The sequence below is a fragment of the Alteromonas sp. ISO5 genome, from assembly GCF_058105165.1.
Window position 1 is genome coordinate 3,631,815 of record NZ_CM176572.1, and the last position, 57,671, is coordinate 3,689,485.

The 57,671-nt window shown below is 49.4% G+C and carries 44 protein-coding genes and 1 pseudogene (2 of these 45 cut by a window edge); 26 read left to right on the forward strand and 19 right to left on the reverse strand.

Annotated elements, in window-relative coordinates:
• Window positions 1-354 carry the 3' end of an NADP-specific glutamate dehydrogenase gene (gene gdhA / locus AC2T0J_RS16265; protein WP_489806822.1) on the forward strand. It extends 987 nt beyond the left edge of the window, so the window shows 354 of its 1,341 coding nt (coding positions 988-1,341); the start codon falls outside the window, past its left edge; the stop codon is at window positions 352-354.
• An 88-nt stretch (window positions 355-442) separates the two neighbouring features.
• On the opposite strand, the gene AC2T0J_RS16270 is transcribed toward gdhA, so the two are convergent.
• Window positions 443-1,492, reverse strand: coding sequence for an NAD(P)-dependent alcohol dehydrogenase (locus tag AC2T0J_RS16270; RefSeq protein WP_489806823.1), 1,050 nt, complete (start codon window positions 1,490-1,492; stop codon window positions 443-445).
• A 316-nt stretch (window positions 1,493-1,808) separates the two neighbouring features.
• On the opposite strand from AC2T0J_RS16270, the gene AC2T0J_RS16275 reads away from it, so the two are divergent.
• The 5 genes from AC2T0J_RS16275 to AC2T0J_RS16295 all read left to right on the forward strand — a co-directional run bounded on the left by AC2T0J_RS16275 (window position 1,809) and on the right by AC2T0J_RS16295 (window position 9,379).
• Window positions 1,809-2,105, forward strand: coding sequence for a HopJ type III effector protein (locus tag AC2T0J_RS16275; RefSeq protein WP_489810353.1), 297 nt, complete (start codon window positions 1,809-1,811; stop codon window positions 2,103-2,105).
• A gap of 205 nt (window positions 2,106-2,310) precedes the next feature.
• Entirely contained in the window at window positions 2,311-3,036 is a 726-nt protein-coding gene (locus AC2T0J_RS16280) for a substrate-binding periplasmic protein (protein ID WP_489806824.1), read from the forward strand.
• Window positions 3,037-3,438: 402 nt separating this feature from the next.
• Window positions 3,439-4,929, forward strand: a complete 1,491-nt coding sequence (gene gtfA / locus AC2T0J_RS16285; protein ID WP_489806825.1) for a sucrose phosphorylase — start codon at window positions 3,439-3,441, stop codon at window positions 4,927-4,929.
• Between the two features lie 252 nt (window positions 4,930-5,181).
• The gene (locus tag AC2T0J_RS16290) at window positions 5,182-6,258 is read left to right on the forward strand and encodes an efflux RND transporter periplasmic adaptor subunit (RefSeq protein WP_489806826.1); all 1,077 of its coding nucleotides are present in this window, start codon (window positions 5,182-5,184) and stop codon (window positions 6,256-6,258) included.
• Window positions 6,251-9,379, forward strand: coding sequence for an efflux RND transporter permease subunit (locus tag AC2T0J_RS16295; protein ID WP_489806827.1), 3,129 nt, complete (start codon window positions 6,251-6,253; stop codon window positions 9,377-9,379). The genes AC2T0J_RS16290 and AC2T0J_RS16295 overlap by 8 nt, the downstream gene beginning before the upstream one ends.
• Here AC2T0J_RS16295 and AC2T0J_RS16300 read toward each other — a convergent pair.
• Window positions 9,376-10,965, reverse strand: coding sequence for an ABC-F family ATPase (locus tag AC2T0J_RS16300; protein WP_489806828.1), 1,590 nt, complete (start codon window positions 10,963-10,965; stop codon window positions 9,376-9,378). The genes AC2T0J_RS16295 and AC2T0J_RS16300 overlap by 4 nt on opposite strands.
• 250 nt (window positions 10,966-11,215) lie before the next feature.
• Between AC2T0J_RS16300 and AC2T0J_RS16305 the strand changes: the two genes are divergently transcribed.
• Window positions 11,216-12,703 carry a S41 family peptidase gene (locus AC2T0J_RS16305; RefSeq protein WP_489806829.1) on the forward strand — a complete coding sequence of 496 codons (1,488 nt, stop codon included), beginning with the start codon at window positions 11,216-11,218 and terminating at the stop codon, window positions 12,701-12,703.
• 59 nt (window positions 12,704-12,762) lie between these two features.
• On the opposite strand, the gene AC2T0J_RS16310 is transcribed toward AC2T0J_RS16305, so the two are convergent.
• From AC2T0J_RS16310 to AC2T0J_RS16320, 3 genes are all read right to left on the reverse strand, one after another.
• Window positions 12,763-13,977 (reverse strand): HD domain-containing phosphohydrolase, encoded by a 1,215-nt coding sequence (locus tag AC2T0J_RS16310; protein WP_489806830.1) that lies wholly within the window; start codon window positions 13,975-13,977, stop codon window positions 12,763-12,765.
• A 160-nt stretch (window positions 13,978-14,137) separates the two neighbouring features.
• Window positions 14,138-14,710, reverse strand: coding sequence for a uracil-DNA glycosylase family protein (locus AC2T0J_RS16315; RefSeq protein WP_489806831.1), 573 nt, complete (start codon window positions 14,708-14,710; stop codon window positions 14,138-14,140).
• A complete protein-coding gene (locus AC2T0J_RS16320) occupies window positions 14,707-15,624 on the reverse strand; it encodes a LysR family transcriptional regulator (RefSeq protein ID WP_489806832.1) in 918 nt (305 codons plus the stop codon). The genes AC2T0J_RS16315 and AC2T0J_RS16320 overlap by 4 nt, the downstream gene beginning before the upstream one ends.
• Window positions 15,625-15,745: 121 nt before the next feature.
• Here AC2T0J_RS16320 and AC2T0J_RS16325 point away from each other — a divergent pair, with 121 nt between their 5' ends.
• Window positions 15,746-16,342 carry a glutathione S-transferase family protein gene (locus tag AC2T0J_RS16325; protein WP_489806833.1) on the forward strand — a complete coding sequence of 199 codons (597 nt, stop codon included), beginning with the start codon at window positions 15,746-15,748 and terminating at the stop codon, window positions 16,340-16,342.
• Between the two features lie 473 nt (window positions 16,343-16,815).
• Window positions 16,816-16,965, forward strand: coding sequence for a hypothetical protein (locus AC2T0J_RS16330; RefSeq protein WP_489806834.1), 150 nt, complete (start codon window positions 16,816-16,818; stop codon window positions 16,963-16,965).
• 136 nt (window positions 16,966-17,101) lie between these two features.
• Here the strand turns inward: AC2T0J_RS16330 and AC2T0J_RS16335 are convergent.
• Window positions 17,102-17,481, reverse strand: a pseudogene (locus AC2T0J_RS16335) (IS4 family transposase); the annotation flags it as partial.
• 281 nt (window positions 17,482-17,762) lie between these two features.
• On the opposite strand from AC2T0J_RS16335, the gene AC2T0J_RS16340 reads away from it, so the two are divergent.
• From AC2T0J_RS16340 to AC2T0J_RS16350, 3 genes are all read left to right on the forward strand, one after another.
• The gene (locus AC2T0J_RS16340; RefSeq protein WP_489806835.1) at window positions 17,763-18,809 is read left to right on the forward strand and encodes an AraC family transcriptional regulator; all 1,047 of its coding nucleotides are present in this window, start codon (window positions 17,763-17,765) and stop codon (window positions 18,807-18,809) included.
• A 124-nt stretch (window positions 18,810-18,933) separates the two neighbouring features.
• Window positions 18,934-20,379: an amidohydrolase family protein gene (locus tag AC2T0J_RS16345; RefSeq protein ID WP_489806836.1), complete on the forward strand. Its 1,446-nt coding sequence runs from the start codon at window positions 18,934-18,936 to the stop codon at window positions 20,377-20,379.
• Window positions 20,380-20,674: 295 nt separating this feature from the next.
• Entirely contained in the window at window positions 20,675-21,547 is an 873-nt protein-coding gene (locus tag AC2T0J_RS16350) for a WYL domain-containing protein (RefSeq protein ID WP_489806837.1), read from the forward strand.
• A gap of 33 nt (window positions 21,548-21,580) precedes the next feature.
• Here the strand turns inward: AC2T0J_RS16350 and AC2T0J_RS16355 are convergent, their stop codons facing one another.
• Window positions 21,581-23,224, reverse strand: a complete 1,644-nt coding sequence (locus tag AC2T0J_RS16355; protein ID WP_489806838.1) for a fatty acid--CoA ligase — start codon at window positions 23,222-23,224, stop codon at window positions 21,581-21,583.
• A gap of 151 nt (window positions 23,225-23,375) precedes the next feature.
• Between AC2T0J_RS16355 and AC2T0J_RS16360 the strand changes: the two genes are divergently transcribed.
• Both AC2T0J_RS16360 and AC2T0J_RS16365 read left to right on the forward strand, forming a co-directional pair.
• The gene (locus AC2T0J_RS16360; RefSeq protein ID WP_489806839.1) at window positions 23,376-24,404 is read left to right on the forward strand and encodes an AraC family transcriptional regulator; all 1,029 of its coding nucleotides are present in this window, start codon (window positions 23,376-23,378) and stop codon (window positions 24,402-24,404) included.
• Window positions 24,405-24,528: 124 nt separating this feature from the next.
• Entirely contained in the window at window positions 24,529-25,326 is a 798-nt protein-coding gene (locus AC2T0J_RS16365; RefSeq protein WP_489806840.1) for a hypothetical protein, read from the forward strand.
• Window positions 25,327-25,332: 6 nt separating this feature from the next.
• Here the strand turns inward: AC2T0J_RS16365 and AC2T0J_RS16370 are convergent, their stop codons facing one another.
• Both AC2T0J_RS16370 and AC2T0J_RS16375 read right to left on the reverse strand, forming a co-directional pair.
• Window positions 25,333-27,252 (reverse strand): cation:proton antiporter domain-containing protein, encoded by a 1,920-nt coding sequence (locus AC2T0J_RS16370; RefSeq protein WP_489806841.1) that lies wholly within the window; start codon window positions 27,250-27,252, stop codon window positions 25,333-25,335.
• Window positions 27,249-27,881 carry an NAD(P)H-dependent oxidoreductase gene (locus AC2T0J_RS16375; protein WP_489806842.1) on the reverse strand — a complete coding sequence of 211 codons (633 nt, stop codon included), beginning with the start codon at window positions 27,879-27,881 and terminating at the stop codon, window positions 27,249-27,251. The genes AC2T0J_RS16370 and AC2T0J_RS16375 overlap by 4 nt, the downstream gene beginning before the upstream one ends.
• Before the next feature lie 422 nt (window positions 27,882-28,303).
• Between AC2T0J_RS16375 and AC2T0J_RS16380 the strand changes: the two genes are divergently transcribed.
• From AC2T0J_RS16380 to AC2T0J_RS16405, 6 genes are all read left to right on the forward strand, one after another.
• The gene (locus AC2T0J_RS16380) at window positions 28,304-29,497 is read left to right on the forward strand and encodes an MFS transporter (RefSeq protein WP_489806843.1); all 1,194 of its coding nucleotides are present in this window, start codon (window positions 28,304-28,306) and stop codon (window positions 29,495-29,497) included.
• A 439-nt stretch (window positions 29,498-29,936) separates the two neighbouring features.
• Window positions 29,937-30,512, forward strand: coding sequence for an RNA polymerase sigma factor (locus AC2T0J_RS16385; protein WP_489806844.1), 576 nt, complete (start codon window positions 29,937-29,939; stop codon window positions 30,510-30,512).
• A gap of 71 nt (window positions 30,513-30,583) precedes the next feature.
• Window positions 30,584-31,561 carry a FecR family protein gene (locus AC2T0J_RS16390; RefSeq protein WP_489806845.1) on the forward strand — a complete coding sequence of 326 codons (978 nt, stop codon included), beginning with the start codon at window positions 30,584-30,586 and terminating at the stop codon, window positions 31,559-31,561.
• Between the two features lie 257 nt (window positions 31,562-31,818).
• Complete coding sequence (locus tag AC2T0J_RS16395) at window positions 31,819-34,623, forward strand: TonB-dependent receptor domain-containing protein (RefSeq protein ID WP_489806846.1); 2,805 nt, start codon at window positions 31,819-31,821, stop codon at window positions 34,621-34,623.
• Window positions 34,624-34,693: 70 nt separating this feature from the next.
• Window positions 34,694-36,841, forward strand: a complete 2,148-nt coding sequence (locus AC2T0J_RS16400) for a penicillin acylase family protein (RefSeq protein ID WP_489806847.1) — start codon at window positions 34,694-34,696, stop codon at window positions 36,839-36,841.
• A gap of 9 nt (window positions 36,842-36,850) precedes the next feature.
• The gene (locus AC2T0J_RS16405) at window positions 36,851-38,332 is read left to right on the forward strand and encodes an FG-GAP repeat domain-containing protein (RefSeq protein ID WP_489806848.1); all 1,482 of its coding nucleotides are present in this window, start codon (window positions 36,851-36,853) and stop codon (window positions 38,330-38,332) included.
• A gap of 118 nt (window positions 38,333-38,450) precedes the next feature.
• Here the strand turns inward: AC2T0J_RS16405 and AC2T0J_RS16410 are convergent, their stop codons facing one another.
• On the reverse strand, window positions 38,451-39,230 hold the full coding sequence (locus AC2T0J_RS16410; protein WP_489806849.1) for an SDR family oxidoreductase: 780 nt from the start codon (window positions 39,228-39,230) through the stop codon (window positions 38,451-38,453).
• A 586-nt stretch (window positions 39,231-39,816) separates the two neighbouring features.
• On the opposite strand from AC2T0J_RS16410, the gene hpaI reads away from it, so the two are divergent.
• Both hpaI and AC2T0J_RS16420 read left to right on the forward strand, forming a co-directional pair.
• Window positions 39,817-40,629, forward strand: a complete 813-nt coding sequence (gene hpaI / locus AC2T0J_RS16415) for a 4-hydroxy-2-oxoheptanedioate aldolase (RefSeq protein WP_489806850.1) — start codon at window positions 39,817-39,819, stop codon at window positions 40,627-40,629.
• Between the two features lie 31 nt (window positions 40,630-40,660).
• Entirely contained in the window at window positions 40,661-42,208 is a 1,548-nt protein-coding gene (locus AC2T0J_RS16420; protein WP_489806851.1) for an amidase family protein, read from the forward strand.
• Here the strand turns inward: AC2T0J_RS16420 and AC2T0J_RS16425 are convergent.
• Entirely contained in the window at window positions 42,205-44,517 is a 2,313-nt protein-coding gene (locus AC2T0J_RS16425; protein WP_489806852.1) for a winged helix-turn-helix domain-containing protein, read from the reverse strand. The two genes, AC2T0J_RS16420 and AC2T0J_RS16425, sit on opposite strands and share 4 nt — an antisense overlap.
• 239 nt (window positions 44,518-44,756) lie before the next feature.
• Between AC2T0J_RS16425 and AC2T0J_RS16430 the strand changes: the two genes are divergently transcribed.
• A complete protein-coding gene (locus AC2T0J_RS16430; protein ID WP_489806853.1) occupies window positions 44,757-45,242 on the forward strand; it encodes a tetratricopeptide repeat protein in 486 nt (161 codons plus the stop codon).
• 129 nt (window positions 45,243-45,371) lie between these two features.
• On the opposite strand, the gene AC2T0J_RS16435 is transcribed toward AC2T0J_RS16430, so the two are convergent.
• The 7 genes from AC2T0J_RS16435 to AC2T0J_RS16465 form a co-directional block, all read right to left on the reverse strand.
• Entirely contained in the window at window positions 45,372-45,899 is a 528-nt protein-coding gene (locus AC2T0J_RS16435; protein WP_489806854.1) for a response regulator transcription factor, read from the reverse strand.
• Complete coding sequence (locus tag AC2T0J_RS16440) at window positions 45,892-46,959, reverse strand: ATP-binding protein (protein ID WP_489806855.1); 1,068 nt, start codon at window positions 46,957-46,959, stop codon at window positions 45,892-45,894. The genes AC2T0J_RS16435 and AC2T0J_RS16440 overlap by 8 nt, the downstream gene beginning before the upstream one ends.
• A 149-nt stretch (window positions 46,960-47,108) precedes the next feature.
• On the reverse strand, window positions 47,109-49,391 hold the full coding sequence (locus AC2T0J_RS16445) for a TonB-dependent receptor (RefSeq protein ID WP_489806856.1): 2,283 nt from the start codon (window positions 49,389-49,391) through the stop codon (window positions 47,109-47,111).
• A gap of 139 nt (window positions 49,392-49,530) precedes the next feature.
• Window positions 49,531-49,812 (reverse strand): hypothetical protein, encoded by a 282-nt coding sequence (locus AC2T0J_RS16450; RefSeq protein WP_489806857.1) that lies wholly within the window; start codon window positions 49,810-49,812, stop codon window positions 49,531-49,533.
• Entirely contained in the window at window positions 49,775-50,041 is a 267-nt protein-coding gene (locus AC2T0J_RS16455; protein ID WP_489806858.1) for a hypothetical protein, read from the reverse strand. The genes AC2T0J_RS16450 and AC2T0J_RS16455 overlap by 38 nt, the downstream gene beginning before the upstream one ends.
• Window positions 50,042-50,594: 553 nt before the next feature.
• On the reverse strand, window positions 50,595-52,292 hold the full coding sequence (gene dld, locus AC2T0J_RS16460) for a D-lactate dehydrogenase (RefSeq protein ID WP_489806859.1): 1,698 nt from the start codon (window positions 52,290-52,292) through the stop codon (window positions 50,595-50,597).
• Between the two features lie 58 nt (window positions 52,293-52,350).
• Window positions 52,351-54,051, reverse strand: a complete 1,701-nt coding sequence (locus tag AC2T0J_RS16465) for an L-lactate permease (protein WP_489806860.1) — start codon at window positions 54,049-54,051, stop codon at window positions 52,351-52,353.
• 224 nt (window positions 54,052-54,275) lie between these two features.
• Here AC2T0J_RS16465 and AC2T0J_RS16470 point away from each other — a divergent pair, with 224 nt between their 5' ends.
• On the forward strand, window positions 54,276-55,181 hold the full coding sequence (locus tag AC2T0J_RS16470) for a LysR family transcriptional regulator (RefSeq protein ID WP_489806861.1): 906 nt from the start codon (window positions 54,276-54,278) through the stop codon (window positions 55,179-55,181).
• On the opposite strand, the gene AC2T0J_RS16475 is transcribed toward AC2T0J_RS16470, so the two are convergent.
• A complete protein-coding gene (locus tag AC2T0J_RS16475; RefSeq protein WP_489806862.1) occupies window positions 55,178-56,305 on the reverse strand; it encodes a DcaP family trimeric outer membrane transporter in 1,128 nt (375 codons plus the stop codon). The two genes, AC2T0J_RS16470 and AC2T0J_RS16475, sit on opposite strands and share 4 nt — an antisense overlap.
• Before the next feature lie 470 nt (window positions 56,306-56,775).
• Between AC2T0J_RS16475 and AC2T0J_RS16480 the strand changes: the two genes are divergently transcribed.
• Together AC2T0J_RS16480 and AC2T0J_RS16485 are read left to right on the forward strand one after the other, a co-directional pair.
• Window positions 56,776-57,315 (forward strand): hypothetical protein, encoded by a 540-nt coding sequence (locus AC2T0J_RS16480; protein WP_489806863.1) that lies wholly within the window; start codon window positions 56,776-56,778, stop codon window positions 57,313-57,315.
• A 161-nt stretch (window positions 57,316-57,476) separates the two neighbouring features.
• Window positions 57,477-57,671 carry the beginning of a BON domain-containing protein gene (locus AC2T0J_RS16485; RefSeq protein ID WP_489806864.1) on the forward strand. Its footprint extends 369 nt past the window's final position, so the window shows 195 of its 564 coding nt (coding positions 1-195); the start codon lies at window positions 57,477-57,479; its stop codon lies off the right edge, out of view.

The window sequence follows — 57,671 nt, forward strand, 5'->3', positions numbered from 1 at the left end:
CCGTCGGCAAAGAGATTGGCAGACAACCATTGTCAATACTTACTGGAAGGCGCCAACATGCCTACTACTCACGACGCCAAAGCGCTGATCGCCGATGCAGGCATAGTGTTTGTTCCGGGCAAAGCGGCTAATGCGGGTGGGGTTGCTATGTCGGGTATGGAAATGTCGCAAAATGCCGCATTTGAGCGTAAAACCTTCGCCCGGCTCGATGACGAACTCAAAGCCATCATGACCTATATTCATGACCGCTGTGCCGAAGAAGGCCAAGAAGACGATAAGGTCAATTATGCCAAAGGCGCGAACATTACGGCCTTCAGGCAACTCGCCAACGCTATGGTTGCTCAGGGCGTATAGTTCTCTGAACTCCAGGCGTAAAAAAGCAGCGCAATAAGCGCTGCTTTTTTGAACGAGTTGCTGAAAACAGCAATCTAACAGCCAGCGTTTACTCGGCGCTCAGTGACGCCATATCGATAACAAAGCGGTGCGCCAGATCGCCTTTAGCCAGGGTTTCAAATGCACCGTTAATCTCATCCATTTTAATCATTTCGCAGTCTGGATAAATGCCGTGTTCAGCGCAGAAATCCAGTACTTCCTGAGTTTCTTTGATACCCCCAATCAGCGAGCCAGCTACCCGGCGGCGACCCAATACTAATGGTGGAGTCATCAGCTCTTCCATTGGGCCCACCTGACCGACGATAACGAGAGTGCCGTCGATATCCAGCAGTGGTGCATATTGCCCCACGTCATGCTTAACGGGAGCAGTGTCGATGATCAGATCAAAAGAGCTTGCAGCCGCTTTCATTGCATCTTCATCGGTAGACACCAGAATGCCTTTGGCGCCCATGGCTTTCGCTTCTGCTGCTTTTTTATTGGAGCGACTGATAGCCGTCACTTCGGCATCCATGGCGGCGGCCAGTTTAACTGCCATATGACCAAGACCACCTAAGCCAATTACGCCAACGCGAGTACCTTTTTTAACGCCCCAGGTACGAAGTGGCGAAAAGGTTGTGATACCCGCACACAGAATTGGTGCTGTTTTCGTCAGGTCCATACCCTCTGGCACGTTCAGCACGAATTCTTCACGCACTACAATGTGTTTGGAGTAGCCACCCTGTGTTGTTTCACCAGAGATACGATCCGGTGCACCATAGGTGGCGGTCATACCATTACGGCAGTATTGCTCTTCATGGTTGTGGCACTGGTCACATTCCTGACAGCTGTCTACCATACAGCCTACCGCTACGTTCTGACCTACTTTGTAGTTTTTTACATCATCACCGATGGCGGTTACCACGCCAACAATTTCGTGGCCAGGGATTAAAGGATAGGGTTGCGGACCCCAGTCACCGTTTACTGTGTGTAAATCAGAGTGACATACACCGCAGTATAAAATCTCAATTGCAACATCATTGGCGCGCAGATCACGGCGCTCAAAATGATAAGGTTTCATGTGAGCATCGTCTGAGAATGCAGCGTAGCCAACTGTTTTCATAGTGTTACCTCTGTTTTTGGTCTTTAGAAAGTGCTTTATCAGCGTGCGAAGTATTATGCATGAAGCAATGGGAAATTCGCCTGCCTAATCCTGTTTTGCTATTGCCTGATCGTGTGGAATTAGTTTTGTTTACCTGTGTCTGTACTGTCAGATGGACACTTTTGATCAAAAATTCAAGGTAGGTATAGAAAAGGTATTCTGGTTTAATAGCGCGCAAATTATCCCGCAAATTTGTGACTATTCAGTGGAGACGCCAGTGGCTTACAACAATCAGCAGGCACTTATCGAACAACTAGATAACGCGCCGGAACACGTCATGTTTAATGATGTTATTGCCTTTATCGATGAAAATTTTCGTTTTACGCCCACGGCGTTTACCAACGGAAAAGTACAAAATGAAGCAAACCAGAACAATGGATCCTGTAAGCTGCTGGCACTGGGGCAATACCTCAAGCTAACCAACGAACAAACCCTGGCACTCTTCGGCAGTTATTACCGGGACGATGTGCTGGGTAACCCCGATGGCACAGACCACGCCAATATTCGCAGTTTTATGCAATCCGGTGCTGAAGGGGTAACATTTGAGGTGTTTCCGTTAGGAGCTAAAAACTAGCCAGTGAGAGTAGCAGGCCTGAATGATAACGTGCGTTAGCGCCACTTTTTCATGCTTTATTGTGACTCGCTGAGCCAACATTACTACATTTTTATAATGTTTTATCAATGAGGTAGGGCTATTATAGGCTGGAGTTGCCGGGGGGCTTATCAATACCGGCCCGATGTGGCTTTCTTTTTACTTGTTGTATTTAAAGGTGTCGCCCTTGTATTCATCTATTAAAAAGCATTGGATTCTGGTTATCACTTGTTTGGCTTTATCCCGCAGTGTGGTGGCCGGTGAAACATTTACGTTTGCTGCTGAAAACAGCTGGCCGCCGTTTGCCATGGCGAATGGTAGCGGATTGTCGCGCGATATCATCGAGCAAGCACTTTCTTACAGCGGCTCTACTGCCACGTTTATTCCGGTCCCCTATGCCAGAGCATTAAAAATGGCCGAGAATGGTCAGGTAGACGGAGCGTATAACGTCACCCTCCAAAAGAATACCCAGCAACGATTTGTATTTGGCTCCGAGCCTTTGTTTCAGGCTACAGCCTCGTTTTATTACCCCAAAGACTCAACCTTTAACTATGCCAGCGTGGATCAGTTTCCCGGCGGCTTGAGCATCGCGTTGATTACCGGCTATGAATACGGCGATAGTTTTGAAGCCCATCGAAAGCGATTTAAAGAGGTGAGGGTGGCTAACCAGCGCCAAATTATCAATATGCTGCTGGAAAACAAGGTGCATATGGCGATTATGTTCGACGACGTGGCTTCTTATACTCTGGCTGCTATGCAACTACCGCAGGACACTATTCGCAAAGGTAAGTTGAATCATATCAGTGATATCTATGTGGCTTTCTCGCCCAAAGTCGACAACGTGGAAGCTAAAATTGCCTTATTTGACGAAGGTTTACGGCAGTTAAAACAAGAAAGTAAGAGTAACCAATAGGATTGTCGAACGCCATAGTTAACATCAGCCAGACAGAAGAGTCATTTTCGCCAATGCACGTTGCAATACAGAACTCGGTGACACGTTCTTAAGCTAACTAAATTATTAAGTCAGCGAAGAGCCTGTTAAGTTTATGGCAGTAGCAAGGCATTTTTACTGGCAATTACCTTTGGGTGAGCTAAACGTACGCTTAATTGTCCGCACTGGCTGGTAATATAGTTTTGTATTTATTAACAATATTCCGTTAACTGCTATTCACTATTTAGTTTCTCACACTTTTCCGCGAGTTAGCGAACACAGTAGAACAGACATTTGTAATTAACATTAAAATAACACTTGCTAAATGGAGTGAATTGTCCGATTATTTAACTTAATCGATTAAGTTTTATTGTGAGTAGTGTTATGAATCGTTCAAATGGTGTCCAGTTAATTACCTACGTAGACCGGTTAGGCGGTGGTGACATCAAGGCGTTAAATACGTTGTTTAACGAACAGTTAAAAGGCGTGTTTGACGGGGTGCATCTGTTACCTTTTTTCTATCCCATCGATGGTGAGGATGCCGGATTTGATCCTATCGACCATACCGAAGTTGATCGCCGCTTAGGCTGTTGGCAGGACGTAGGTGAGTTGGGTAAAAACATGGACATCATGGCCGATATGATCGTGAATCATATGTCGGCACAAAGCCCACAGTTTCAGGATGTGCTGGTCAATGGTCAGGCATCGCCGTTCTGGCCGCTGTTTCTGACCCGCGACAAAGTGTTTGCAACTGATGAACATCAGGATATCGCAAAAATCTATCGTCCGCGCCCCACGCCGTGCTTTACCGATATCACGCTGCATAATGGTGAAACCGTACCGTTCTGGACCACCTTTACCTCTAATCAGATCGACATCGATGTTAGCTCTGAGGCAGGTCAGGGGTATCTTGAAAAAATACTAACGGCATTTGAACGTAATAATGTGGATCTTATTCGTTTGGATGCGGCTGGCTACGCCATTAAAAAGCCGGGTACCAATTGCTTTATGCTTGAAGAAACCTTTGATTTTATCGAAGACCTGAGCCAGCAGGCCCATAGCCGCAAAATGAAGTGCCTGGTTGAGATACACAGCTATTACAAAACCCAAATCGAAATCGCCAAACGTTGCGATATGGTATACGACTTTGCCATGCCGCCACTGGTGCTGCATAGCCTGTTTAGTGGTGATCCCTCAGCACTGGCTAACTGGTTACAAATTTCGCCGCGCAATTGTGTTACGGTGCTGGATACTCACGACGGAATTGGCATTGTGGATGTGGGCCCGGAAGGTGACAAGCCCGGCTTACTCAATGCCGCTCAAATTGACGCACTGGTCGAGCAAATTCACCAAAACAGCAATGGTCAGAGCCGGGAGGCCACCGGTGCAGCGGCCAGTAATCTCGACCTCTACCAGGTAAACTGTACGTATTACAACGCGTTGGGTGCTAATGACCAGGCTTACCTGATTGCCCGTGCCGTACAGATATTTTCGCCGGGTATTCCTCAGGTGTATTATGCCGGACTCTTTGCGGCCGAAAATGATATGGCACTGTTGGCCAAAACCAATGTGGGCCGAGACATCAATCGTCCCTATCTGGATGAAAAGGCAGTCAGTGAGGCGCTTGAGAAGCCCGTCGTCAAAGCGTTAATTGCGCTGATTAAATTACGTAATTCACTGACCGCCCTGGCAGGTGAATTTTCCGTTACGCAACAAGAAAATGTCCTGCGCCTTACCTGGCAGGCTGCGCAGTCTGCGGCACTGCTAACGGTTGATTTTGCTTCACTGGTGGCATCAGTCACTTATTGCGAAAAGGGTATCGAACATAGCGTTGAACTGTCGGTAGATAGCTTAGCGCAAAGCGCAATAGCCTGATTTTATTCGCCTCATCGTGCCGGATCGCGCCTGTGGCCCGGCATTCATCTATTTTTACTTCCCACCAACAAAGTACATAGCTCGCTAGTACAGGGTTTTGCAGTGAATGGCCTGTTACATCACTGATCTATTTTCAATCAGCACAGGTACTAACCAAAGAGTTAAGGGGTGGCTGTTGTGTAACCGGTTGCACTCTGCAATAAAGTACCCGGGCCGGACCCGGTAAACAGTGATGGAAACACCGGAGGCGCAATGTACGGCTGTGTAAAATACCTGTTCATTTTATTGGTTTGTCTGGGCCTTAGCTGCCCGACAGGCGCGCAGGACTCGCCCATTGAAGTATCGGTGTCTTATCCGGTGGCCAGCCAGAAATATCAGAGCATTACCTTAAGTGGCGCGGTAAGTTCTGCTAACGACGCTTTCCTGGCGCCGCTGCAGGCCGGACTTGTCGATAAACTGTTTGTAGAGGTGGGCGATCATGTTACGCAAGGTCAGCCACTACTGACACTCGACAGCACACTTGCTGAGCTGGCCCGTCAACAAGCCGAAGCAGAATTGGAAGTGGGTACGGTTGCTTATAACGAAGCAGAGCGCCTGCTGACCGAAGTGGATGCGCTATCACAACAACAACTCGCCGCCAAAACCTTGTTTCAGCAGCGCAAAGCCGAAGTGGCGAACGCTAAAGCGGAGTTGGCCAGACTAAAGGCAACCCTTGCCCTGCGCAAAGAAATTGTAGCCCGTCATACGCTAACAGCGCCGTTTGATGGCGTTATTTATCAGCGGGATGTCGACGTGGGCGAGTGGGTGGAGCCTACTACCGCCGTGTTGGGGCTGGTCTCTCAGCAGGCGAAACGTCTCAGCATCGAAGTGCCGCAGGAATACTATAGTTACTTTACCAACTTTAACGGCGACATCAGTATTTATCCGGATACCAGCATGCACGACACCATTCCCGGCAAGCTGGAACGCCTGGTTGCCGCCTCAGGCAGTCAGGGCCGCAGCTTTACCGCGCACATCGCGTTGCCTGAAAACACCGACTTACTGGTAGGGATGTCCGCTGAAGCCGAAATCATGTTACCGCAACTGCAAAACAAACAGCTATGGTTACCGGCCAGCGCTATCAGGCAGCACCCCGATGGCGGTGCCAGCGTGTTTGCCATTAACAATAACCAGGCGAGGCGTGTACTGGTGAACATTATCCGTCAGCAAGGTGATGCGGTGCTGGTGGCCAATGTCAGCGAAGGGCAGTTATACGCCACGTCAGGTATATCGAGACTGTATAACGAGGCGGCGGTCACCGTCACCAACAGGTCTGAAGTCAATGATTGAGGCAACGGTAAAACGCGGCATCCTGGTTGCCGTGGTTGTCGGTATTAGCTGTATCATGGGGATTGTGGCGGCGCTGTCGATTCCGGTACAGATGATCCCGGATCTGGAAGTACGAACCATCACTGTTCAAACTGGCTGGCCGGGTGCCACACCACAAGACATCGAAAAAGAAATTCTCATTGAGCAGGAGCGCTACTTGCGCAATACCACTGGCTTAAAGCGCATGATCTCGTATGCCGAAATGGGCGAGGGGCGGGTGGAACTTGAATTTCCCTTTGGCGTGGATGTTAATGAAGCTTTAATCCGGGTCAGCAATGCGTTGAGTCAGGTACCCGATTACCCGGAAAATGTCGACCAGCCGCAGCTATTTTCCGATTCCTTCTCCAATAACGCCTTTATGTACTTTCAGCTGATCCCGGCTGAGGGTAATCCTATGGCACTGGATATCGATATGCTTTACGACTTTGCCGACGAGGTTGTTCGCCCGCAAATGGAAAGCGTTGAAGGCGTATCGCAAATTGAAATCAGCGGCGGCTCCCGTCGCCAGGTGCAGATAATGGTAGACCCGGCAAAGCTGGCGCAGCGCGGTATCAGCCTGATTGATGTGCGCAATGCCATTGTCCAACGTAATCAGGACTCGTCAGCCGGTGATATCGAAGCCAACAAAAGCCGTTATTTGCTACGTGTGGTTGGACGCTTTGAGCAGCTAAATGAGCTGGAAAACCTCATTATACAGCGCATCAATAATACCAATGTGTTGTTGAAAGATGTGGCCGAAGTCAAACTTGATCATTTTGAGCGGCGTCAGCTCTCCTATGCCAACGGTGACCGGAACCTTGGTCTCGCGGTACGCCGCGAAACCGGCTCCAACGTGATTGCCATTAAGCAGCAAATCCTGCCTATTGTTGACAAACTTAACGAACAGGTGCTGCGCCCAAATGGCCTTAAAATGGAGCTGTTTACCGACGACGTGCTCTATGTTTCCAGCTCGCTGCGCAACGTGATGGTAAACCTGGCATTAGGGGCGGGGCTGGCGACTCTGGTGATGTTTTATTTTTTGCGCTCAGTGCGATCAACGCTCATTGGTGTTATGGGTATTCCGTTGTGCACTATTGCCGCGTTTATTGCATTGCTGGCATTTGGCCGCACCATCAACGTAATTTCCATGGCCGGGGTGGCCTTTGCCATCGGCATGACGGTGGACAACACTATTGTGGTACTCGAATCCATTGTGCAGTTTCGGCGTCAGGGGCTGAGTAAGTTTAAGGCCTCGGTGGAAGGCGTTAGGGATGTGTGGCCGGCGGTGCTGGCCTCTACGGTTACCACCATCTTAGTGTTTGCGCCTATTTTGTTTATAGAACAGGAAGCCGGGCAACTTTACTCTGATGTGGCCATTGCGATTGCCGGGGCGATATTGGCCTCTATGCTAGCCGCCATTTTTGTTATTCCGGTGGCTATGGCTCGCCAGCCCAAACCCGAAGATAACCACGTCAGTGACCAAACAGGGTTTACATCGAAATGTCTGGGACTGGTTTCTACGGTTATTGCTTCGCGAGCAAGGGCGCTGGCAATTGTCGTGGCGGGGGGGCTGCTGATTTTGGGCAGCGCCTGGTGGCTGATGCCTGCGGCAGAGTATCTGCCAGAAGGCGAGGAGCCGAAAGCGTTTTCTACCATGACCGCACCGCCGGATTACAACTTATCGGCCATGCAGGAGATTGGCGATGAGCTGAGGGCATTTTTTACGCCTTTTGTAAATGCCGACCCGGACGCTTATGGGCGCGGCGAAGCAGAATTTCCGGCCCTGCAGTTTTATAACATGCGGGTGAGTATCGGCAGCGTATGGATGGTGACGATGCCAGTCAACCCGGACGAAGTGGGCGATATGATGGCACTCATCAACGAGAAGTTTGAAAGCTACCCCGGTATGCGGGCGTTTTCTACTAAAGGCTCGATTATTTCCAGTAACGACGGCGGCACCCGTGCGGTGGCCGTGGACTTTTCCGGCAGTGACATTAACGCATTGTATAAGGCGGCCAATGCGTTATATAACAAAGCCGAGTCCTATTTTAATAATCCGCAAATCAATTCTGACCCCGGCTCGCTGACCCTTGAACAACCTTTTATTGAAATTCGTCCTGACTGGCAGCGACTTGCCGAACTCGGCATGAACGGTGATGATTTTGGGTACTCGGTGGCCGCCGTGAGTGACGGGGCCTTTGTGGATGAGTTTTTACTCAATGACGACCAGGTGGATATGTTTTTATTCAGTAATGCTGGTAATCAGCAAAGCATTCAGCAATTGGCCACCACGCCCATCCTTACTCCCCAGGGCACCATTTTGCCGCTAAACGCTATGGCTACGTTGCTGGAAAGTAAACGCAGCGATACGGTGCGGCGCATTGATGGCGAGCGCACTGTTTCAGTTTATGTGATTGCACCTAAGGAAGTGGCCCTTGAAACAGCCGTTAACACAGTGACAAATAAGTTACTGCCTGAGTTAAGAAACAGCGGCGCTATTCCGCAAAGCGTGAATACCCGTATCACCGGTGCAGCTGATCAGCTTGCCGCCACTCAGGAAGCCTTATCGGTAAACTTTATGATTGCCATTGCGCTGTGTTATCTGTTACTGGTAGCCATATTTAATCACTGGGGTTACCCGGTGTTTATTCTGACCATCATTCCACTGGGTATGGCGGGCGGACTGTTGGGGTTAATTGCCTATAACGCCGTATCAGGCATGCTCGGCGGCGCTTATCAGCCCTTTGATATGATCACCATGCTGGGCTTTTTGATCCTGCTTGGGACGGTAGTCAATAACCCCATTTTAATCGTTGATCAGACCCGGCGTTTACTGGCTCAGGGCGAAAGCTTGCACAGTGCGGTAAAACAGGCGGTGGAAGTGCGTTTACGGCCAATAATGATGTCTACCTGTACTACCATCTTCGGGCTGGCACCACTGGTGGTGCTCCCCGGAGAAGGGACGGAGTTATACCGTGGGGTAGGAATTATCGTGCTCAGCGGTATTTTTGTGTCGACTCTGTTGAGTGTGACATTTTTACCCGCCTTGCTGGTAACGGTACTGGCCCGGTTTGCACCTAAAGCCAGTACCAGTAGCGATTAATTGCCCAGGTGCGCCTGGAATTCTTCATAGGTGCCGTCGAAGTGGGTGATCTGTTTGTCTTTAATCTCGATCACCTGGGTGGCCAGTGATTCAACAAATTCACGATCGTGGCTTACAAAGATGACCGTGCCCTCAAAGGCCATCAGGGCAATGTTAAGCGCCTCGATAGACTCCATATCCAGGTGGTTGGTAGGCTCATCCATGACCAGTACATTAATGTCCTGGAGCATGATTTTACCAAACAACAGGCGGTTTTTTTCACCCCCTGAGCACACGCTGACTTTCTTGTTAAAGTCGTCGGAGCCAAACAGCAGACGGCCCAACATGGCTTTTACCTGCAGGTCGTCGTGTTTGGGCTGGCGCCATTGTGACATCCATTCAAACATCGTCATGTCGTTGGCAAAGTCTTTTGAACTATCCTGGGGAACGTAACCCACAGCGGCATTTTCTGCCCACTTTACGGTACCTTCCTTAGCACTTTCATCACCAATCAGGCATTTAAGCAGGGTTGTTTTACCGGCGCCGTTTTCACCAATGATAGCCAGTTTGGCACCGGCTTCCAACAACAGGTTACCACCGCTGAATAAGTGCTCTTTGGTGTAACCGTGTCCCAGGTCTTCCAGGGTAATGGCTAAACGGTGGAGCTTTTTATGCTGCTTAAACTGAATATAAGGTTTACGACGGCTGGAAGCCTTAATGTCGGCCAGTTCAATTTTTTCTAGCCGTCTGGCTCGTGAAGTGGCCTGCTTAGCTTTTGAGGCGTTAGCTGAGAAGCGCGCGACAAAGCTTTGCAGCTCTTCAATCTCAGCGCTTTTCTTGGCATTCTCGTTTTGCAGTTGTTCCTGCACCAGTGCCGCTGCTTCCACGAAAGCGTCATAATTACCCGGGTAGATGCGCAGCTCGCCGTAGTCAATATCGGCCATATGCGTGCAGACCGAGTTTAAAAAGTGGCGATCGTGGGAAATAATAATCATGGTGGACTTACGCTTGTTAAGCTCTTCGGCCAGCCAGTGAATGGTATAGATATCGAGGTTGTTGGTGGGTTCGTCGAGCAGCAGCACATCCGGCTCGGCAAACAGGGCCTGGGCCAGCAGCACGCGTACCTTGCGCCCCGGCGCTACTTCGCGCATCAAGCCAAAATGATAGCTTTCTTCAATGCCGGCAGAGATCAGGATGTCACCGGCGCGTGATTCTGCGGTGTAACCATCCATTTCGGCAAACTGGACTTCCAACTCAGCCACTTCCATGCCTTCTGCTTCGGTCATTTCGGCTTTGCTGTAAATTTCGTCGCGACGCTGTTTCACTTCCCAAAGCTCACGGTCGCCCATGATCACTGCGTCCACCACGCTCATGTCTTCAAAAGCAAACTGGTCCTGGTTCAAAATGCCCAGTTTGGTGCCCGGGGCCAACGACACGTTGCCAGCAGTAGGCATTAGCTTACCGCTCAGGATTTTCATCAGGGTGGACTTACCACAACCGTTAGCGCCAATCAGGCCATAGCGATTGCCGTGGCCGAATTTGGCAGAAATATTTTCAAACAGTGGCTCAGAGCCAAATTGCATAGTGATGTTGGCGGTAGTAATCAAAACGGATCCCGGGATAGATAAAATTGGCGGACGCCAGTGAAAAGGCATTAAAGGCGCGCAATATAAAGAAACATTGCTGGCCTGTCCAGCCGATGTGGCGTTTTATTAATCACATTGGTCGTAAGCCCGCGGCCTGAGAGTAAATTCAGTTTTTTTACCCTGTTTTCACCCTGTTGCACGCAAGCTGGTGTCATGACGTTGAATGAAAGCGTTATCCGACACTCATGTAAACAATAAAGGGAACAATATTATGACCAGCAAATTAACATTCATTGCGGTAATGGTGACCGCAGGATGCCTTTCTGCTTGTGGTGGCAGTAGCAGCCAGTCTGTTGCGCCGACCCCCAGCCTACCCGCCATTGCTGAAACTTACCAGGGGATCTGGGCGTCATCCGCTTATGGGGATGTGCTGGTAGTGGATGACAACAGTGCACAATATTACCGGTACACGTCAGATTATTGTATTTTACAGGACAGTTTTGACGAGCTTTCCACTGCAGAGCTCACCCGCAGTGTGGCACTCAATAACAGCGAGGATGCACTGGAGTGGTTTGTAGGTACCGGCACCCAGACGTTTCATGCACCAACCCGTGAGCTGAAAAAAGTCACTCAGCTACCCGCTTCATGTGAAGGAACGCCGTTAACCGTTGAAGCTAACTTAAGTAATCAGGAGTTGTTTGCTTTGTACAGCCAGATAATGGCGGAGTATTACGTGAATTTTGCGCGAATGAACGTTGACTGGTCAGCATTAACCTACGCTCAGGAAAGCCAGATCACCGGACAGGATAACACCTTGTATGAGGCGGTTTATCAAACGTTATTGCCGCTAGCGGATTCGCACAATTCCTGGGTCGCCTCAGATGGCACTATCATTCGGGCATTTACCAAGCCGCTACATACTACCAATCTGATTAAGGAGTATGCCCTGGCCAACGGCCTGCGCTTTCCGTTGGAGGAAAGTGAAATGACCAGTGCAATTGTGGCTGACATCGAAACTTATGTCGACAACGCGCTGGAGCAGGAAATTAACACGGTACTGAGCTACGCGACATCAGATATAGAACAGGATCAGTCAGAGCAAATTACATGGTTTGCGATTAACAATACAGGTTATCTGCGCATCGATTCCATGCATGATTACTCAACGGCAAGTCAGGACAGCGACGATCTGACCCAAACCACTTCTAACCTGAGCAACCTTAATGAAGCACTGGATGAGGCACTTACCGATTTAGCCGCTACGGATGGCCTGATCATCGATGTGCGATATAACGGAGGCGGCAACGATTATATCAGCCTGGCCATTGCCAGTCGCTTTACCGAAAGTAAATTTCTGGCCTATAAAAAATATGCGCGGGATGGGGCGGGTGTAACGGCAACACAAGCTTCTTATATTACGCCGAGCGAGCATGTAAATTATACCGGCAAACCTGTGGCATTGTTGGTGAGCAACGATACGGCTTCTGCAGCCGAGACGTTTAGTTTGTCGATGCAGCAGTTGCCCCATGTTACCTTGGTTGGTGAGGCGACCCACGGTATTTTCTCTGACATAATGCAGTGGGTTTTGCCGGGCGAGCACGAGCTGGGGTTATCCAACGAAGTGTATCTGTCGCCGGATGATGAATGGTATGAGGGAGTTGGCGTGCCGGTAGATATTGAGGTGCCTTTTTTCACCAGGTCTGATCGCACTCAGGGGGTAGACTTGGCAATCGATGCGGCGCTTGAAGTGCTTCAATAAGCCAGTATGGATGACAGGGCCGCTGTTACTGGCCCTGTATTTATTGCTTTAAATACCGCTTAAATGGCGAGTTGATAGCCCTGTTGTTCAAACAGTTTAAGGGCGGCGTCGCACGCGTTTTCGTCGTATAGTACGCCCTTGTTCCGGCGAATTTCATCCAGCGCTTTTGTGATTCCCTGGGCATGGCGGTAGGGGCGATTGGTAGCCATGGACTCAATCACATCAGCTACGGCGATGATTTTTGCCTCTATCAATATTTCATCACCGCTCAACCCTAGGGGATAGCCACTGCCGTTTATGCGCTCATGGTGCTGATAAGCTACTTCGGCGATGGGCCATGGAAAATCAATGTTTTTAAGAATGCTGTAACCGTTACTGGCGTGGGTCTTAATGATTTCATACTCCGACTTGGTTAGTCGGGTAGGTTTGGTAAGGTATTCCGAGGGGACGCTGATTTTACCAATATCATGCACCAGCCCGGCGATACGAAGGCCATACTGGATATCCATATCGAGGCCCATTTCACGGGCTATTTCAGCCGCTAAATCACCCACCCGAGCTTCATGGCCGGCCGTGTACGGGTCGCGCAATTCCACCATATGTGAAATGGCCGTAACGGTACCAAGCACCATTTTCTCAAGCTTGCTGGAATATTCCTGAACCTGCTCCAGCGCATTCTCCTCGGTACTTACGTCATGCCAGATACCTATAAAGCGTGGCGGGCTCGAATTGGGAATTAACCGCAACTCATCGTGGAAATAAACGTAATGGCCACGGGCATGTTTGATCCGATAATAATGATCGCCACCGCCCCGGGTCATAATGGCTTTGCTTTCCTCAATAGCGCGTAAGCGGTCGTCCGGATGAATACGGTTTTGCCACCAATGCAGCGTATTGGCTTCTTCCTGAGAGTAGCCAAGCACGTTACTGAGGTTATCGCTTATCCACAGTGGCAGGGGCGTCTGTTCCCTTAGCTCCAATGCATAAGTAATAATTGGGATGGCGAAAAAGTAATTAGGAATACGGCTTAAAAACAACTGATCCGGCGATTGGTTTACCTGTGCCTTGTGCTCAGCGTAGTTCAATCGCATTAGCAGCACGTAGAGCAGGGAAGACATCAGACCCACAAATCCAAGGCCTTTCAGCATGGAAATCATGTAGGTGGTTTCAAAATCACCGAGGAACTGAGCCAGTACCCAGTCACTGCCAATAATCCATAAAACGCCTGTCAGCAGGTAAATTAAAACAAGTTTTCGATAGCGATTTTTATTCATGAATACTACTAAAGTTAACGCCATCAGCGTTTTAATGCGATGCGTTGGGCTGCCTGAAAAAACACTCTTTTGTCGGATTTATCCGTTACCTACGCATTTTAGCTAAACTTTAGTATACCGAACAACTTTACCTTACTTTTTTGTCGGGCCGGTTGTTAGCTTACCTTAACACCGCTGCAACGCTGTGGCGCAATACGGCTAGCGAATGAGTCTCAAACCAAGGGTTGCGGGCCTGCCAGCGGTTATTACGCCCGGAAGGATGCGGCAGCGCGTAAGCAATACCTGGTGACTGTGTGGTGAGCTTTACTGCCGCGGTAAGGGTATTGTGTTCGGGCAGATAATACTGCTGCGCATAACGGCCAATGTAGAGTGTTAGGGCTGGTTTTAACTGCGTTTGCACTTTGGTGTGCCAGGTAGCGGCGCAAATTTTAGGGGGCGGCGCATCGGCGCCATTTTTATAGCCGGGAAAACAGAAGGCCATGGGCAGGTGGGTAAAAGCCGGCGAATAAAACTGCTCGCGGGTGACCCCCAGCCAGCTGCGTAACTTGTCGCCGCTGGCGTCGTTCCAGGGTTTGGTGCTGTCGTGCGCTTTTATTCCCGGTGCCTGGCCAATAATTAAGATACGCGCCTGTGCCTCAATTTGCACAATTGGCCTTGGAGGAAAGGGCAGATGACCGGCACAGAGTGTACAGTTCCGAATCTCTGCTAACAGTGAGTCCGTCGCGCTGCTCATGGCTGGCCGCCCTGAGCGATGTCGGTGAGATCCTGCTGCAGCGACTGGGTGAGCCAGTCGGTCATGGAGCGCAGGCGTTTGGTTTGTAGCTTTACCGGTGCATAAAGTAAGTGTACTGGCAACGGGTGAGGCTCATAGTCGGGCAACAAAATCTGTAAATCGCCACGTTTAACCGCGCCACTCACCTGATAATGTAAAAAGCGGCAATAGCCCACGCCGGCAATGCAGGCGTCCAGCGCTGCGTCTACCTGATTGGTGATTAAGCGGCTTTGCATAGCAACCGACATCAGTTTAATGCCATGTTGAAAATGCCAGTCCTGGGGATTATCCAGCACGCTTAAGTGCACACAGGACCGGCCGGCTAGATCAAGTGGGTGTTCAGGCGCTGCCTGATCGGCCAGAAAGTCTGGGCTGGCGCACAGCACATGACGCATTGAGCCCAACTGCCGTGCCACTAGATCATGGTTGCCAATACGACCAATGCGTACGGCTATATCAATTCCCTCACTGAGCATATCCACCGGGCGGTCGAGTAACACAAGGTTTACCTGCATTTTCTGATACTGGTTGAGGTAGGCGTTAATTTTAGGCACTACATGGCGTTTACCAAACGTAACCGGGGCAGTCACTGTGACTTTGCCTAAGGGTTCAGTCTGGCGATCAATCAGCATACTTTCGGCGTCATTCACCTCTGCCAATATGGTGCGGCAGCGCAGATAATATTCACGCCCTTCATCGGTTATGGCGATTTGCCGTGTGTTGCGATTAAACAGACGCACATTCAGGTGGTCTTCCAACGCGGCAAGTGTGCGCACTACTGAAGTGAGTGACGTTTCAAGACTGTTCGCTGCCGCCGTTAAGCTGCCTTTATCGGCAATCTCAACAAAGACTTTCATGGCTTTTAATTTGTCCATATTGGCCTTATTAGTGCGAAAAACGGTTTACAGAAATCAAATATCGCATATTTTTTGCGAAAAACAGACAAGTTAAGGTGGCTTTGAATGAATTAACCTTCTTTTAACATGGAGAGAATGCATGAAATTGTACGATCTTGAGCTATCCGGAAATTGTTATAAAGTGCGTCTGTTTGCCGCCCTGGCGAATATTGAGCTGGACATTGTGCCGGTGGATTTTATGGCCGGCGAACACCAAAGTTCAGTCATGCTGGCGCTAAATCCATTTGGCCAGTTACCAGTGTTAGAACATGGGGAAGTTGTATTGCGTGATTCGCAGGCAATGCTGGTTTATCTTGCCCGCCTGTATGATTTAGAAAGTTGGTTACCTTCCGAACCGCAGAAAATGGCCGAAGTACAGCAATGGCTATCTACCGCCGCTAACGAGATTCAACACGGCCCCAATATAGCCCGATTGGTGGATAAATTTGGTTTTGAATTTGATAAGCCAACCGCACTGGATATTTCAGCAGGTATCCTGACGTTATTGAACGATCACCTCGCTGAGCATGACTGGCTGGCGCTTGGTCATCCAACCATTGCCGATTGCGCCGTGATGCCTTACGTAGCAATTGCACCCGAGGGGGGCATTTCTCTGGATGATTACCCCCATATTCTGGCCTGGATCGATCGCATTAAACAGTTACCAGGCTTTATCGGTATGCCAGGACAGGTGTAGTAGGGAGAGAGAGTAGAAGAGTCATGTTTAACGTCGATGAGGCTGTAAGCCGCTATTTCCCTCACTCTCAACCAGAGCGATGGGTGACTAGTCGTAACCTCAAAGCTGACGGTGCATGTTGAGATGATGATGGTTTGAAAGTCTGGTGGATAGTTACATTTATTATTACATGGTGGCTTTAACAACATAACGAGAAGACTTCTTTCAGTAGAACATCCCGTCACAGCGGGATGTTTTCTCATTAAATAAAATTATGCTTTAAAAACAGTATTTTGATGTTTTTTGTTAATGTGGTATTCGCCGACTAACACAGAACGATTGGGTGAGATTATAGCTTGGACCTCCAATTATTTATCAAATAAATGCTCGGTATTCGCACGTTTTTTGGGAGATTTTGTAGTATGTGTTGTATGTTTTCGTGTAGAATTACATTTATTCGTACTCTTAGTCCCTACAAAGCGTGGTAAATCCTTATGTCACAACAAGATAGCAATGCTCTGAATAACGCATGTGATGATAACGCAATCCAGGATCGTTCGATTGTTGACGAATTAGCCGATGCAAAGAAAGAAATCAACGACCTCAAAATGCAGATTATGTGGATGGAACGTCATTACGAATAACGTTTTTTCGCCGGTTTTCACCGGCAAAAAATCAGAGTGCTAATCAGTGCTATGTCAACAGCCCCAGGCTACTTGTCGTTATCCGTTAAGGTTGTAGACATAACGCTGAAATGTAATAGCGCTTTTAAATTGATCCCCGCTCATAGAGGATGACAGAGCGACCTTCAAAACTCACTGAGGCACGCAGGGGGTTGATGGCGTATTTGCTCTCGTACATCAGACCAATCTATAAGAGTTATCGGCATTGGATTGGCCTCACATAACATACGCGCGTGTCAGCGATAACGATCTCACCGTGTCTGCTACAACGCATGATTATCCAATAAATGGTCAATACGTTTGATGTTGTGTTTTGCGACTACTGACCCCGTATATATTTCCGCCTAATTCGGTCAATGATAACTGCTGGCCATTCAACAAGAATTGCCCAGCAACCATTAGAGAGGAAAGATGTTTTCGATGCAATTTAGGGCATTGACTCTTAAACAAATCATGTAAGATAGAGATATCACGCATGGTGTGTTGTTCTGGTATGTTTTTGGCGAAATAAATTAGATAAAGTCGCGCCATGCGTGTCTATATTATTGAATCTGCTTTAATTTATGAGGGGATTCGCTAGATGTGGGCATTGATGTCCATTTTATCGAAAGGTTCGCGCCTGATCACAAGAAGACCTCTTCAGCATGAAACTATAATCCTCTCCGACATAGCACTGTCTCTGTCTGGCGCTTTTTTGTTAAACTGGTGTACTGCATTAAAGGAATGCCACAACTAAGCAAGCCAAAGAGGGACAAGCCGTGCTGTTAGCCGAATTCCACCTGCAAGCGGTGAATATCATTCAAGTATTAAGTCTGTTTGCCGGCTTACTGGGTGTGGCCTTACTTGCGGGGGAAAGGCGTTATAACGGCCTCATCCTGGCGCTGCTCATGCAGTGTTTGATGGTTGGCTTTAATCTTTACGAAGAACTTAATACCGGCGCGGTTGACTGGTACGTTACGCCGGTTTTCAGTCTGTCTTTGGGACCCATATTTTATCTTCTGGTGCGCGTGTTACTGGTACCTGAGCAGCCCTTAACTGTGCGCGACAGCGCACATTTCCTGCCTACTCTGATGGCATTGCCTTTAACGCTCTATCTGCAATGGGTGTTGCTGGTTGGTGCGCTGAGTCAGGTGATTTACTTTGCGCTGGCGCTTAGGTGGTTAAGACGCTATCACGCGGCAATGGCTGAACGTGAAGCCGATACCGAAAGGAAAGGCTTACACTGGCTGTTCAATACGCTGGTGGTACTGCTCACGCTGCTGATCCTGGATATGGTGCGGGTGAATTTGCAGGGGATTACCACCGAACCATTTCGTAGTAGCTGGTATTTGCTCGATCAGGTAGCGTTTTTACTGGTGTTGTGTGTTGCCATCGTCGGGCTTATTCGGCAACCGGCGTTGTTTAACGGGCTCAGTGAGGTAGAGCAAACCGCTGCCGAGCCTGCGCCCCACGAAGACAGTCAGGCTGCAGCTATCTTTCAGGCTCTGGATAGTCAGATCCGCGAACAACAATGGTACTGTCAGCCGCGCATCTGTTTGCAGGATATTGCCAGTTATACCGGCCTTACGATAAAAGACATTTCATGGTCAATTAATACCGGTGGCGGCATGAGCTTTGCCGATTACATTAATCAACTACGTATCAAGCGGGTGACTGAGTTAGCCAAATCAATGCCAGAGAAAACCTTACTTGATCTTGCTATGGATGCCGGTTTCAGTTCTAAATCGTCGTTTAATGCCGTATTTAAAAAACACACCGGCAAAACACCTGGTCAGTATCTTATGCCGCTAAGGGCGGGAAAGTAGATCCTGGGTACAGAATTTCTAAAGGTCCAAAATAACGTTTAACGGGTGCAGAATCCTGATTCTGGTCGCTCACAGGCCAGTGCTGGCGCAAAGTAGCTCCATACATATTACATTGGAGCATGCAATGAAAACCTCAAACGTTAAGTTAATTCCTATTAAAGCGATTGGCCTGTCGGTATTGTTGATCAGCGGTATTCTATTGTTGTCGGTGACTGCTTTGGCCGTTTATGTTCATTACGAACATGGTAGCACCGCCTTAACCCTGTCCCGTGGACAAAACCATATTCTTACCAATGTAAACGTGCTGACACTTGAAGATGACTCGGTACTGACTGAGCAGGCAGTCATCATCCGTGATGGCCTGATTGAGGCGGTGCAATCAACAGCATTGCCACTGCCCAAGGATTTACCGGTAGTGAATGGTAATGGCCGCTTTGTAATGCCTGGCCTGATAGATTTACACGTGCACGTGCTTGACCGCAGCTACGCCAAAATGGCGCTCGCCGCCGGGGTTACCACGCTACGTAATATGGGCGGTTATCGTTATCACTTAAAGTGGCGTAACGAGCTTGAGCAGGGTGAGTGGTTTGGTAGTCATCTGGTGCTCTCGTCACCCATTTTTAACAGCGTGGAGCAGGGCGATCCCTTATCCCACTTCAGGGTAAATAGCCCACAAACGGCTCGTCAGGCAGTGCGCAATTATATCAGCGAAGGCTATGACTTTATCAAAGTGTACGAAGGGCTCCACGCCGACGTGTATGAAGCGGTGCTTGACGAAGCGATGCAACTGGGCGTATCTGTGGCCGGACATCCGTCTTACGACCTGATGCAGCAAAATCTGGCTGCTCATGCGAGCCTGGCAAGCTTTGAACATGTGGAAGAAGTGTTCGACGGTTTTTTACATCAGCAACGTAACCCTAAAAAAGTAAAGCTCGCCGCTGATTTTCTGCGTGGTAATGAGATACCACTGGTCCCGACACTGGCTGTTAATCAGGAACTCACCTTACTTAGTACCCAAAAACAGGCTTATCTGGCGCAGCAAGATTTAAACGCGATTAATCCGTTTGCCAGAGTGGTATATGAGCAGACTTCCTTTGACCGCTGGTTAGGGGCTTCAGCGGAAGTGGGCGAGTATAACCGCGAGGTGGATGACTATCTCAATGAGTTAACGTTTAGCCTTTATGAACAGGGCGTAACCCTGGCGCTTGGCTCCGATGCCGGGGCCCTGGTGGGCGTGCCGGGGCCGGCGACTATTCGCGAGGCGCTGTTGATGATTGATGCCGGCATTCCTGTAAATGAAGTTTTGCGTAGTGCCACCATCAATGCAGCAGAGGTATTAAACTGCAGTAACGAATTGGGCAGAGTGGCAAGCGGTTATCGCGCCGATCTGGTGGTGTTCAACAACAACCCGCTCACCGAGCCGGAAACAATGCGACAGCCACAATTGGTTTTTCAGGATGGCAGGTTGTTTACCGCGTCTGACCTCGCAACCCTTAAGGAAGAAGGGCATCGGCACAGTTCACTGTTGGTGAGTGTTGTCCGGCATCTATTCCATCTTTTCACTAATTAGTACATTGACTGCAGCCAGTGCTGGACTACCTTTAAATCAGCTGTAGAGGCAAGCTGAAGCCAGGCCTGATATCGCTCCCCCAGCAAAGGGGGCATTCCCCTTAAACTCGGCACCGCTGCCAAATATGCCGGCAACGGCCAGACGCTTATGCAGATGCTTACCGCAAATAGGATGGCAACAACCGTAAATTGCCACAGGCCAAACTATCCTGAGCCGGAAATATTTCTGCCCGCTTTACAACCGAATCAAAATAAACCATATTGGTGCATTGAGCAGTCTTATTTGAGACGAAAGGATGTTAGCAGGTATAAGTTTTGCCCAGCGTCAGCGTTTGGCCTACATTGATTTTTGTTTATTGTTTAAAGGGGCGATCTACCGTCAGGATCTGATCAACCGCTTTGAAGTGGGTTTGTCGGCAGGCTCCCGTGATTTTAATTTGTATAAAGAGATGGCGCCGGACAACCTCGAATATGACTCCCGGGAAAAACGCTATTTTCAAACCAGCCAGTTTACGCCGTTATTTGAGCATGATGCGCAGCGTACGCTAACCAAACTGGCTAATGATATTTCTGATGGGTTTGATGCCATTGGCGATATTCACTTTCCGGTGGAAGCACCGTCGAGCCTTAACGTGCCGGATATATTTATCGTGGCAAAACTGGTACAGGCTATTCTGAATAATCGGGCAGTGAGTGTGATTTATACGTCTTTATCGAGCGGCTCCGCTGCCCGGGAGCTGGTGCCGCATGCGATTGTGGATAATGGCTTGCGTTGGCATGTGCGCGCATTTGATCGCAAAAGTCAGAGTTTCCGGGATTTTGTGCTAACCCGGGTCAGTAAGGTCACCTTGAAATCAGCGCCAGTCACCAATGAACTGGTTGACTTTGACAGCGAATGGCACAGGATGCTCCCGTTACAACTGGTACCGCATCCGAAGAACGTGAGCTTTCCCACCGCCATTGAAATGGATTACGGTATGGAAAATAGCCAGTTGCTGATAAACGTACGGGCTGCCATGGCGGGGTATTTGTTGCGCCGCTGGAATGTAGACTGCACGGAGCGTGGCACGCTGGAAGGCGCCGAGTATCAACTGTGGTTACAGAATCGCTTTACGTTACGAGATGTGGATAACCTGGCCATAGCGCCTGGTTATATTGAGTCGAAATAGCCAACCTGCGGGAGCCAGGCCCCCGCGGGTTGCTTAGCCTGCCAGGGTGGCTCGGATCACTTTTTTGTTGATTTTGCCCACGGAGGTTTTGGGAATATCATCAACCAGGGTGATGTGCTCGGGTACTGCCCATTTTGAAATATGCCCCGATTCAACGAACTGCTGCAAATGCTGCTGAATATCATTGGCGCTCAGTGCGTCATTACTGGCCACAACCATGGCGTGGGGACGTTCTCCCCATTTCTCATCAGGCATTCCTACAACGGCTACTGCCGCGACATCCGGATGCTGACTGATAAGATCTTCCAGTTCGATAGACGAAAGCCATTCTCCGCCGGTTTTAATAACGTCTTTAATACGATCTTTAATTTCTACAAAGCCATCGGGATGCACGCTGGCTACATCACCGGTATGCAGACGTCCGCCTTCCCAAAGCTCTTCTTGTTTGGCGGGCTCTTTGTAATACCCCTGGGTAAGCCAGGGCGTTTGCACGGTGATTTCACCCACCTCAATGCCATTGTGCGCAGCGGGTTTGCCAGAGGGTTCTTCAATGCGCAGATCAACCAGGTTTGATGCCACACCGGTAAGGGTTCTGTATTTGAGTTGTTCCTCGGTCGGCAGTGTTCGCTGAGCTTTATTTAAATGCGTTATGGTAAGCAGCGGGCAGGTCTCCGACATGCCGTAGGCGGAATAAATATCGGCACCTTTTTGCATGGCTGCGCTAGCCAGACCCTTAGGCAGCGCACTGCCGCCAATAAGGATTTTCCAGCCATCCAGACGTGTTTTACGACCATTCTCACAGCCCAGTAACATTTGCAGAATAGTGGGTACACAGTGGGAAAAATTCACTTTGTATTGCTTAATCAAATCAACCAACAGGTTGGGCTCATAGCGGCCCGGATAAATTTGCGTGCAGTTAAGCATCACTGCCGCATAAGGGACGCCCCAGGCATGCACATGAAACATCGGCGTGATGGGCATATAAACCGAATTGGAGCGTAGCAGTGGCAAGCCTTCATAGCTGCCCAGCATGCCTACCATATTGATAGTATGTAGCACTAGCTGACGATGGCTGAAATATACGCCTTTGGGATTACCGGTAGTCCCCGTGGTGTAGAATGTGGTGGCAACACTGTTTTCATCAAAGTCGGGAAAATCGCACTCACCTTTTTGTTCCGTCAGCAATGACTCATACTCGCCAAGCACGGCTATATTGGGTGTGGCAGGCGGTGTACCGCCGTCACTTAACCGAATGTATCCTTGCACGGAAGGAAGCTGTCCGGCCAGTTGATCGGCGAGCGGTAGAAAATCATCATGTACCAGCACCAGTTTGTCATCTGCGTGATTCATGGTGTAGGCCACCTGTTCTGGTGACAAACGAATATTGACATGATGGAGAATGGCGCCCAGCATGGGCACAGCAAAATAACATTCAAGGTAGCGGTGACTGTCCCAGTCCATCACCGCTACGGTATCGCCGGCTTCCACCCCGGCAGCTTTCAGCGCGTTGGCCAGTTGCTGTACCCGCCGGATAAATTCACTGTAACTAAAGGATTGTTCGCCGCGGTAAATAATCTGGTTGTCTGGTTCAAAGCGGCCGGCTGACGCAAAAATTTGTTTGATGAGGAGTGGGTAAGCGTGGGCATTTTCTGCCCCTGGAAGAATTTTTACAGGCATCACACGGCTCCGGTGTTTTTACGGGTTATTATGTAACAGTGTTGTTTTAAAAGCGTTAACAAGCAAGAGGTTGGCGTGTTAAGATTTATTATTGGCGTGGAAAGATAAATTTGACGGCATGCCTCGCGTCTGAAAACTTCAGGACTATCCCGTGAAAGACTCCTTTATTGCACAATCTCATAGTGTTATCGGCAGCTGGTCGCTGGTTATCAGCAGGGCAATGAATGCCTATCAGCTCGATGGTCAAAGCTTGCTTAGACGCGTTGGGATGGATCCTGTCCAGGCGGCCCAACCCGAAACCCGCTACTCGCTTGCTCAGCTCAATCGCTTGTGGCGACTGGTCGAAAATCTGACTCAGGATGAAGCCGTAGGGCTAACGGTCGCCCGCTTTGTCCGGCCCACCTCCTGGCAGGCCCTGGGGTTTGCCATTTGGGCCAGTAACACCCTGATGACAGGCTTTGAGCGGCTGGCAGTCAATTTCCGGATGTTTGCCGACTACGGTTCACTAAAAGTCAGTGAATCAAATAATCAGGTCGATATCAGCCTGTATAAAAGTCTTACGGTTGAGCAGTGGTGTGCGGCTGAAACCGACGCATTCATGGGTACTTGTATGCTTACCGCGCGGCACATTTTCGAGCCTGGCTTAGTTCCGTTACAGGTGTCGCTGAGTCGACCGCAACCCGCTGATCCAACGCCCTGGCAGCGTGTGTTTAAATGCCCGGTGTTTTTTAACGCAGCCTTCGACACGATTTCTTTTAATGAAGCGGTTATGCATCAACCATTGTTAACTGCCAGTCCGGAGCTCGCTGCACAAAATGATACACTGGTAGCCGATTACCTAGCGCGCTTTGACCGCAGCGATCTGCGTGGTCAACTGGAGTCATTGTTGCTGAATCATCTGCCACTGGGCACATTAACCCTCTCGCGGGCAGCACAACGCCTTGGACTCAGTTCGCGAACCTTGCAGCGACGACTGGCCGATAAAGGCTGTAATTTCCAGGCTGTGGTGGATGCCTTGCGCAGTCGGCAGGCGCTATTGTGGGTAGAGACAGGTCATTTGCCGTTTAGTGAAGTAGGGTACAGACTAGGTTTTACCAACGCCGGTAACTTCACCCGTGCATTCAAACGCTGGTATCAGCAAACCCCAAAACAACTGCGCCAGCAGGTGTTATCTAATTAGCATCCCAACCGATTCTTATCCTAAAGGATGAAGGATATTTGGGCTGTTCAGCTTGCAGCACATCACTCCTGTGCATAGAGTTTAGTAACACAGTTTTTTATTACAGCAGCCCGGGAAGAAAGATTTGTTGCGATACTTGTTGATAATGCTAGTGGCTTTCGCCGCTTTGGTAACCCGGCCCGTGGCAGGTGAAACAGGCGCTAAAAAAGTCATTGTTGGTGCACAGCTGACAGGGCTTTTCCACATTTTTGGCGAACACGAAGGCCCCGGGGTTTACCATGATATTCTCCAACGAGCATTGGATGAAAGCGGGCTGGCTGACCAGGTTGAGATCATTGTAATGCCCATGTCCAGGGCCAAACGCGGATTTGTGAAGAAACAATTTGCCTGTTACGCGCCGGGGATTACGACCTTTGACTTAGAGGATGCCAGCCTCGACTTGCAGGATGTGCTGATCAGTGTGCCGTTAAATAAGGCCATGGTGAGAGTGATCTCTCGCGATGAGCAACATATAGTACGGCAGGCCAGTGATATCCCCAACCATGCTGTATTGAGCATTGTTCGTGGTACGCCTTTGAGCAGTGAAATGCAGGGAATCGCCGACCGCGTTATGCACCTGTTTGAGGTCAGCAGCGAGACGGAAAATGTGCAATTGCTGAATGATAATAAAGTCGATTATATCTTTTCTTTCTATCCGGATGTGTTGTTTGCCTACGAGGAACTGGGGGTGTCTGAGCTGCCCTATGCCGAAGAGTATTCTCCGCTGACTATGCGCGATACCTTAATTTGCCACCCGGGCCATAAACCCCTGTTTAATGCCATCAATAAAAAGCTCGGGGAGTTTGCCCAAAGCGGGGTATTAAAACAGATGCTAGGTGAATTAAATATGTTTGTAGAGCCACCAGAGGTTAGCAGTCAGTAACTGCTGTTAGTCGTTTTGATTTTTTAACTGATCTTCGGCATAGCCTTTCGGCGGCGGTGTCCAGCCTCGCCGCTTGGAATGGTTGTCGTGTAGATCGGATTTCAGCGCGTCATCGATAAGTTGCTGTAATTCCATAAACAGTTCACGGTAGTTATTATCGAAACGTTCGCCACTGGCATCGTCTTTCCAGGCTTCATAAAGGACGTCACTTTGCTGGGCTTCAATATCGCGGTAAGCATGCTTTTGCCGTTCTGCCTGAAACGGGTGTACGCCCAGTGAACGTAGTGCCTGAGCGCCCATTTCAAGCGCCGAATGATAAGTTTCGGAAATCAGGTAATCAGCGCCAACCTGACGTAATCGGTAACCATGTCCACGGTCGAAGGCACGCACCAACACCTTAAGCTCAGGATGGGCTAGTTTTACGTACTTCACCATTTCAACAGCGCTTTCCCGGTCGTCTATGGCGATTACCATTAAACTGGCCTGTTCAATGCCCGCGGTATCAAGCATGCCTGGTTTTGATGCGTCACCAAAGTACGCCTGAGTGCCAATCTGGCGCATCAGGTCAACTTGCTCTGAGCGAATATCCAGGATCACGGTTTTAAAATCGTTAGCTACCAGTAAGCGGTTAACGATTTGCCCGAAGCGGCCGATGCCGGCAATAATCACACTGCCCTTATCGTCGACCGTGTCATGCTGGCGGCTGCCGCTGCCACGCATGTAGCGCGGCATCATCACCCGTTCAAATAAGATAAATAGTCCCGGCGTTAAAAACATCGACAAGGCAACCACCAGTTGCAGTAAGGCAATCAAATCGGTGGCCAGTACATTGTTCTGGGCCGCGAAGCTAATTAATACAAAACCAAATTCACCGGCCTGGGCGAGGCTCAGAGTTAACAGCCAGCGATTGCTGCCTTTCAAATCAAACAGCAGAGCAATCACAAACAGTACCAGCGCTTTTAACACCATCACGCCAAGGGTGATACTGATGATAAGTAGCCAATTTTCAGTGAGCGTAGCAAAGTGAATACCGGCACCCACAGTGATGAAGAACAGTCCCAGCAGCAGCCCTTTAAACGGCTCAATATTGGCTTTAAGTTCGTGACGAAATTCACTGTTGGCCAGCACCACACCCGCCAGAAATGCGCCCAGGGCAGGGGAGAGACCAACCAGCCCCATTAAAGCGGCAATACCGATAACCAGCATTAGCGCAGTGGCAGTAAAAATTTCACGCAGTCCCGATGATGCCACAAAGCGAAACAGGGGCCTGCTCAGGTAATGGCCGCCAACGGTGACAAACGCTATGGAGGCAATAATAACTAAACCGTATAACCAGCCTGGCAGACCCTCAACCAGGCTATCGCCGTGACCAGCGCCCTGACCCGCAGTCTCATTGATAGCGCTCGCCAGCTCGGGTAACGCCAACAGTGGGATAAGCGCCAGCATAGGAATAACGGCGATGTCCTGGAATAATAGAATGGAAAAAGCCCCCTTGGCCCCCTCGGTTTGTTGCAGCCCTTTTTCCTGAAAGGTTTGCAATACAATGGCAGTTGAGGACAGCGCAAAGATCAGACCTATGGTAAGTGCTACCTGCCAGCTAAGGCCTGCTATAACGGCAATGCCGGTGATAACGGCCGTGGTTAGCAGCAGCTGTAACCCGCCCAGGCCCAGTAAGCGCAGCTTCATGTGCCATAACGCTTTGGGTTCAAGTTCCATCCCCACCAAAAACAGCATCATTACCACGCCAAACTCGGCGAAATGTTGGATGGCGTTGGTTTCTTCGCCAGCCAGACCGAGCACCGGACCAATAATCAGGCCGGCAACTAGGTAGCCCAGTACCGAACCCAGTCCAAATCGCTTGGCCACCGGCACCGCAATAACCGCCGCCAGTAAATAAATAAACGCCTGAAGAAAGTAACCGGTCATTGGTGAAGGTCCTGCTCGTCAAAATAGCGGGTGAGGTTTTCAAGCTGTCGGGCTACATTGAGATCAAGTTTGCCTTGCGCCAGGGTATCAAGCAGTTTAGTCCATAGTGCCGAGTGCCGGGTAATACGGTGCTCTTCCTTAGCGGTGCGTGAGCCAAATAAGGCAAAAGGGGCCAGGTAGGTTAGCTGGGTTATACTGGCCATTTGTTCCAGTGGTTGCAGTAACTGGCGCAGGGTAAAATGATTAAAGCCATCTGTCTGGTAAGCTTCTTCGCGCCCGCCGGCCGACACTGCACAAATGAATTGCTTACCCTTAAGTGCATCGCCCCCTTTGCCATAGGCGAATCCGTATTCAAGCACCAGATCCTGCCATTCTTTTAACAATGCCGGGGTGGAGTACCAGTAAATGGGAAACTGAAAAATAATGACGTCGTGCTTAAGCAGGCGCTGTTGTTCCCGCTCAATACTGATATTAAAGTCCGGATACTCGGCGTATAAATCTACCGCCGTCACCGCCTTGTGCTGCTTTGCTGCGTTAAACAGCAAACTGTTGACCTCTGATCTCGCCTGCGAGGGGTGCGCAAACAATAACAGGATACGGCAGGACGACGAGCTGGCTTCAGTAGACATTCAGGGTCCGGTACATAATTAAGTCAGGTTAAAAAATGAGGCTTTTACCGGCATTATTCAAGTCTTACCACAGGCTATCATTTTCCTCCTGGTTGTTAAACTTATCAAATAATTGGAAATGGAAAGAAGCGGCTTTGTAAAGACTGTTTGCGAGGCCTTGAATCAAGTAAAAAATGGCATAAGTTACACGTATTAAACATAGAATTACTTTGCATACATAACGTATAATGCAAGCCATCAAACAAAAAAAGCAATAGTCCATCCGGATAAGATAACGCTGGTAAAGCAGTGCACGGTTGGCTCTGTATTCCTACAAAAACACTCGCGTTTTATTCGTTTACTCTGCCAGGTTTATAACACCAGTTTAAACAGGCGCATACTCATTTATTTAACTGGCTTCGGCCATGTGTTTAAGGTTGTTTATGTCTGCACCACAAATTAAACAGGGCGCGGCGGTCTGGCCTATTCTGGCTATGGCGCTCGGCACCTTTGTTCTTGGACTGACCGAGTTTTCGGCAATGTCCATGCTGCCCTTAATCGCTGAATCATTCAGCGTCACTCCCTCGCTGGCAGGTAACGTGATCAGTGCCTATGCCATCGGCGTGGTGATTGGGGCGCCATTGTTCATGCTGCTGACCAATAAAACCAATCGTCGCACTGCATTAATTGGGTTTACCGCAATGATTTTGCTGGGCAATGGGTTAAGTGCGATTGCTTCATCCTTACCCGAACTGGTGGTTTACCGGGTACTGTCCGGATTACCCCATGGAGCTTATTTTGGTACGGCGTTGCTGGTTGCATCCGGCATGGCACCAAAGGGTAAGCGGGCTACCTATATGTCTAAAGTGTTTGCGGGTCTCACCATTGCCACTATTGTGGGTGTTCCCATGGCAACCCTGGTCGGGCAGAACCTTAGCTGGCGTGTTTGCATGGCAATCGTAGCGATTCTGGCGTTGATCACCATGTACCTGATTTACCGATTGGTACCCAGCAGCCCGGTAACCAATCCAACCCGCCTGCGGGAAGAGTTCGGCGTACTGAAAAACAAACTGGTATGGTCTATCTCCGGGATTATCTTTGTCGGCTTCGGCGGTGTGTTCTGTATTTACACTTATCTGGCAGACACCATTATCAACGTAACGGAAACTCCGGAAGTGACCATTTCCATTGCCATGATGATGTTTGGTATTGGCACCACAATTGGTAACCTTGTGATCAGTAAACTGGCCGATCACTCGCCGTTAGCTACTACGGGTATTGCCCTGTTATGCAGTGTGGCCATTGCTATCATGTACGTGTTTGCAGCAGCGAATATCTGGTGGTTATATGTCACGGTATTCCTGCTCGGTGCCAGCGTTGGTCTGGCTGCGGTGATTCAGTCGATGTTACTGGACGTATCGCCCACCGGGCACGCCATGATTGGTGCGCTGGTGCAATGTGCCTTTAATACCGCGAACGCTATTGGTCCCTGGGTAGGGGGCGCTTTGCTGGCATCCGGCGCTACGTTTAACGAAACCGGTTACGCCTCTGCAATGTTGTTTGTGGGAGGCTTTATTATGTGGGTCCTCAGCTACCTGCAGATGCGTAATCGACATATGCTGCCCGCTACGAGCTAACAGTATTCTGTACTTCAAGGGGGCGGTGGCCCCCTTTTTTATGATTTGAGCAACAGGTATTGGCGTAATTTGCAATGTTCACGTGGTGAATTTGTAAAAGTTGTAGGGCGAGCCAGAGTTTTGTCAAAATAACCTTATATTTGCCCTTTGAGTTATTGCATCCCGATGAAATCTCGGGTTACTCTAAATGAGCGAAATCGATTTAGAAGTGCGCCGGTTGGGAATAATAACAATAACCCGCCGATTGATATCTGATAAGAAGTAATAACAATAACTCGAAAAATTACCCAGTCAGTTATGCGATTTCATTCTAATTTTCTTCAACATTCTGCCTTTGGCTGAATGACTTAGGACCTTGCCTTTTTGCATCATTGCGATGCGGTATTAAATTGAGTCTGAACATCGTTATGCGATGGCAGATGCGTTGCAAGGAACTCTTATGCAAGATGAATCGCTGGACAAAAAGTCCATCTTTTCCGTATTTACAGAATGTAAGTCGTCACTTGTCAGAGTGGTTAAACGTTACTTAAGAAAAGAAAGTGATGTAGACGATATATTGCAGGAAGCGTTTCTTCAGACTTACGCCGCAGATCGTTCCACACCTATCCAATTGCCTAAAGTCTATTTATTTAAAACAACCAAAAATCTGGCAGTGCGTGAAAACTCAAAAATATCGACAAAATTAACCGAATATATAGAGGATTCTGCCGACTCGGTTCTCATTAGTGATGATAAGGATGCATTTGAGCTGTTATCTGAGCAACAGGAGCAAAAGCTGTTGCTCGAAGCAATTGCATTGTTACCGGAACAGTGCCAGCGGGTGACTAAACTCCGGTTAATAAATGGTGTTAAAATTAAAGACATTGCTGTCATGCTGAATATTTCCGTTAGTACCGCAGAAAAACATATAGCCAAAGGGCTCGAACGGTGCGACGAATATGTGCGTCAGGCGTTAACGATGGCGACTCAGCAAAAAGACAATGTAGATAACAAGCAAAAGCAGAGTAACAAATAATGACTCAGGTGGTTAACTTTCCATCCACAGAAGATTCGGTAAGCCGGACTGCTGCACTATGGGTGGCCAAAATGGACAGTGGTGAGCTTGATGCAGACGAGCAACGGGCATTAAATGAATGGATAGCGCTTGATCCGACCCATAAAGCAGAGCTTATCCGCTTGGCAAAACTATGGGACAAAATGTCTGATATCGGCCAACGAGAGACCGGTAGAGAAAACCTCTCTAATGATTCACCAGTAATAAGACAGAAACTGAGCAGGTTTAGAGAGTTTGCGTTAAAAACGGCAGCTTGTTTAGTTATTGCGGTGGCGATACCTACAACTGTGTATGTTCAGGAACGCTCTTCGGCATTATCGACAAATGGGCACTTTCTGACCGACGTTGGACAACAGCGAAATCTTGAATTAGCCGATGGTTCCGAAGTTTTTCTAAATACTAATACGGTAGTCGATGTCGATTATACTCTTGAGCGTCGGGTGATTAATTTGCTCAAAGGTGAGGCAAACTTTGACGTTGCACCGGATAAAACCCGCCCGTTTGTTGTTAAGGTTAAAAACGGCGATGTCCAGGCGCTGGGTACCAGCTTTTCAGTGCGGGTAGCCAACGATCAGGTCAACGTTCTGGTCTCGCATGGTACGGTTAGAGTCAATGCCAGCGAAAAAACGCCCGATTCTTCTCACTCTACAAATCCACCTATTCAAACGCGTACTTCGGTTGTTGTTGGGGCTGGTAAGCAGGTAATTTTTAATGAGAAAGCCGTTGATTCTGTAACTCAGCAAGATGAGGTATCACTGGCTCAAAAGCTTTATTGGAAAAAAGGTTTTCTGGCCTTTGACGATGAGAGTTTGTCGTCGGTGGTTGAGGAAGTCTCGCGATATACCAAATACAACATCGTCATTGCCGATCCCGAAATTCGAACCTTGCGAGTCGGTGGTTTTTATCCGATTGATAATCTTGAAACTGTATTTACCTCATTAGAGATGAATCTTGGTCTCAGGGTCAAAAAAGTGGGTGAAAATGCTTACTACATCATGAAATCTTCATGATTGTAGGCGCAATTTTTTGGCTTCAAATAAAAATATTATAAATTATTTCATTTTGGAGTGGTGGATTTTTTCTTTTCATTTCTCTTAACAGGTAAGGCTAAGTCATCAAAGGTGGAGACTGTTTAGTCTTAGCAGACCAATGAGCGGTTTAGCCCAGAGTGGGAAATTAGTTGATTAGTAAGGGTTGTACATTAATAGCGTTTTTCCTGCTGATTGAATGTGTCGCATTATCTCCTGTGCGAGCACAGACGTCTGCAGTGCAAAACGCGATTTTTTTCGACATACCTGAGCTGTCAGCAGGTGACGGGTTGCGACGTTTTGCGCAGCAATCCGGATTAGCATTAATTTTCCCGCAAACACTGGTGGCCGAATGCAAAACCAACGCATTAAAAGGTCATTACCTTATTGAAGAGGGCTTAAATAAGTTGTTAGCCGATACCTCCTTACAGGGGATCGTTCATTCTGGTTCTACTCTGGTAGTAAAACCAAAGAACCCGGCACAAAAACAGCAGCTGCCTTCTTCTGACAACTTTGAGAGAACAGAAGAAATGAAAGTGAAAGGTTTGAAGGGAACGCTTACAGTCGGTGCGGCAGTTGCTGCTGCACTTGCATCCTCACAATTATCTGCACAAGAAGTTGAAGAAGCTCAGGAAACCAAAGCAGGTAGTGAATTTGAGAGTATTGTTATCACTGGTGTTCGTGGTAGTCCGCGCTCAGTAATCGAAAGTCCAACGCCCATCGACGTGTTCTCCAGTGAACAGTTGGAACGTCAGGGACAAGTTGGCTTATTTGAATCCTTACGTTACCTGGTTCCGTCTTTAAACCTGCCGCAGCGCGCTGGTGGAGGTACTGCAACCTTTATCGCTTCAGCCGGACTTCGAGGCTTAAATCCAGACCAAACCCTGGTATTGGTTAATGGTAAACGCCGCCATAAAACATCATTAATTAACACCAGTACAGGCTTGTTCAGTGGCTCTGCAGGTGTGGATTTGAATATGATCCCATCGTCAGCGATAAAGCGTATCGAGGTATTGCGGGATGGAGCTTCGGCACAGTACGGCTCGGATGCAATTTCTGGTGTGGTTAATATTATCCTTAAAGACAATGATGAAGGCGGCAAGGTGACTACCAGTACTGGCGCTAACTTTGACCGTGGTGATGGTGAAGTTAAAACACTGGGCGTTAACAGCGGTTTTAACATTGGTGATGATGCTTTTGTCAACGTCTCCTATGACTTTAACGATAAGAAGATCTCGAACCGTGCGCGCCCGGTAGCTTTGCCGGAAGATGGTGGGTTGGCCTTTTTTCCTCAGTTGGACGATGGCAGCTACGACCCACGTGAATACACCATGGATCGTCTGATCACCAAGAACTTTGGTAATTTTCCACAAACGGTTAATTCCTTTGCTTTAAACGCAGGTATGGATCTGGACGCGGCTCAGGTGTACTTATTTGCAACCTACGCTACTCGTGATTCAGAATTGATTTTTACCTATCGTCGTCCAACTGATGCGCGTAATGTGCCGGAGATTTATCCTTTTGGTTTCCGTCCGGTTGAAGAGATCCGCGAAGATGATTTTGAAGTGGTTGCCGGGGTGAAAGTGTTCGCCATGGGCTTCGACTGGGATGTATCGGCCAGCTATGGTTCTGATAAAGCAGACTGGCATAACCTTGAGGGGCTTAATGCCAGCCTGGGTGTTGCCAGTCCCACCTCATTTTTCTTGGGTGAAATGAACGCTGATGAGGCGATTGCCCAGTTTGATGCGACACGCGCTATCCTGCTTGATGGCAGTGACATGCAATTTTCGTTTGGTATGCAATATCGCTATGAAGGCTTTGAAATTGTCCGCGGTGAAGAACTGAGTTATGTCGATGGAAATACAGGCGCTGCGCCTGGAGCTCAGGGCTTTCCTGGTTTTGAACCTGGAGCAGAAAACGATGTGTCGCGTAACAATATAAACGGTTACGTCGATGTATCATGGGACGTTACTGATAAATTATTTGTGGCAGGGGCTATGCGTTATGAGAGCTTTACGGACTCTGCCGGTAACGAGACACTCTTTAAACTGAATTCACGATATGAAATCAGCGATGAAGTGGCTTTCCGTGCTTCTGCCAGTACTGGTTTCCGCGCCCCCAGTATTCAGCAGCTTGGTTTCCGTGGTAGTCGTGGCCAGTTCGTTGATTTGGACAATGATGGGGATGCAGAAACTATCGTTTTGCGCCAGACGTTACCTTCAACTGCACCAGCAGCCCGTGCGCTTGGCGCAGAGCCGCTTACACCTGAAAAATCCACAAACTTCAGTGCAGGTCTGACATTCAACCCGGCCATTAATCTCTCGGTCACGCTGGATGTGTATCAGATCGATGTAGATGATCGTATTGCAATGTCTACCCAGTTTAATCGTGGTGATACCCGTGCAGCAGCGGGTGGTGGTTCAATTGGTGACCAAATTTCACTGCTTCTTGATGCCGCAGGGTTTGACCAATCGCTGGGCGCAGTGAACTACTTTACCAATGCCATTGATACCCGAAGCCGTGGTGTTGATGTTGTTGCAACCTGGTCGCCCGAACTCGCGTACGGTGATATCACGTTAAGCGGCGCCTTTAACTACAACACAGTAGACGTAGTGCATGTAGATGATAACCCGGAAGAATTATCGGGTTTAGTGTTAGCCGATGGGACGCAGATTGAACAATTTGATCGTGCACGTCTGGGTACTTATACCGATGCAGTACCCGATTACAAGTCAACATTTTCGGCCAATTATGCAGTTGATGGCTGGTTAATGAATGCCCGTGCAACCTTGTTTGGCCCATGGAAAGTCATCGCCGCCACAGCAGAGCAGGATCGAGACAATGAGACTCAGTGGATCGTTGATTTAGAAGCTGGCTATGTGTTTGAAAACGGTGTTGAGCTGTTTGCCGGGGCGAATAATATCTTCAATACCTATCCTGAAGAACGTTCGATGAATGCCTTTGGTACAGGCTTTTACGATACCTATTCACCCTATGGATTCACGGGTGGAAGCTGGTATCTGAGAGCAGCCTACGCCTGGTAACCGGATGAGCTTCGTCAGTGGGGCCGGAAAGTCCCGCTTTTCTCTTTTTCTAGGAACAAAGAATTCAATTATGACTAACATAAGAAAGCTAGTATTACTCGGTAGTTTGCTGAGTCTGTTATTAGTTGGCTGTGATGCTTCAACTTCAGGTTCTGCAGAACCTCAGGCCACAGAAACGGCTCAACCAGTAAACGGTACAGAAATAATCTGGGATAAATTTGGCGTCCCACATATCTATGGAAGCGATGCCGCAGCGGTATTTTACGGCTTTGGCTGGTCTCAGGCCAAGAGCCAGGGCGATGTAGTGCTGCGATTATATGGCCAGGCCCGTGCCCGCGGTGCTGAGTACTGGGGTTCAGAATACGAAGATACCGACAAATGGTTACTCGGCAATGACGTACCTGAGCGTGGTAAACAATGGTATGACCAACAATCTGATGCCTTCAAACAAAACCTGGATGCTTTTGCGCAGGGGATTAATGACTATGCCACAAAGCATGGAGACACAATTGATCCTGAGGTGCTAAAAGTACTGCCAGTTACTGGTGTGGACGTGGTGACCCACGCTCATCGGCTGATGAATTTTATTTATGTGGCGAACCCGCGACGAGTGATAGGAAATGCTGCGCCACCGGTGAAATCTGGATCTAATACCTATGCTGTTATGCCACAAAAATCCAAAAGTGGTAATACGTTGCTGTTGCAAAACCCACATTTACCCTGGGTAACCGGGTTCTTTACCTATTATGAAGCACATTTGATTGGTCCGGATTTTGAAATGTACGGTGCAACCCAGGTGGGATTGCCGGTTATTCGCTTTGCGTTTAATCAGAATATGGGGATTTCCAATACCGTAAACGGCATGCTGGGCGCAACGTCTTATCATCTGACTCTACAAGATGGGGGGTATGTGTTCGACGGCGAAGTGCGTGAGTTTGAGTCACAGAGTAAAACTTATAAAGTTCTGCAGGATGATGGTAGTACGATTGAAAAATCACTGCTGGTAAGGAAAACTGTTCACGGAGCCGTATTTGAGCGGGATGATGGTGAGATTATAGCGCTGCGAGTAGCGGGTCTTGACCGGCCCGGCATGCTGCAACAGTACTTTGATATGCTGCAGGCCAAGGATTTTGAAGAGTTTCAGACCATCATGAAGCGCCTGCAAATACCTACCTTTAATATCACTTATGCAGATAAAGCCGGTAACATCGAATACCTCGATAATGGTATCTTACCCAAACGTGATAAAGGCGATATGGCTTTCTGGAAAGGGCTTGTGCCGGGGGATACTTCTGAATACCTTTGGAATGAAATCCACAGTTATGACGAATTACCTAAGGTCATTAATCCGCCCAGTGGCTTTGTGCAAAATGCGAATGATCCACCATGGGTCGCTACCTATCCACCTGTTTATAAACCAGAAGATTTTCCTGATTATGTTGCGGTGAAGGGGCCTATGTCGTTCCGAGCTCAACAAGCAGTAAAAATGATGGTGGAACGCGACAAATTAAGCTTTGATGATTTTGAAGAGATCAAAACGTCTACTTATGCGCTGATGGCTGATCGTATCTTGGATGAGTTGCTGGCTGCTGCCGCTGATGATGAAGACCCTGACATGCAGGCTGCAGTTAAACTGTTGGCTGAGTGGGATCGTACATTCGCCGAAGACAACCGGGCAGGCATGCTGTTTGAAGCCTTTGCCACTGAGTTTTCTGGTCCGCCTCCCCGTTTCCTTGGCAAAGACAATTATAAGACTCCATGGTCTCTGGATGCACCAATCACTACACCTGTGGGTCTAAATGACGCTGCGGAAGCCGTGGACATGCTGCGGGTAGCGATCGCGAAAACCAAAGAAAAATATGGCAGGATTGATCCGCGCTTTGGCGACATTAACCGCTTCATTATTGAAGACGTTAATTTACCTGGTCACGGTGGTTTCGGTAATTTAGGTGCGTTTAATGTGATCACCTGGATGGATCCGGATGGCGACGGTATTCGTGAGCCCTATCACGGTGAGACCTGGGTGTCTATGGTTGAATTCTCAACGCCAATCAAAGCAAAAGGAATGATGGCGTATGGCAATTCACGTCAGAAGGGCTCGCACCATTATTCAGATCAACTGCAATTTCTGCATAGCGACGAGTATCGGACGTTATGGCTGCAACGCAGCGAAATTGAAGCGAATGCTGAAGCAAAAGAAGTGCTGACTCAACCATAGGAACAACACATGAAGAAGACAATTATTAGTTTCTGTGTTGCTACCACTTTCGCCGCCTGTGTTCAGGCGGCGACAACACAGAGTTTTAGCTCGGTACAAGCAGACGTGTTTGCCCAGAAAGGTTCGGTATCCCAGGCCTGGGGTGATTATGATAACGACGGTGATCTGGATTACCTGATTTCTATTAAAGGCGGCGAAGTCCGCTTGTACCGCAACGACAACGGGATGTTCGTTAGCGTTGGCGCTAAGCTTGGATTGCCTGTTTCCGGTGATCAAATTCGCGGCGTATCCTGGGGCGATTATGATAACGATGGTTATCTTGATATTATCGGCGGCTCCAATGAATATCCTTTTGCCAGCCGTTCTTATGTCTGGCATAACGAACAGGGTAAAAGCTTTACAGAAGTCGGCGTTGAAACAGGCCTGGCTAATTACGGTCGCATCAGTCGGCAAACCAACTGGGTTGATGTCAACAACGATGGTCAGCTGGATGTGTATGCTGCTGACCGTGCTGGCGCTAACGCGTTGTTTTATAATCAGGACGGTAAGTTTATCCCGGCTAAATCTGAATCAAAGATTTATGATGTACGCTGGACGGTAGGCGCCTGTTGGTTTGATATCGATAGCGATGGCGATCTGGACTTGTTCCTGGCTAATCAAAACGGTCAGACCGATGCAGTGGTCAGAAATGATGAAGGAATATTTACCGATATAGCCAAAGAGCTGGGTATGGAGCAAAGCAGCCGCTCCCGCGTCGAAGGTGGCGTAGGTTGTGCCGTTGGTGATTTTAATAATGACGGTCGTCTGGATTTGTACGTGGCGACCTATGGCCTAAACCTGCTATACCAGAATAATGGTGATGGTAGCTTTACCGAAGTAGGTAAAGCCATGGGTGTTCAGGATCCGGATCATACGGTGGCAGCGGCCTGGGGTGATTACGATAATGACGGATTGTTAGACTTAATTGCTGTGGGTTACCACAAAGTTGATGGTGTTTCAGAGCCTTACGGCAAGTTATATCACAATACCGGGACTGGCTTTACAGTGGACGAACGTTTCCCGGAACTGGTAACAGCCGGTGATCATGGTGTTGAGTGGGTCGACTACAACAATGATGGTGCATTAGACCTGTCGGTCACTGATGGTTATGGCGATACCGGAGGCCATTTTGTGTTCCGCAGTCATCTGGATGATGAGGCTAGAGCCCGTATGTTGTCGATTCTGGTAACCGACAGTAAAGGGCATTATACCCAGGCTGGTGCTGAAGTACGTTTTTATAATCAGGCTGGCGAGGTCCTGGGTACCCGAATGGTATCAACTGGCGGTGGGTATAATGCGCAAAGTGCACGCCCGGTTTACTTTGCTGCGCCGAAACTGGCTCCGGTAACCGTTAAGGTTCGGTTTATGGGTAAGGCAGAACCGGTTGAAGTGACTCTCTCGGCTGATGAGTTCAGTCAGCGTCCCTACATTATCAAGCGGCCAAATAAGTGATTGTGGATATCACTCGGGTTAACCTGAGTATTTAAAGGGTCCCTAATTGTCTGTTGAATGATTCAATGAGGCAAGGGTGAGACTGGCCTGGTTCGCTGGGTCAGTCTCACATTTAATTTTAAAATGCGCTGGGATTTAACCCGCCATCAAGCAGAATATTTTGCCCGGTGATATAGCCGCCATACTGGCTGGCCAGAAAAGCACAGGTATTGCCAAACTCTTTAGGATCGCCAAAGCGGTTGGCGGGTACTTTGGCGGCGAGCTCTTTCGCTACCGTTTCTTTGTCGTTGCCAGTTCGACCCATGCCCGCATTTAAAACGCCATCTAAACGGTCGGTGGCGAAGTAACCCGGTAAGATATTGTTGATGGTGACATTTTTGTCGGCCACAGTACGGGCGATACCGGCCAGAAAAGCCGTCAGGCCAGCGCGGGCTCCACTGGAAAGATCCAGTCCGGCAACCGGCATTTTTACCGTCATTGACGTAATGTTTATGATACGGCCAAAACCACGTTCAACCATGCCATCAAGCACCTGCTGCACCAGGTTAATCGGTGTTAGCATGTTCATGTTTATGCCGTCCACCATGGCCTCATTATCCAGTTCACGGAAGTCTTTGAGTGGTGGTCCACCATTGTTATTTACCAGAATATCCGGTGCCGGGCAGGCCGCCAGCAGTTTGGCCTGTCCTTCAGGTGTGCTGACGTCACAGGCAACCGGCGTGACTGTGACGCCGGTTGCGTCACTCATTTCTTTAGCTACAGAGGCCAGTCGTTCTGCATTCAAACCGTTGATCACCAGATTAACCCCGGCGTCTGCCAGTGCCTGAGCGCAGGCCCGGCCCAAGCCACGGCTAGAGGCGCAGACAATGGCATGCTTACCTTTAAGTCCTAAATCCATACAACCTATCCTTACGTGTTGTGACCTGTTGGCATGATGCCAGCAGGCAAAGAAACCTTAGCGTCTCATCTTACCGGCTTAAAGCTGTATGAAAAGAAGATCTGTCGTTAAATTGGGCGCATACAACGAGAAGTTAGCCTGGGCATAGCCGCACTCTGAGACGGAGGGAATGTTGTTGGGACGGGGCAGTGAGAGATAAACGCTAAAATCGTTGTCGCTATTGCCAGGGGACGTAGTCACGGCTAGCTCGCCCTGATGAAATTCAACAATACGTCGGGCCAGAAACCCCTGACCAATAATGCCCAGGGGAGCCGTTGTTATATGCAGGGTAGTGACGGGAGCTAGTTGCTCTGATTACTGAACCTGAGTGAATGTTGCTGAAGTGATATCGTCGGGGTGTTATCGCTGCCATCGGCATCATTTTTACTTTCATTGCGATAAATCACACAGTGAGCCTGCTAACAGACTCAACATTGTGGTGAATTTCCGTATACTGGGGAACAGGTAAAGTCCAATCACTCGTGCAAACCATCTTTATCTGTAATGAAGCCAGCGTAAGACTGGCTCTGACAATCAGGAGTACCCTATGCCTGCCCCGATAAATACATTTAAACAGGCTATCACCGGTGACACAGCACAAATTGGTTTGTGGCTGGGACTGGCGAATAGTTATACCGCCGAATTGCTCGCTGGTGCTGGCTTTGACTGGCTGCTCATCGACGCGGAACATTCACCCAATGACTTGCGCACCATACTTGAGCAATTGCAGGCCATTGCGCCTTATCCAGCAGTGCCCATCGTGCGCCCGCCGTGGCCGGACGCGGTGCGTATAAAGCAAATTCTGGACTTGGGTGTGCAAACCATTCTGGCGCCCATGGTCGATACGGCCGGACAGGCTGCTGAAGTGGTGGCTGCCACCCGTTATCCACCAGAAGGGATCCGCGGTGTTGGCAGCCCGCTGGCCCGGGCGTCGCAATTTAACCGCACTAAAGATTATCTGGAAACCGCTAACGATCAGGTCTGCGTGTTGATTCAGATTGAAACGGTGATCGGTGTGGAAAATCTCGATGCTATTTTAGAAGTCGACGGGGTGGATGGTATTTTTATCGGCCCGGCGGATTTAAGTGCATCCATGGGCTACCTTGGCGATCCGGGGCATGATGAGGTGCAAAAGGTTATCGAGGCCTGCATTGCTAAAATCGTAAAGGCCGGTAAAGCGCCGGGCATACTGATTGGCGATCAACAACTGGCCTTACGCTATATTGAGCTGGGAGCGATGTTTGTAGGCGTAGGCACCGATACCGGTTTATTGCTGAATGCTTCGGCAGCACTGGCTGAGTCGTTTAAGCCGGATTTGGTCACGCCCGTGCCACAAACCGGCAAACGGTCGGTTTACTAACCTGCCACTGATTGAGGGTAAAGGAGACGTTATGAAGCTTGCGTTACTACTTGTCATTTGCTGGTGTATCGCCGGGTGCCAGACAACAACTGATAACCCTAAACCAGCGCAAACGCCCATAATATCGGAATTTACCCTGCAGGAAGCCACCATAGCTGATATTCATCAGGCCATGATGGCTGGCGAGCTGAGCGCAGAGGCGCTAACCAGACAGTACCTGGAGCGCATTGCCAGGCTTGACCAAAGTCGCTTTTTAAACGCTATCGTCACGGTAAATCCGCAGGCACTGGTCCAGGCCCGAGCCCTGGATGCCGAGTTTGCCCGCAGCGGAAAACTCAGGCCGTTACATGGCATACCGGTTATTGTGAAAGACAATTATGATACCCGTGGGCTGCAAACCACCGGTGGTTCGGTAGCGCTGAAAGGCGTTACGCCGCCCGATGATGCCTTTCAGGTGGCGCGCTTAAAGGCGGCTGGTGCCATCGTACTAGCTAAATCCAATATGGCCGAGTGGGCCTTCAGCCCGAGCTGGACCATGAGTTCTGTGGCAGGATTAACCCGTAATCCGTATGATCTATCACGTAGCCCGGCAGGCTCTAGTGGCGGCACCGCCGCTGCAGTTGCTGCCAATTTGGGGGCAGTAGGGCTGGGCACCGATACAGGCAATTCCATTCGCGGACCAGCCTCTCATAATGCGCTGGTGGGGATCCGCAGCACCATGGGCTTAACCAGTCGTGATGGTATTATTCCGCTTTATTTACGCAATGATATTGGTGGCCCTATGGCTCGCACGGTTGAAGATGCGGTGCGCGTGCTGGATGTGATTGCTGGCTATGATGAAGCCGATCCCATCACGGCGAGGAGCCAGGGACAGCGTCCCGCCAGTTATCTGAGCTCCTTGCAGGCCGATGGCCTGCAAGGAGCAACCATAGGCGTACTACATTATTACACCGATACCGCCACCATTGATGACGAAATTAATACGCTGTTTAATCAGGCAGTGAGCGACCTGATAGCGCGAGGTGCGCAGGTGATCACCGTAGCTATCGACGATTATGCCAGCCTGATTAAAGATAACTGGTGTAATACTTTTGTCAGTGACGTTAATGGTTACCTCAACTCTGTGGCAAACGTTTCCCGTTATGATTCGCTGCAGGCGATTTACGACGCACAGTTGTATTCGGTGCCCATAAAAGAATCTCTGGAGTATATGCTGGACCCGGAAAATCAGGGGCAGGACTGCGGTGATCTTTACACCAATCCGCGTAATAGTCATTTTCGTGAGCAAGTAGTAAAGGCTATGGATGAAGCGGGTGTTGATGCGCTAATTTATCCTACCTGGAGTTTTCCGCCGCGCAAAATTGCGGATACCGAGGGGCATAAAGGGGACAACAGTCAGCATATTGCCCCGCACACCGGCCTGCCAACCATTACCGTTCCCATGGGATTCACCCGTGAGCAGCGTTTACCCGCAGGGATAAGCTTTGTAGGTCGTTTGTTTGCCGAATCAACTCTCATCAGGTTGTCTTATAGTTACGAACAGGCAACGGGCCATCGTAAGCCACCACCGGGTTTCTAAGGTGTGAGTAATGCCCGCTGGCTAGCAGCTTGTTGGTGCTGTTCGAGTAGTTTCTTACGGATGTCTTCAGTCGTATTGTCCGCTTCAATAAGCCAGTAGTAATCGATCCAGCCGCCTGGACTACTGGCGGAGTAAGATGTTTTCTGTTGCCCGCTCATCAAAGGGTAGATCAATAGTGGCGCAGCGTTATCACCAATTGTCGCTACCAATTGTTGCAGGGCTTCAGACGTCGCATCCGGTAGAGGCGTTAAAGCCTGCAGCGCCGCATAGAAACGGAAATTGTGTATATTTACCTCTGGCGCCGTGTTGGCAATCCGTTCGGCAATCCGTTCGGCAATCCGACCTCGTAAATAGCTGATAGCGGCCTCACTTTCACCGCTTTGCAGGTAGTTTTGATAAAGCAGAGGCAACAGGCTAAAAATTCGATTGTCGAGTAAGGGTAATTCAAGCATTAACTGCCGGGCGACATCAGCTGACTGTTGTGGCTGAGTAAAGCGCTGTAAGCCCTGCCAGAATCTGGCGTGGGGCGTGTCACCCAGTAAGCTTGCGGTGTGTCTGAACCACTGCTCAGCCTGCTCTTTATCGCCCAGCTCCAGATATAACAGGCCCGTATAAGCGGAGTTGACTCCTGAGGCTGAGTCGATGTCTGCTGATTGCAGCATACTGGCTACTGCCGCGCTTAATTGCCCCTGCCGATGTAAAATTTTCGCCTGCCAGACATAGGCCCAGGTATAATTGCTGTCGATACTAATGGCGTTTTGCACCGCTTTAAGTGCTACCTGGTATTCATTGCGCCAGAAATGCACTATGGCCAGATTAACGTTGATCCATGGGGAGAGCGGATCAAGCTCGTAGGCCTGCTGTGCGCGGGAAAGAGCGGCATCAAAACGGTTACGGGCCAGCTCCAGCTCAGAATAGATATACAGGGCGGTAGCGTGATTAGGCTGACGATCGAGAATGCCATTCAATGTGGTTTCCGCTGAACTGAAATTGCCTGCGGCGGTAGCAATGATCACGCTGGCCAGTAACGCATTGGTTTCGTGTGGATTGCTGCGTAATGCTGTGGAAATGGCGGCTGCGGATTTTTGCAACGCTTCTTCGCGGGGCATAAAGGCGTCATGAAAATCATGACGGGCATAAAGGTACGCCAGCTTGCCGTGGGCGGCGGCAAAATCAGGTGCGAGCTCTACCGCCTGTTGGAAGGCAGCTTCAGATTTATAGATCCACTCGCTGGTTTTGCCGTTCATCAGCCAGTAATTACCGCGCAGATAGTACTGGTAAGCTTCGATATTGTCTGGCGAGGATGTCTGAGTTACCGCAGCTTCATTATCCAGGGGCAATAGTGCTTCATTCAGGTGCCGGGCTATATTTTGCTGAATGGCAAATAAGCTGGACGCTGTATTGGTGTAACTTTCAGACCACACCACGCGGTCAGTTTTTGCATCGATAAGGCGAACAGCAATTTTAAATTCGTCATCTATACGTCTGACGCTGCCTTCTACCAGAAAACGTACGCCCAGCGACCGAGCCACATCAGACAAACTATTACGCTCTGAATTGGTGACCGCCAGAGTAGAGTAGCGCGATGGTACGTCGAGATTCTTGTTGCGGGTGAGGGAATTGGTGAGCTCCTCGGTAATACCGTCGGCAAAATAAAGCGTGTCATCATCATTACTCAGTTGCCTGAGTGGTAACACGGCTACCGAAATGCGTTGTACATCGGCCTCGATGGTATCGTTTGTGACTGTTTTAGTGAGCGTAAACACCACAACCGCCACTAGTACAAATAGGACAACAGCAACAAACAAGGCCTTTCTGCTGACTACCGGGGCAGCGGAAAGCGCTTTTTGTGGTGCAGGTTGTGTCGCTGGTGCCGGGTCTGCAGGAGGCTCTAATGCCTCCTGAGCAGGTATTCCTGACGTCACAGATTCTGTGCTATCTGGCGACGGGGCGGGTTCTGGTGGTGGCGGGGTGGTTTGCCAGTTAACTTCACCACGTAATCGATAGCCTTTTTTCGGCACGGTCTGAATAAGCCGGCGTTGCTGACTATCGCCAAGCGCCTGACGTAACTGAGAAATGATCCGGGTTAATGCTTCTTCCACTACCACCCGACCGTTCCAGACATCGCGCAATAATTCACCACGTTCCACCGTGTCGCCGGCATTGCAGGCAAGCAGGTAAAGCACGTGCATGGCTTTCGGTTCAATGCGCCGAATATCCCTGCCTGTTCGGATAGTGTGATCGCCAATATCCACCACGATGGCGTTAATGGTAAAGCATCCTTTGCCGGGTGGGGGATTAAATGACAACCTTAGGTCTCCGGAATTTCATTAGATTTTATTGTAACTCATTATAAAAAAAGAAATAAATAAACCATTAGTTATTCTTTAGGTTTTAATTTGTTGTTCATCAGGCAGCTTAGCGAGTCGTGTTACATACTCAATCGAAATTTAAACAAGTAGTGGCCTTTTGGTTAACAAGCAAGTTTGTGCATGTCGACAGAGGATAAGGCTAACAAATAACTGTTCGTTGTGTTGAGGAAAAAACTATGCCTTTCATTAACCGTATCAAAAAGCCGTTGCTCGTTGCTGTATGTTGTTCATTTGCTGGTGGCGTAATGGCAAGCAGCCAGGTTACCACCGAGTCTTTTCAACTAAAAACCAGTATGCGCGATGTGAATGGCGTTCGCGAAATTGAACAGGGCGATTTTGCTAAAGGTATTGCCCGTACTAAAGCAACACTGGCTCGTACCAGTGTGAGTGTAAACCGCTTACCGCTGGTGAATAACCTTTGTGTTGCTTATGTAGCGGTTGGTGACTTAGACAGTGCAAAAGCGCACTGTGATGAAGCTGTTGATGCCAGCAACAACAACGTATTCGCTCTTAACAACCGTGCAGTGATGCACTGCCTGGCCGATAACACTCCGGCATGTATTGCTGATTTAACCCTGGCCAATGAGAGAAAAACCAAGCAGCGTATTGTTTCGCAAAACCTGCAACTGGCCAAACAACGAGATTTGCTGAGCAAAAATTAATTGCAGATGTTCCCTCTGTGAGCTGTAGCCCCTGGCAAAAGGGGCTCTTATCGGGGTGTTGGTAACACGGATTACCGTTTATACCCCACAGGCTGTCTAGTCAGTCTGCAGCCCCGGCTTCGCCGGGGCTTATTTTTTTGTTGGCGAGTGTTTTTGCAGTTTACGTTGCAGGCTGCGCCGGTGCATACCTAACGCTTCTGCCGTTCTGGAAATATTACCGTCATGCTCGGCGAGGATCCGCTGAATATGTTCCCACTCGGCTTGTGCCGCAGTCAGCGGTTTATGTTCAGCTGTTGTGGTAGCTGGTTGTCCCTCAAGTTTACTGATAAGTTCATTAAAGCTGGCTGGTTTCGCCAGGTAGTCCGTGGCCCCGCGTTTCATTGCGGTTACCGTGGTGGCAATGCTGGCGTAGCCAGTCATGATGATCAGGTGTTGTGGCTGATAGCGGGCTTTCAGTGCACTGATAAACTCAAGACCCAGTTCGTCGCCAATCATCATGTCCAGTAATATGCCATAACAGGGCGTGGCTGGCGCTGCCAGGGCTTCACTGGCCTGAGCATAGGTCGTTACTGAATAATTCCCCGTTGTAGCAAAGCGCCGTGCCAGAACCGCTGTAAGTCGCGTGTCATCATCAATAATTAGTAATGGCTTAGTCAACCCTGGGTTCTCCCTGATTAGCCAAGGGCAGTTCAATCAACGTTGTTACCAGATTGCTGCTTTTCTCCCAACTGACCTTGCCGCCACATTTTTCAATGGTAGCGTTCGATAAGACCGCGCCTACACCAAACCCCGACTCACTGTGAATAAAGCGGGAACCTAACAGTTCCTTAGGGAAAGGGTTGTCTTTATTTATTGGATTGGTGACAGTTAATCGAAAAACGGATTGCTCAGCGTCCACGCTCACCGTTACGGCACTGCCTGAAGCAGCGTCACAAGCGTTAATCACAATGTTGGCCAGAGCGGGGATCAGGGTGCGGTCGCCTTTAACGCTGTCTGTCACATCTATCCGGGGCGGCCAGCTGATTTCAGCTTCAGGGCGGGCGAGCAGCAGTAAATGCCTGATTGAAGTAATCAACGCGGCGGCTTCAAACAAGCTGGTTCTTGATTCGCGAACATCGTCCGCCACGTCACGCCAGTTTTTCAATAAGGTTTCGAGCTGAGTAAACTGCCCCTCAAGCTCAATAAGTAAGCTATCGTCGAGGCTTTCCTCGAGTTCCTCTAAAATCAACCGCATGGTTTGCACCGGAGTAGCCGCATCATGGGTAAGCTGTGCTGCGGCAGTGCCGATGGCCAGTAACTGTTCGTCTCTGAGCTGGCGTTCACGAAGCTGTTGAATGGCCGCGGTTTTTGCGCCCAGCTGTAAGCGAAAATAAAAGATCACAGTGGTGACCAGTAAACTGGTTAATACAAAACTTAGTACCATTCCCTGGGCATGATTTTGCATCATAGCTGAGTGGTGGTCGGCAGCTGGCACAATGAGTTGCAGGCTTTGCCCCACGATACTGACAGCCAACACCACAAAGCCAGCTTTAAAAGGCAGCAACATCAAGCTCAACACCAGTGGTACCAGCAAAATACTGCTGAAGGGATTACTGGCTGCCCCGTTCAGGGCGATGAAAATATTGACCAGGCCGATCTCCAGTAACGCCAGAAACAAAGTGAAACCAGCAGGAATACGGCGTCGGCCAAAAATAAGAAGAAACAACAGCAGTAGCATGTTAGCACCAAATTAAATCATTGTGGGCTAGTATACCGGAGTTTTGCGAAGACGGTTTGACCGGGCGCAAGAGAGCAAAAAAGAAAAGGTGTGGCATTTATCGTCCGCAACAACGATTAAGCCAAGCCGCCACACCTCTTTTCAGACCTTTAAAATTGCCACTGAAACCCTGCGTAAACCGCACGCCCCATACCCGGCACCGCTATCCCGTAGGGAATGCCATTGAGAGACATGGTCATGCCCTGGCCGGTGTAGGTGCCGCCGGTAGGATTGAAGTAAAACTTATCGAGCAGGTTTTCAACACCGGCATCGATGCGAAATGAAGCCCACTGGTGACTCACCTGCAGATTCAGTAAGCCATATCCTGCGGTTTCAATTTCATTACGGATCGCAGACACCTTTTTCTTGTTACTTGCTAACACCCATTCAAGACTACTCTGCCAGCCATCCAACCGATGTGATAAGGTTAATGAGCCTTGTAAAGGAATGACCTGATATAACCCAGAACCAGTGTCTTTATTTTCGCCACTGGTGGCACTCAGGCTGCCATCGAGTTGCCAGTGGCCGCTGCTACCATGGCTGATATGCCAGGTGCCACTTACATCCGTACCATAGATGCGGGCAGACTGGTTGTCGTAGCGCAATACGTTAAATTGATCCGGCATCCACATCATATTGGCCGCTACTGCATCGATATAGTCATAAATGTAGGTATAGTAACTGGTAACGGTTAGCGAATTATGTTGCTCATCCTGCCAGCTGATACTCGCTGAAATAGTATGGGCTTGTTCTGGTGACAATGACGCATTTCCCACGTAGCCGTTGCCATCGCCAACCAGGTTATTCATACCGGCAGCCATCATCCATGACGACCAGGTGTATTTCTCATACAAGTTGGCTGAACGCACCTTGTGAGCGTAGCCGAACTCAGCATTAAGCTCACGGCTCGCCTGATAGCGCGCTACAAGCGTGACATCAAAGTTGTTGTCGGTGGAGCTGCGTGAGCCATTGTTAAAAGCCAAGGCTTCCATCATTTGCATACCGGGTGCATTAGCACCCATGGCATAACCTTCTGCCTCACCGGTTTGCATGGCTACATTTTCATAGCGCAGGCCATACATAAGTAACCAGTTAGCAGCGGTTGCATGTTCACGCTCAGCATAAATGGCAATGCGATCACGCTGGCCATCATTAATATTTAAGAACGTACCGGGGCCCATTCCACCACCCGATGGCGTCCAGTAATCGTCGAGACTATATTGCTGAAGCTCCAGCCCAACACGCAGAACATCATTGGCAGCCAGATAATAATCGGCTTTTACGGTCAGGCCATTGTTGTCTGACTCACTGTACATGGGCATTCCGGCCGCACAGGTGCCCTCCGGGTCGCCCATAAAACGGATCGGTGTGCAGGGCATTCCCATCATGGCATTGCTGCCATACCAGAATTGTTTATCAGCACCAAAATTCATCATGTGGTCCACCTCTTCATGGTAGACACGGGTCGTTACCTGACCCCAATCAGTGTCGCGATGCCATGCCAGGTTGAGGTTGATTTGTTCATTATCCAGTAAATCCATGCGCTGATTCGGGTAAAGCTGCAGAGGCATATCCTGATAGCTCAGTCTGGCATCAAGGCGGTTATTCTGATCGGCCTGCCAGGCAAAACGTACGCTGTGATTTTGGTTTTCATAGGCACTGGACCCCACCTCATCGAGGGCAAGTTGGTGATTCGGTCGGCCAGTGGTTGTCTGTGTTTTAAATGCTTCGGCGGCTGAGTAGTTATTGGCTTCACTCCAGTTCCCCGTATAGCTGAGCAGGGTAGTCTTTGAAACATATTGCAGCGAAAGGTTTGCACCGCGGGCATGGTTATTACTTCGGTAGAAACCGCCAGCCTTGCCGGAGAACGTTGCCGCGCTGCCAGATGAAAACTCAGGTGGCAGCGACTGTACAATAATAGAGCCACCGAGACTGTCGCCGCCGACGCTGACGGGCGATAACCCGGCATAGACGGTTAACGAGCCTACGTCACCTGGTGCCATGTAGGATAGCGGCGGATTCATGTGGTTTGGACAAGAGGATATCAGGTCCATGCCATTTACTTTCACCCGCAGGCGGTCGTCGGCCAGGCCGTGAATTGCTGGCAGACTGGATAAACCGCCAGCGGCATTGAGATGGACGCCGGCTAAACCACGCAGCAAACTGGCGGTGTCAGCGTTAGCGGCACCTTTGCGTTCAATTTCGGTATCGCTCAGTACAGCGGTATGACCTGACAAAATATGACCGGTATGATCCTCAATCGTAATGTGTTCAATATCAGTTTCCGCCGGACTCGCGTTGGCATAAGCGAAGTCACTAAGAACGCTAACAGACAATGTGATGGCGAGTGCCAGTCGGCTGCGCGAAAACCTGCCGTGCTGTGGGTGTTTCATTAAAGCTCCTGAGTGTCAGTGTCAGGCTAAAGTTGTTATTTAATATCAGGGGCCTGACTAAGTGACCTAATGATAACGAAACCGGCTGTTCAGCCAATGCGGCATATTGTCGCATTGGCTGGTTTACAGAAGCAGGACATTAACGTTCACGCAATTTGATTTGTTGGCATTTACCCACCTGTTGCTGGCAGCCTAAGCGGATCCTTTTAGCAAGTTGTCGCTCATTGAGATGGTGTTTTGCGATGTGATTGACAGGGATATCAGAGCTGCACTGTAACGGGCATTTATCACAGGTACCCGCACCGCCGCATTCCCAAGGCCGATGGATGTCATGCCTGGCGAGTGTATCAAACACGGTTTGGTCTGCGCGGGACGCCAGCTTGTCAGGCTCTGCTGAGAAAGCAAAATTCTCTGTTAGCATGCAGGAGGGGCTTGTCCGGATGCACGCGCAACCGGTTAATTAACAGGTTGTCGCCACTGAATGCCAACAGGTTAGAGGCAATGGCAAAAATGATGATCAGCGGATTTTGCTGACGGGGCAAGTCGTCAATTGGCGGTTGCAGCAATACTGGTTCACTGGGTCGGGCGCTGCCGGCATAAGCCTGGCGGGCTATAGTGGCCACTTGTTCAGCACTGATTTGCCACGGCAAACTGTTACTGGCGGCGAATAATCCGGCCGCTTTGTTGCCCGATATGAAAGGTGGATGAGGCCATATCGTCGAAACTAACCACCCATAGAGGGTTTAACCACCGCTGGCCTTGCGGGAGCGTAAGGGAGAAATATTGTTGATTGCTGCTGTGCCCGTGTAAGCGCCCCGGCAATAGCCCTGGCCTGAGCCTGACTCAGTAAATCCAGCGGCGCGCCGGTTGCGGCGTCAACCAGGTAAATAGCATGCTGCCCGGCGACTGAACGGAAACGGTATACTGGCTATAACAATAAAGTGACCAGTTTACTATCGGTAGCATCCGGGTAATCAGAAATATGCTGCGCCGTTGAATAAGTGACGTCTTTAAGCTGAAGAGACACTGACAGCGGGTGGGTAAGTGGTTCGCCATGAATATTCAGACAAACCAAATACAAGCCGGCGACGGCCTACAGAATAAACTGCACACCGACCAGTCGCATCAGCCATTTGTGTAGCGTTCTCGCTTGTTGTATCACAAACTAATCGTAATGGGCCAAAAGCGCCAGAAAACCACATATCAGCAGCAACTACAATTGCGTTTGTGTTTTTCCAGTTTGCCCACACCGGGATTAAACGTGTTGGTGGGATCAATACGCTGGTAAAAGGCGGCGAGCCCCTCTTCCGCTTTATACAGGTGACCTACGTTATGTTCTGCAGGGTATTTGGCGCCGCGACTGTCCAGGATGCGTAGCATTTCTGCTTTCACCTCTTTGCTATCCACGCCTTTTTTCAGGACATAATCCTGATGGAATACATGACAGAAGAAATGCCCGTAATACAGTGATTTGTCGATTTTACTCGCGAGCGACTCGGGCAGTTTCTCTACCCAGTCATGCTCATTGCGGCGCAGGGCAATATCCAGTGCCAGAATCTCCCCGACCTCTTTCTGGTGGAGTAACTGATAGCGCACGGCGGCGCCAGCCGCGGCAAAACGGTGTAAAAAGGCACTGCCTGACTCGCGTTCGGTACACTCGAAAAAGCCGCCTACCTGTTCGTTTTCGAAAAAGGCCGGTAAAAACGCCTGCGCTTCGGCAATGCCTTCATCGCTCATTTTGAGGATCAGGTGATGTTCATACTTTTCACGGTATGTGAGCATGCGGTCGGGCAGGTGCTCGCGAAGCAATCCAGATAAGCCTTGCATGAGGCGGTCGGTGAGAAAATCAGGAACGAAAGAGACCTTATTGAGCACCGCGTCGATACGGCCTTTCAGGGCAAACATTTTGGGTAACCGGTTGGTACCCAGATGTTTTACGCTGAGAAAAGTATCTTTGCCGTATTTGGCGGCAATATCGAAAATATCGCGGTGAATATATTCGCCTACTTCCGGCAGGTGAGTGAATTCAGCGAGGATATGGCGTCGCAGCCGGGTTAGCGTATCCGGGTTATTGGTGCCGATATAAAAGGTTTTTTCTTGTTTAGCCACCGCAAAAGTGTCGAGTCGAACGGCAAATACCGCCAGTTTACCGGCACAGCCACTGGCCTCGTAAAGCCGGCTGGTATCGGCATTAAAACGGCTGGGGGTATCGGCATCTACATCGCGCAATCGCTCGGCGTAATCCGATGCGCTGGCTTTTTTGTCGCTGGCCGTGGTGGCGTGATCAAAGTTACCGCTTTCCAGATTAGTGAGTATTTCCTGGGGCGTATCACCCAGTTCTATATCCAGGTGATTGACCAGCTCCAGCTTGCCTTCGGCGGTGACCTGAGCGAATAGTGCCAGCTCAGTGTATGCCGGGCCACGCTTAACCAGCGCGCCACCCGAATTATTGGCAACGCCGCCCACAATGGAAGCGCCTAAGCAGGATGAGCCGATGACCGAATGCGGAGCGCGGCGCAGAGGTTTAAGTGTGGTTTCCAGTTTATGCAGGGTGGTCCCCGGAAAGCTCAGTACCTGTTCACCATTGCCCAGCACCACCAGGTTATCCATGGCCAGAGTATTGATAACTACCACGTCGCGGTCGTAGTCATCGCCGCTCGGCGTGGATCCTTCGGTCAGACCGGTTTTTGCTGCCTGCATTATAATAATGCAGTTATTATCAACGCAGACTTGCAGGGCGTGCCACAGGCTGAGTAACGTATCGGGAAATAACACTGCCAATGCTGTGCCTGAGCCGGAACGCCAGCCTGAGCGGTAGTGCTCAGTACGCCGATCGCCGGTGGCTACTTTGTCCTCACCGAGCAGCTGGATAAATTGTGAGAGGATAGGGGAATGACTCATTGTGTTGCTCCTGTACTCAGACCCGGATAAAATATTATTGCCAAACCGTACTGCATTGTCAGCCTAACGGACCTTTTATATTCAGACCATATAACGCCAGCATTAAGATAGCGCCGGATAATGCCACATAATAAAACGTTGGTAACAATGTTTTGCGCAGGGTGGTACCTTCCTGACCCAGTAATCCCACCGTGGCACTGGCTGCCACTACATTGTGAATAGCAATCATATTGCCTGCAGCGGCGCCCACGGCCTGCCCGGCGATGATCAATGCCGGCGACAGGTTCAGGCTCATTGCCGCCTCAAACTGAAATTGGCTGAACATCATATTCGACACTGTATTAGAGCCGGCAATAAAGGCCCCTAACGCACCGATCGTCGGGCTAATTAAAGGGAAGGCTTCGCCAAAGAGATTGGCAAACAACAGGGCACTACTCATAGGCATGCTGGGCAGTTCGGCTAAATTAACGCCGGAGTTAATGAACAGGCGTACCATGGGTATGGTAAACATCAGTACAAATCCGGCACCAACAATGGTTTTTCCGGATTCTCTTAAGGCCGTGATAAAAGTATGTTGCCGGCTCTGGCCGTGACTTTGAAACACAATGGCTACCAGCGCAGCAATCAGTAGCAAGCCGCCGGGCAGGTAAAGGGGGCTGAAGTCCGCGCTCACTCCGTTTTCACCGAGAATGTCGGTCATACCTATGCTAAGACCACTGAGCAATGCTTTAACTTCGCCTGATACCCGGGAAATCACTAATAGCAGCGCCACCAGTACATAGGGCGTCCAGGCTTTAAACTGTGACATGGGTTGTTTGCCAACATAATCGTTGGCATGAATGTCCAGCATACCCAGCCAGGCTTTCGGCCATTCGGTTTTCGGCGCAAAGTCCCATGGTGTCCGGGGCATCAGAAAGCCGCGCTTGGCCGCATTAACCACAACAAACAGGCTGAATAAGCCACCGATAAGCGAGGGAAACTCAGCGCCCAGGAAAATGCCGGTCAGGGCATAGGGCAGGGTAAACATGAGCCCGGCGAACAAGGCAAAAGGAAACAAAGCAAAGCCTTCTTTCCAACTGCGGTGCCGGCCAAAAAAACGGGTAAGGAAGATGACCATTAGCAGAGGCATCAAGGTGCCAACGATGCCATGGATAATCGCGACCTGGGTGGTGATCAACTGAATAAACTGCGACCAGTTCCAGCCTGCCTGAGCCAGTTGCGGGCTAATTGTGGCGGCGTCGAGCCCGTTATTAACACCAATAATGATCGGTGTTCCCACCGCGCCAAACGAGACCGGCGTACTTTGTACCATCATGCCAATCATTACCGCGGCCAGCGCCGGAAACCCCAGAGCTACCATCAGCGGGGCGGCTATGGCGGCTGGCGTACCGAAGCCTGAAGCGCCTTCTAAAAAAGTGCCAAAACACCAGGCGATGATGATTGCCTGCACGCGGCGGTCTGGTGACACCTGAGCGAAGCCCTGACGAATGGTTTGAATGGCACCGGTATGTTTAAGGGTATTGAGCAGGAAGATGGCGCCAAACACAATCCACAAGACTGAAACGGTCACGATGAGCCCCTGAATAATCGAAGCTGCCACACGCAGACCACTCATATCCCAGACTAACAAGGCCAGCAATACTGTGGCCGCCAGTACGGCGGGCATGGCTTTTCTGGCAGGCCATTGCAAGCCAAGTAACAGCAGGGCGGATAGCCCGATGGGTAATAATGCCAGCAAGCCTAGCGCGACATTACTCATAGTGTTTCTCCTGATTCAGTATCCCCCCGGGGTGATGAGCGGATAGGGTACATTTTTATTCTTGCGGCCTGCTATCAAAGTGTCATGTTTCGGCGGTGTAGCAATGATGTAACAGACTTTAGTTTATCCAGTGGACTCTACAACTGTACTGACTGTTAATCTATATTCAGATCCAATATGATTGTTTCCTTTTTTGCATAAATAAACGAGGCTGGGCACGTAAAATGGTGAAAGCAGATGACATGTTATTGTTTGTCCATGTGGTGGAAGAAGGGTCTTTTTCCAAAGTGTCGGCAAAGTATGAAATTACCATGTCGGTGGTCAGTAAACGGGTGGCCAGGTTGGAGAAAGCGCTTAATGTGCAGTTACTCTACCGCACAACCCGCAAGCTTAGTCTGACAGATGCCGGTCAGGCATTATATAAAAAGGCTAAGCTGGCCCAGCAGGCTCTGCAAGACGCTGAGGACGTGGTAGCAGGTTATAGCAGCGATATTCGCGGGCGGATTAAAATTACCATGCCGGTGGTCACTGCCAATCTGGTGCTTAACCAGGCATTAGTCGAGTTTTGCGAACAATACCCGGGCATTGAAGTGGAGCTTAGGGTGACTAACCGGGTAGTGGATATTCTTGATGAAGGTTTTGACCTGGCGATCCGTACGGCCAATCTGGCTGATTCTTCGCTGGTGGCCAGACGGCTGGTGGACTCCAACTGGGTAGTTTGTGCTACGCCCGACTATCTGCAAACTTATGGCGAACCGGTACACCCCGATGAGTTGGAGAAGCACCATTGCCTGCTGTATAAATATGAAGGCACTAAACCTGAAGCCTGGTTATTTCGGGTGGATGGCGAAGATAAACTGATGGCGGTAAAAGGGCGCTATCGGACTAACACTCTCGATACCCTCAAGCACGGCGTGCTGGCCGGCTTCGGACTGGCTTACTTACCCCGCGCCTTGATCCATGAGGAACTGGAGGCTGGCAAGCTGGTGTCCGTATTGTCGCCTTATGTTGGCAAAGAGTTAGGCATATATGCGGTCTACCCGGGCTCACGACAGCCCGACAAAAAGCTCAACCTGTTGGTCGAGCATTTCCGTCAGGCGCTGCAGCGTAAAAAGCAGTATTTCGCTTAAAACGACATTTGCGCAGAAACCTGTAGATAATCTGAATCCACCGCGAGGATCCCCTCATCGTCAATAGCGTAGTTACCGTACTCCACACCCACTTTAAGGTGTTTATTGAGCTGCTTTATCAGGTTGATTCCCCATTGTGAGCGTTTCTTTTCCAGCACATCAGTCTCGGCTGTACCGTAGTAAGCGGTTGAGCGCAGGCTTTCACTCCAGTGATGACGGTAGGAAAAACTGTATGCAAGGGTTTGTTCCACTTCGGTTTCGTCGGTAGCCGGATTGGTCACGATGTCCGGCGTCATGGCGGCAGAGGCATAGCGACCCGGTTTACCGCCGGTGATCTGAAAGCGAAAATCGTCACGCTCAAATAGCCCGATGTAACCGGCAATGTTGGCGGCAACAGCGGTTTCATCAATGCCGCCTTCATCGACCTGACGGAGCATACCGGCAACGGCAATCCAGCCCCAGTCAGCGGTATGGGTGTAGCGCGTAACAAAATCAGGGATGGACTCATCCGGGTCGGCATCGTCACCGCTTAAGCCAATGGCGCTCGATGGTGTGCCAATATCACCGTCGCCCCAGGTTTCGGGGTTTTCCAGAGCAAATTCCCAGTTGCCGTAGGTGTAGCGAACCAACACCGCACGCATAAAGGCTTCACCAATGAACGGGCCGCCAAAGTCCAGAGTTTCGGGCATTGAGCGGACCGGCATAAAGGTGCTCCAGGCCTGACCTGCTGTCCAGTTCTGATAGGTAAAATACAGGTGGCGTAAACGGGGGTTGGAGGAATTGCTAATGATTTCGTTACCGCCACCACCGTAAAAGTCGATTTCCACGAAACCGGTAATATCGCCGTAATCGACGTTCAGATTAACCCGCGACTCCCGTACATTGAAACCAGTATGGGACGTGTCGGTAGGCTCACCGCCAGGGTAGTTGGCTACCCAGTAATCCTGATAAGCGATGTCGCCATTCACATGGCGGATGTCCATTTTGACATAACCACCAATAGAGACCACGGCTTTATTATCGCCTTCGCCCTGATGATAAATTTCGATGGCGGCAACCGGAGCGGTGAGCCATACCGAGGTTAACCCTGCTGCAGCGAGGGGTTTTAAGTTGAATGCATGCATAGAAAAACCATTATGTTGAGTACGAAAAATCAGCCACGTAATGTACGAATAAACCCAGTGGCGATATATGCTTAATGAAGAACACATTGTTTCTAAAAATGCATAAATGAATCCGAATGGACTCACCAAAGAAGAAACACCTGAGGCCGGTACATTGGCTTCAGGCATACAACCAGTGTAACGAAGAGCAGAAAATGCATACTGATGCAGGTCAAAAAGTCACCGGATTCAACGGGGTCCGCTTAAGCGCCGCCGGTGCAGTCGCTTCATACATTGCTGTCGTTGGATTCGGCAAAGGTGAGGTATCTTTGCTTAAATGCCCATCAATTAGGTAACCGAGTTGATTGAATTGTCATAATTTCCTGTAAAAACATAGGGTAGGCGTTAGATTACAGCGGAATAATCATTGTACGAGCCGGTTATTTAGGTAATATATCAACATTACAAGGTCAACCGCTGAAGCACTTAAAGTGAACTCACAAAGTCAGGTAGCTCTACTGGAGTTAGAGCCTCAGGAAATTAAGCACGCCAAAGTTATTTCGGGTGTGTCGCCCTATGTGTTACGCAGAGTATTTGGCTTTTGGGTGGTGTTTGTGGCGGTGATTGGTGGTTTGGTAACCGTTGCGCCAGATTTGTCGCAAACCTTTATCATTATGACCTTAGTGGTATTATTGTTATTCACTTTTTTGATTTTCTATCAAAGCCGCATAGCGGAAGGCTGGCCATCAGTCATTCACTATCAGAATGCGATTGGTGTGGTACAGGACCCCGTTGCCCGGCGGTTTTTGTTCGTTGCCGACAACCTGATCACCGATACCAAACCCCACGTGCTGACGCCAAATAAAAAGGCGGTCGCCATTTACTTCGACGACAGTCAGTTAACAGCAAATGAAAAATCTCTGTTGCAGCAGGCTATCTGGCCGGAAGATAACTGTCTGATTGCTCTGAGTTACTTTAAGAAGCGCGAAAACATCTGTGCTGCGGTAAAAGCGATCGCAGGCATCAACTGACCAGATACTTTTAGGTAAAATCTTCACAGTGTCGAGAATTCGCTACACTTTAGCGGGCTACATTGTTCCCTTAATTTAAATAAATTTAATAAAATCAATAATTTGATTTTTTGGCCTGAATATCGCAATAGTCACTTCGAATTTTCAATCGGAGCGACATTATGAAACGTTCAGTACTTTCTTTATTGGTTGTAGGAGTCATTTCGGCATCAACAGCGAGTCCGGCTTTAGCTGATTCAAAGTGGGAAGACAAGGCCAAGGATGCCTGGATAGATGGTAAAGCAGAAGCGACGCTTCTTTTTAATACCCACCTGAATTCTTTCGACATCAATACCGACGTACAGGAAGGCGTAATC

Bases quoted from the DNA above. Each gene is read 5' to 3' on its own strand.
- AC2T0J_RS16270 (WP_489806823.1), bottom strand. From the start codon at position 1,492: ATGAAAACAGTTGGCTACGCTGCATTCTCAGACGATGCTCACATGAAA.
- AC2T0J_RS16275 (WP_489810353.1), top strand. From the start codon at position 1,809: ATGTTTAATGATGTTATTGCCTTTATCGATGAAAATTTTCGTTTTACG.
- gtfA (WP_489806825.1), top strand. From the start codon at position 3,439: ATGAATCGTTCAAATGGTGTCCAGTTAATTACCTACGTAGACCGGTTA.
- AC2T0J_RS16290 (WP_489806826.1), top strand. From the start codon at position 5,182: ATGTACGGCTGTGTAAAATACCTGTTCATTTTATTGGTTTGTCTGGGC.
- AC2T0J_RS16295 (WP_489806827.1), top strand. From the start codon at position 6,251: ATGATTGAGGCAACGGTAAAACGCGGCATCCTGGTTGCCGTGGTTGTC.
- AC2T0J_RS16305 (WP_489806829.1), top strand. From the start codon at position 11,216: ATGACCAGCAAATTAACATTCATTGCGGTAATGGTGACCGCAGGATGC.
- AC2T0J_RS16310 (WP_489806830.1), bottom strand. From the start codon at position 13,977: ATGAATAAAAATCGCTATCGAAAACTTGTTTTAATTTACCTGCTGACA.
- AC2T0J_RS16315 (WP_489806831.1), bottom strand. From the start codon at position 14,710: ATGAGCAGCGCGACGGACTCACTGTTAGCAGAGATTCGGAACTGTACA.
- AC2T0J_RS16320 (WP_489806832.1), bottom strand. From the start codon at position 15,624: ATGGACAAATTAAAAGCCATGAAAGTCTTTGTTGAGATTGCCGATAAA.
- AC2T0J_RS16325 (WP_489806833.1), top strand. From the start codon at position 15,746: ATGAAATTGTACGATCTTGAGCTATCCGGAAATTGTTATAAAGTGCGT.
- AC2T0J_RS16330 (WP_489806834.1), top strand. From the start codon at position 16,816: ATGTCACAACAAGATAGCAATGCTCTGAATAACGCATGTGATGATAAC.
- AC2T0J_RS16345 (WP_489806836.1), top strand. From the start codon at position 18,934: ATGAAAACCTCAAACGTTAAGTTAATTCCTATTAAAGCGATTGGCCTG.
- AC2T0J_RS16350 (WP_489806837.1), top strand. From the start codon at position 20,675: ATGTTAGCAGGTATAAGTTTTGCCCAGCGTCAGCGTTTGGCCTACATT.
- AC2T0J_RS16355 (WP_489806838.1), bottom strand. From the start codon at position 23,224: ATGCCTGTAAAAATTCTTCCAGGGGCAGAAAATGCCCACGCTTACCCA.
- AC2T0J_RS16370 (WP_489806841.1), bottom strand. From the start codon at position 27,252: ATGACCGGTTACTTTCTTCAGGCGTTTATTTATTTACTGGCGGCGGTT.
- AC2T0J_RS16375 (WP_489806842.1), bottom strand. From the start codon at position 27,881: ATGTCTACTGAAGCCAGCTCGTCGTCCTGCCGTATCCTGTTATTGTTT.
- AC2T0J_RS16380 (WP_489806843.1), top strand. From the start codon at position 28,304: ATGTCTGCACCACAAATTAAACAGGGCGCGGCGGTCTGGCCTATTCTG.
- AC2T0J_RS16385 (WP_489806844.1), top strand. From the start codon at position 29,937: ATGCAAGATGAATCGCTGGACAAAAAGTCCATCTTTTCCGTATTTACA.
- AC2T0J_RS16390 (WP_489806845.1), top strand. From the start codon at position 30,584: ATGGACAGTGGTGAGCTTGATGCAGACGAGCAACGGGCATTAAATGAA.
- AC2T0J_RS16400 (WP_489806847.1), top strand. From the start codon at position 34,694: ATGACTAACATAAGAAAGCTAGTATTACTCGGTAGTTTGCTGAGTCTG.
- AC2T0J_RS16405 (WP_489806848.1), top strand. From the start codon at position 36,851: ATGAAGAAGACAATTATTAGTTTCTGTGTTGCTACCACTTTCGCCGCC.
- AC2T0J_RS16410 (WP_489806849.1), bottom strand. From the start codon at position 39,230: ATGGATTTAGGACTTAAAGGTAAGCATGCCATTGTCTGCGCCTCTAGC.
- hpaI (WP_489806850.1), top strand. From the start codon at position 39,817: ATGCCTGCCCCGATAAATACATTTAAACAGGCTATCACCGGTGACACA.
- AC2T0J_RS16420 (WP_489806851.1), top strand. From the start codon at position 40,661: ATGAAGCTTGCGTTACTACTTGTCATTTGCTGGTGTATCGCCGGGTGC.
- AC2T0J_RS16430 (WP_489806853.1), top strand. From the start codon at position 44,757: ATGCCTTTCATTAACCGTATCAAAAAGCCGTTGCTCGTTGCTGTATGT.
- AC2T0J_RS16440 (WP_489806855.1), bottom strand. From the start codon at position 46,959: ATGCTACTGCTGTTGTTTCTTCTTATTTTTGGCCGACGCCGTATTCCT.
- AC2T0J_RS16445 (WP_489806856.1), bottom strand. From the start codon at position 49,391: ATGAAACACCCACAGCACGGCAGGTTTTCGCGCAGCCGACTGGCACTC.
- AC2T0J_RS16450 (WP_489806857.1), bottom strand. From the start codon at position 49,812: ATGCTAACAGAGAATTTTGCTTTCTCAGCAGAGCCTGACAAGCTGGCG.
- dld (WP_489806859.1), bottom strand. From the start codon at position 52,292: ATGAGTCATTCCCCTATCCTCTCACAATTTATCCAGCTGCTCGGTGAG.
- AC2T0J_RS16465 (WP_489806860.1), bottom strand. From the start codon at position 54,051: ATGAGTAATGTCGCGCTAGGCTTGCTGGCATTATTACCCATCGGGCTA.
- AC2T0J_RS16470 (WP_489806861.1), top strand. From the start codon at position 54,276: ATGGTGAAAGCAGATGACATGTTATTGTTTGTCCATGTGGTGGAAGAA.
- AC2T0J_RS16475 (WP_489806862.1), bottom strand. From the start codon at position 56,305: ATGCATGCATTCAACTTAAAACCCCTCGCTGCAGCAGGGTTAACCTCG.